Genomic DNA, 57,671 nt, shown 5'->3' with positions numbered 1-57,671 from the left:
TGTCCGTGATCCGGCCGGCCCGCAGACCGCTGACGATACCGAGAGCGAGACCCAGCACCGCCTCGAAGGCGAAGGCCAGGCCGGCCAGACGCAGCGTCACCGGGAACGCGTCACCGAGCACATCGGTGACCGGGCGGCCGCTGGCGATCTGGGTGCCGAAGTCCAGGTGCAGGATCATGTCCCGCATGTAGTTGTAGTACTGCTGCCAGATCGGCTGATCCAGGCCGTACTCATGCTTCAGCGCTGCGATCACCTGCGGGCTGCCGCCCTTGTCGCCGAACAGCCCGCTCACAGGGTCACCGGGCAGGGCGTAGACCATCAGGAAGATCAGCAGGGTTGTCCCGAAGAAGACCGGGATCATCTGGAGCAGTCGTCGTGCGACGTAGCGCCCCATCGTGCCTCCATGTCAATCACGACAGCACCGACGGGCCCTTTCCCCGCGCACCTGTGAAAGATGCGTGTGGAAAGGGCCCCCCAGCCACTGCCGTTCCCCGGGGCGCGGCCGACCGCGCCCCGGGACTACGGGCTTGTGGTTACTTCTTCTTGACCTGAACGCCGGTCAGGATCGGGTCGCCGTCCTGGGCGTACTCGACGCCGGTGACGTTCGCCGAGTAGCCCGCGTTGACCTTGTAGTACCAGAGCGGGATGCTGGGCATGTAGTTGACCAGCTGCTTCTCGACTTCCTGGTACTTCTTCATCGACTCGTCCAGCGACGGGGCGGAGTCGGCCTCGGTGATCAGCTTGTCGATCGCCGGGCTGGAGAAGCCGCCCTGGTTACCGTCCGACTTGGTGCCGAACAGGTCGCGCACGAAGTTGGCGATGAAGGGGTAGTCGAGCACCCAGCCCGAGCGGTACAGCGACTTGACCTGCTTGGCCTTGCGGGCCTGGAGGTCCGTCTGGAAGTCCGCCTTCGAGTCGAGGGAGCACTTCACACCGGTGGCCTTGGTGATGGAGTTGCAGACCGCCTCGACCCAGTCCTTGTGACCGCCGTCGGCGTTGAACTGGATGGTGATGGCGTTGCCCGGAACGCCGCCGCCCTCCGTGATGAGCGCCTTGGCCTTGGCCGGGTCGTACTTGGTGACGTCGCCCGCGGCGTCCGGCTGGTAGCCGAGGACGCCCTTGGCGACCCAGCCGGTGGCCGGCTCACGGGTGCCCTGGAGCACGGTCTTGGTGATCGTGTCGCGGTCGATGGCCATCGAAAGGCCCTGGATGACCTTCGGGTTGATCTTCTTCCACTGCGGCGCGTAGTACGCCACGGCGATCGACTGGATCGCGGAGTAGGCCTTGTCCACGGCGCGGTCACCGAGGTCGGCCTTGTAGACCGGGAGGTCCTTCGGGGCGATCTGGCGCAGGACGTCGACGTTGTTCGACTTCAGGTCCTGGTAGGCCGTCTCGAGGCTGGTGTAGTTCTTGAAGACCACACCGCCGTTCTTGGCCTTGTTCGGACCCTGGTAGTCGTCGTAGCGGGCGACCTCGATGGACTTCTTGTGGTCCCAGCTGACGAACTTGTAGGGGCCGTTGCCGACCGGGTGCTGACCGGCGGCGGCGGGGTCCTTGTAGAAGGACTCGGGCAGCGGCGAGAAGACCTCGTAGCCGAGCTTGTACACGAAGTACGGCAGGGCCTTGGTCAGCGTGATGGTGAAGGTGTTGTCGTCGACGACCTTCAGGCCGGACATCTCCGTGGCCTTCGGCTTGCCCTCGGCGGGAGCGACCTCGTCGTAGCCCTGGATGTCGGAGTACCAGAAGCTGTTGGTCTGCTTGTTCGCCGGGTTGGCGGCCCAGTTCCACGCCTTGACGTAGGACGTGGCGGTGACCGGGGTGCCGTCGTGGAACTTCCAGCCGGCCTTCAGCTTGACCGTGAAGGTCTTGTTGTCCTTGCTGTCGACCGACTCGGCGTTCACCATGACGATCTTGCCGCTGGCGTCGTAGTCGACGAGCGTGGAGAACAGCGCACGGGTGACGATGCTGCCGTTGGACTCCATGGTGTTGGCGGGCTGCAGCGGGTTCTCCGGCTCGCCGACCTCGATCGAGAACTTGCCGTTCGGGTCGATCGCGGCCTTGCTGTCGCTGCCCTTGTCGTCGTTGCCACCACCACAGGCGGTCGCGCCCAGCGCCACAACCGCGGCTATCGCGACCCACTTGGCGCTCTTCGCACCGCGCATGGGTTCCTCCTCTTGAGAGTCCATTGGTCCACCACATGAAGGGCACACGGCATACGGCCATCAGTGATGGCAGAGATGTTGGGTGCCCCCCGCTCGCGAGTCGGAGCCACATTGCGCGTGACCCGTTGTTCCGAGCTCTACGCGCCTAACTATCTGCCATGGGCGGTGGCCGAACCACACCCTCAAGGTCTCGGTTCGATCACACCTGACGTGTACTTCTTCCAAAATCCGGACAAACGGTTTGCAGAAAGATCCCTGCGAAACGGACTTGTTACACATCTATCGGAGGCGACTGTCCGCATTCCGGACGTCCGGGAGTGAAAAACCGATTGCGCTCTACGGTGACGGTGTGCATGGCCTCAACCCGCCTGATGCCGCGTCAGAACAAACGCGTCCGGCCGGGGATGCCGTACAAAGCACGGAACGTCCACCCACACAGCACATTAGTGGGGAACAGACGTGCTGTGCGGCTCCTGGGCCAAGGTGAAGGGTTTTCCCTACGTCCCGCTTACTCCAGGACGTACGCCGGGAAAACGGCCGAGCCGGGCGCCCCGCTTGCTGCGGAGTGCCCGGCTCGGCCGGTTCTGGGCGTCGGAGCGGCCGAACGCGGCCGGCTCAGCCGTGCTTGGCGCGCGAGGCGGCCCGGGCACGCTCGCGGGCGTCCAGGTTCACCTTGCGGATCCGCACGGCCTCGGGGGTCACCTCGACGCACTCGTCGTCGCGGCAGAACTCCAGGGACTGCTCCAGCGACAGCTTGCGCGGCGGCACGATCGACTCGGCCACATCGGCCGTGGACGACCGCATGTTGGTGAGCTTCTTCTCCTTGGTGATGTTGACGTCCATGTCGTCGGAGCGGGAGTTCTCACCGACGATCATGCCCTCGTACACCTCGGTGCCCGGCTCCACGAAGAGCACGCCGCGCTCCTGAAGGTTCGTCATCGCGAACGCGGTGACGGCACCGGCGCGGTCGGCGACCAGCGAGCCGTTGTTACGGGTCTGGAGCGTGCCGAACCAGGGCTCGAAGCCCTCGTGGATGGAGTGGCCGATACCGGTGCCGCGGGTCTGCGTCAGGAACTCGGTCCGGAAGCCGATGAGACCGCGCGAGGGCACGACGAACTCCATGCGCACCCAGCCGGAGCCGTGGTTGGACATGTTGTCCATCCGGCCCTTGCGGACACCCATGAGCTGCGTGACCGCGCCCATGTGCTCCTCGGGCACGTCGATCGTCATGCGCTCGACCGGCTCGTACACCTTGCCGTCGACGTCCTTCGTGACGACCTGCGGCTTGCCGACGGTGAGCTCGTAGCCCTCCCGGCGCATGGTCTCGACGAGGATGGCGAGCGCCAGCTCACCACGGCCCTGGACCTCCCAGGCGTCCGGGCGGTCCGTCTCCAGCACGCGCAGCGAGACGTTACCGATCAGCTCGCGGTCCAGACGGTCCTTCACCTGACGGGCGGTGACCTTGCGGTCCTTCACGGCCGACTTCGCGTCGGCGCCCTTGCCGGTGCCGCCACGGCCGACCAGCGGGGAGGTGTTGGTGCCGATGGTCATGGAGATCGCCGGCTCGTCGACCGTGATCAGCGGCAGCGCGACCGGGTTCTCGGGGTCGGCCAGCGTCTCGCCGATCATGATGTCCGGGATACCGGCGACGGCGCAGATGTCACCCGGGCCGGCCTTCTCGGCGGGCTTGCGGGTGAGGGCCTCGGTCATCATCAGCTCGGAGATACGGACATTGCTGACGGAGCCGTCCCGCTTGATCCACGCGACGGTCTGGCCCTTCCTGAGCTCGCCCTGCTCCACGCGGAGCAGCGCGATACGGCCGAGGAAGTTGTCGGCGTCCAGGTTGGTGACGTGGGCCTGGAGCGGGGCGGCCTCGTCGTAGGTCGGGGCCGGGATGTGCTCCAGGATCGTGGAGAAGAACGGCTCCAGGCTGGTGGAGTCCGCCGGGACCGTGCCGTTGTCCGGCTTGGTCAGCGAGGCGATGCCGTCGCGGCCGCAGGCGTAGACGATCGGGAACTCGATCTGCTCCTCGTCCGCGTCCAGGTCGAGGAAGAGGTCGTAGGTCTCGTTGACGACCTCGTCGATACGGGAGTCCGGGCGGTCCGTCTTGTTGATACAGAGGATGACGGGCAGCCGCTGCTGGAGCGCCTTGCGCAGCACGAAGCGGGTCTGCGGCAGGGGGCCCTCGGAGGCGTCCACGAGCAGCACCACACCGTCGACCATCGACAGACCGCGCTCGACCTCGCCACCGAAGTCGGCGTGGCCGGGGGTGTCGATGATGTTGATGGTGATCGGGTCCCCGCCGTCCTTCGGGTGGTACTTCACCGCGGTGTTCTTGGCGAGGATCGTGATGCCCTTCTCACGCTCCAGGTCGTTCGAGTCCATGACGCGGTCGTCGACGGAGTCGAGCTGGTGGGCGGCGAAGGCGCCGGCCTGCTTCAGCATGCCGTCGACGATGGTCGTCTTGCCGTGGTCGACGTGGGCGACGATTGCGACGTTACGGATGTCGTGGCGCGTGGCCATAGTGCGGCGTACTCCCAGAGTGGTGAGAAGGCCCTGCTGCGTACGTCCGTGTGACGCGGGCCTGCCGGGCTTGACACGCCACGGCCTCACCCCATGGTACGTGCCCTTGACGGCGTGGGCTCGCCGGACCGCCGGGTAAGGGGCGCGGAGAACGGCGCGACCAGCCACAACGCATCTGCGGCCGGCCACGAATCCGCACCCCCGCCCCCTTGTCCTACTCCTTGTCCGGACTGGCGGAAGCCTTCATCCCCTTCTTCAAGAACCCCATGTCCTCGTACACCGGCGTCTGGAACCCGAACGCCCCCGCGTTGACCAGCTCCTTTCGCGCGGCGGTCAGCTGAGGCCGCTGATACAGGGGAATCGACCCCGCCGCGGCCCAGATCCGGCTGTCCGCCTTGCGCAACAGCTTCCGTGACTCGTCCTCGTCCAGCGTGGCGATCGCCTCGTCGAAGAGCTGGTCGACCTGGTCCGTCCCCACCCGCGTGTAGTTCTGCTCGACGCTCAGCGAGCCGTCCGCGCCCGGCACCGGCTTGGCGTAGATCGGCCGGGCGTCGGTGGCGGGGAAGGCGGAGGTGGGCCAGGAGTAGAGGGCGAGGTCGTACTGGCCGGAGGCGATGTGGTCCTTGAAGTAGCTCTCGTCGGGGACCTTGGTGATCTCGGTGCGGATGCCGACCTTCTCCAGCATCTTCGCGATCCGGTCGGCCACGGTCCGCAGACTCTCCGAGCCCTGCCCCGACGGCACCACGAACCGCAGGGTGAGCGCCTTGCCGTCCTTGGCCAGCGCCCCCGCCGGGCCGGCGGCCGGAGCGGCGGTGCCCTTGGGGGCGTACGCGCCCGGCGCTCCGCCCTGGTGCAGCTCACGGCCGATGTACCGCTTGCCGTCCTGCGCGAGCTGGCGGCCGTGCCGCTCGCCGTCGTCCGCGTCGGCGCCGGCCTCCTCCGCCTTGTTGTCCTCACCGACGATGTACGTCCCGTCGGCACCACCCTCGGACGTACGGCCCGCCGCCTTGTCGCCGTCGGACGAGTCAGCCTCCGACTTCTCGGACTTCTCGGACTTCTCGCCGCCGCTCTTCTTCTTCGCGGCCGACTCGCCCCCGGCGGCCTTCTCGCCCTCGCCCTCCTCGCCGTCCTCTTCCTTCTGCCCCTTCTTCTTCTCTTCCTTCACCGGTCCCCCGGCGACCCACCCGGCGTCCGCCAGCAGCGCCTGCGCCTCCGCGGTGTCCTGGTCGCCGAGCGCCCCGCTGTTGTCGGCGTAGACCTCCTGCCCGGACAGGGCGAGGTGGCTGCCGACCGGCTCGACGGGCAGGCCGAGCGGCTTGAGGACCAGCGCGGCCAGCTCCTTGCGGTCCAGTGCCCGGGCCACGGCCCGCCGTACCCGCTCGTCGGCGAGCGGACCGTCGGCGCCGTTCAGGGCGAGCTGGGTGAACGCCGGCTCCAGCGAGCGGCGGACCTCGACGCCCCGCAGCGACTGCTGCTGGGCCTGCCAGGTCGCGATCGCCTTGATCAGCTTCTTGCGGCCCTGCGCCTCGTCCCCGTCGAAGCCGTGCGCGACCGCCCAGGAGCGCAGCGCCTTGAGCGCGGTCCGGCCTCCGCCGGGCCCGGCGAGCGGACCGGCCGTGATCTTGGCGGCGCCGTTGATGCGGCGGACGTCGGCCGGGTCGATCTCGGCGAGGTCGACCTTGCCGGCGGCCAGCGCGGTGGCGCGCTCGGTGCGCGGGACGGCCGTGAGGACGATCTCGGAGAGCTTGGCCGGCCGCCCCCACCAGCGCGGATTACGGGTGAGGGTGATCTGCTCGGCCTTGTGGTCGACCTTCTTCAGCGAGAAGGGGCCGGCGGTCACCTTCAGCTTGCGCCGGGCCCCGTCGTTGAAGGAGTCGGGCGTGCCCATGACGTCCTTCGGGTACAGCGGGGAGAACAGCGACTTCCAGTCGGCGTAGGGGCGGGCGAAGGTGACCCGGACCTCCAGGTCGTTCTTGCCGCGCTCGATCTTCTCGATGCGGTCGTAGCCGGCGTTGCGGGCGGTCCAGTAGGCGCTGTCCTTGCCGGACAGGGCGCGCCACTGGGCGGCGAAGTCGGCGGCGCCGATCTCCCGGCCGTCGCTCCAGACGGCCTGCTGGTCGAGCCGGTAGAGGACGACCTGCTTGGGCTCGGTCTCGACGACCTTGGCGGACTCCAGGAAGTCGGCGTCGCGCTGGGGCCGCGCGTTGCGGTCGAGCCGGAACATCGACGGCAGGACGGCCTGGGCCACCCGGGTGGTGGTGGCGTCGGCGTCGGACTGGAAGGTGTTGAAGGTCTCCGGCACGTCGTCCACGGCCCAGCGCAGGGTGCCGCCGTCGGCGATCCGGGCGCGGTCGGCCGGGGCGATGTCCTGGGCGGCCAGTGGCTTGCCGGCCTCGTCGGTGGAACCGCAGGCGGCCAGGGTGGGCACCGCGAGCGCTCCCGCGGTGAGGAAGGCGACCGAGCGAAGCGCTCCGCGGGGAGAGCCGCTACGGGCCGTCGTTCGAGTGCGGCTGTGCCGTGGCTGGTCGCGCTGTTCCCCGCGCCCCTTTGGGGCGCTGCCAGGGCCGCTGCCGTGGTGGGACATCTTCGGGTACCTCCGGGAAGCCGCGGGAGTTACGATCACATTTGGGCGATCACTCGGGTTGATCACTTTTGGGTGACATTTGAGTGATCAGATGTATTCGGATGTACGCAGCCACTGAAGAGGAAAGGGTTCGGCAACCCTGGACGACACGGCGACGGCGCACCGGAAGCCCACCCGTGCGGCGCAATGCGTCAAGGGCGCGATCACACACAGCGGCCAGGCGTCAAGGGCGCACTACCGCGCATCAGCCAATCGGTGCACATCCCTTCCCACCGGCCCGTGTGACGCGCAACACTCGCTGGCGCACGAACGCCCCCGTCCAAGGCTCCAAGCCCGCGGAAGTGAGGTGCACAACATGTCCGTGCAAGATGAACTGACATCGGTCCAGCACAGCCTCGACGACCTGTTCCGGTCGCTCGGCCGACTGGAACAGCAGCTCGGTGGCGGCGGGCTGGAGATCCGCCGCGTCCGCACCGACGCGGAGCATCTGCGCGAGAGCGTCTCGCTGCTGCGTCAGTCGGCCAGCCTCCCCGAGGCCGCGCGCACACCGGAGCTCGTCACGATCTCCGACACCCCCTACGACCCCAGCATGTGGACGGACTCGGACGACGAGGGCCTCGGCGCCCGCGACCGCCACGCTCCCTGACCCATCAGGAGGGCTCACGTTGGCCACCGGCACGGAACCTCCAGCCACCGGATCCCATCCGCGCGGCGGTGTGCGGGGCGCCGGGCGCGCCGCGATCGCCGCCCCTCATCTGCGTACCGACCGCTGGTGGCTGGCCCCGGCCGTCACCGCGGCCGGGCTGCTCGCCTTCATCGTGTACTCGACGTGGCGGGCCTTCGCGAACGCCGACTACTACTCGGCGCCCTATGTCTCGCCCTTCTACTCGCCATGTCTGGCGGAGAACTGCGCGGACATGCCGTCGGGCCCCAACGCCGACGTCTTCGGCAGCTGGTGGGGCATCTCCCCGGCGATCATCATCCTGATCTTCCCGCTGGGCTTCCGCCTGACCTGCTACTACTACCGCAAGGCCTACTACCGGGGCTTCTGGGCGTCCCCGCCGGCCTGCGCGGTCGCCGAGCCGCACCGGACGTACTCCGGTGAGACCCGCTTCCCGCTGATCCTGCAGAACGTCCACCGGTACTTCTTCTACGCCGCGATCCTCGTCGCCGGCGTCCTGACGTACGACACCGTGCTGTCCTTCCGCGACACGGACGAGAACTGGGGCCACATGGGCCTCGGCACCGTCGTGTTCCTCGTCAACATCACGCTGATCTGGGCGTACACGATCTCCTGCCACTCCTGTCGGCACATCGTGGGCGGCAAGCTCAAACACTTCTCCAAGCATCCCGTGCGCTACAAGGCATGGCAGTTCGTCGGCAGGCTCAACGCCCGCCACATGCTGCTCGCCTGGGCGTCGTTGGTGAGCGTGGCGCTCGCCGACTTCTACGTCTATCTGCTGGCGTCCGGCGCCTTCGACGATCCGCGATTCTTCTGATGAGGGGTGCCTGCTGATGTCCGTGGTCGACCGCCAGGAGTGGGACGTCGTCGTGGTGGGCGCCGGCGGCGCCGGGCTGCGCGCCGCCATCGAGGCACGCGAGCGGGGCGCGCGTACGGCCGTGATCTGCAAGTCGCTGTTCGGCAAGGCGCACACGGTGATGGCCGAGGGCGGCATCGCGGCGGCCATGGCCAATGTCAACGAGCACGACAACTGGCAGGTCCACTTCCGCGACACCATGCGCGGCGGCAAGTTCCTCAACCAGTGGCGCATGGCAGAACTGCACGCCCGTGAGGCCCCCGACCGGGTCTGGGAGCTGGAGACCTGGGGCGCCCTCTTCGACCGCACCAAGGACGGCCGGATCTCGCAGCGCAACTTCGGCGGCCACGAGTATCCACGCCTCGCCCACGTCGGCGACCGTACGGGCCTGGAGCTGATCCGCACCCTCCAGCAGAAGATCGTCTCCCTCCAGCAGCAGGACAAGAAGGAGACCGGCGACTACGAGTCCCGGCTGAAGATCTTCCAGGAGTGCACGGTCACCCGGATCCTCAAGGACACCGCATCCGACAGCGGCTCCGCCGCGGGCCGGATTTCGGGTGTCTTCGCCTACGAGCGCGAGTCCGGGCGCTTCTTCGTCCTGGAGGCCCCCTCCGTCGTCGTCGCGACCGGCGGCATCGGCAAGTCCTTCAAGGTCACGTCGAACTCGTGGGAGTACACCGGCGACGGCCACGCGCTGGCCCTGCTGGCGGGCGCGCCCCTGCTGAACATGGAGTTCGTGCAGTTCCATCCGACGGGCATGGTCTGGCCGCCGTCGGTGAAGGGCATCCTCGTCACCGAGTCGGTGCGCGGCGACGGCGGGGTCCTGAGGAACTCCGACGGCAAGCGGTTCATGTTCGACTACATCCCGGACGTCTTCAAGGAGAAGTACGCCCAGTCCGAGGAGGAGGGCGACCGCTGGTACGACGACCCGGACAACAACCGGCGTCCCCCTGAGCTGCTCCCCCGCGACGAGGTCGCCCGGGCCATCAACGCCGAGGTGAAGGCGGGCCGCGGCTCCCCGCACGGCGGCGTGTTCCTGGACGTGTCGACGCGTATGCCCGCCGAGGTGATCAAGCGCCGACTGCCGTCCATGTACCACCAGTTCAAGGAGCTGGCCGACGTCGACATCACCGCGGAGGCGATGGAGGTCGGGCCGACCTGTCACTACGTGATGGGCGGCATCGCCGTCGACTCCGAGACGGCGGCGGCGCGCGGGGTGCCGGGGCTGTTCGCGGCCGGTGAGGTCGCGGGCGGCATGCACGGCTCCAACCGGCTCGGCGGCAACTCGCTCTCCGACCTCCTGGTCTTCGGGCGCCGGGCGGGCTGGCACGCCGCCGAGTACGCGGCGGGCGTGACCGGGCGCCCCGAGGTCTCCGAGGCCCAGGTCAACCTGGCGTCCGCGGAGGCCCTGCGGCCGTTCTCCGCGGAGGCGGAGGGCGAGGCGGGCCCGCCGGAGAACCCGTACACCCTCCACCAGGAACTCCAGCAGACCATGAACGACCTGGTCGGCATCATCCGCCGCCAGGGCGAGATGGAGCAGGCCCTGGAGAAGCTCGCCGACCTGCGCGTACGGGCCCGCCGGGCCGGCGTCGAGGGGCACCGCCAGTTCAACCCCGGCTGGCATCTCGCCCTCGACCTGCGGAACATGCTGCTGGTCAGCGAGTGCGTGGCCCGCGCCGCGCTGGAGCGCACCGAGTCGCGCGGCGGTCACACCCGCGAGGACCACCCGGTGATGGACCGCGCGTGGCGCAACATCAACCTCCTGTGCCGGCTGGCCGATCCCGCCGGAGGACCGGCGGGGGCGGACGTCCCGCAGCGCGGCCAGATCGACCTCACCCGTGAGACCACCGACGCCATCCGCCCGGACCTGCTCTCCCTGTTCGACAAGGAGGAGCTGGTCAAGTACCTCGCCGAAGAGGAGCTCTACGAGTGAGCAGCTATGAGGCCCGCTTCAAGGTGTGGCGGGGCGATGTGAGCGGCGGGGACCTGAAGGACTTCGCGGTCGAGGTGAACGACGGCGAGGTGGTCCTGGACATCATCCACCGCCTCCAGGCCACCCAGGCCCCCGACCTGGCCGTCCGCTGGAACTGCAAGGCGGGCAAGTGCGGTTCGTGCTCGGCGGAGATCAACGGGCGGCCCCGGCTGATGTGCATGACCCGCATGTCGGTGTTCGACCGGGACGAGACGATCACGGTGACTCCGCTGCGCGCCTTCCCGGTGGTCCGGGACCTGGTCACGGACGTGGGCTTCAACTACCGGAAGGCGAGGGAGGTCCCGGCCTTCGTCCCGCCCGCCGGGCTCGGGCCCAGCGAGTACCGGATGATGCAGGAGGACGTGGACCGCTCGCAGGAGTTCCGCAAGTGCATCGAGTGCTTCCTGTGCCAGGACACCTGCCATGTGGTGCGCGACCACGAGGAGAACAAGACGGCGTTCGCGGGGCCCCGCTTCCTGATGCGGGTGGCGGAGCTGGACATGCATCCGCTGGACGCGGCCGCCGAGGGCGGACTCGACCGCAAGAAGACCGCGCAGGACGAACACGGCCTCGGCTACTGCAACATCACCAAGTGCTGCACGGAGGTCTGCCCCGAGGGCATCAAAATCACGGACAACGCGCTGATTCCCTTGAAGGAACGGGCGGTCGACCGGAAGTACGACCCGCTGGTGTGGCTGGGGTCGAAGATCAGGAGACGCTCCTCGTAGCCGGCACTACCCGACTCAGCGCACCCAGTCGTCCCGGTACGCCTTCCAGTCCGCCTCCGTTGCGGCGAAGTCGACGTAGAGCGCGACGCCGAAGCGGGTACGGTCCGGGTCCGTGCGGGAGAGGCCCAGGCGTACGCCTCGGACGGCGGCCGGGACGGTCTCCGCGTGGGCCCAGTGGCCGAAGCGGTTCTCACGGTAGAAGGGCAGGCCCATCAGCAGGTCGGTGCCCTGCGGGGTGACCTCCAGGGCGAGAGAGGTCTGCTGGGCGACATAGCCGCCGTACGTGCTCTCGAACGGCTGCATGGTGTCGTACGACATCACGGCGATCTGGTCGACGCGCCGCGCGACCTCGCCGAAGAACGACTGCGACCACCACTTGGGGTGGCCGGCGACCGTGCCCCAGAAGGAGTGGAAGCCCGGCAGCGGGTCGATCTGGTGGGCGGCGACGGAGAGTTGGGCGTGGTGGGCCCCGGTGATGCCGTGAAGGGTGTCGAGCAGGGCGAGGTAGTCGCGGTCGCCGGAGTGCAGGGGTTCCAGGTCGAAGTGGGCGCCCTCGAAGCCCGCGTCGAGAATCTGCCGGGTGGACCGTACGACGTTCACGCGCGTCCCGGCGTCCTCCAGCCGCAGCCCGGTCGGACCCTCGGTGGCAAGCACATCGCCGAGCCAGGCCTGGACGCGGACGCCGGGCATCTCGCGGTGCACACCGGCGATGAACCAGGCGGCCCTCGGATACAGGGACGCGGGCAGCGTGCCGTCGTGCTCCAGGGGCCCGGTGTGGACGTACAGATCCCGGATCCCGGTGTCCGACAGCCGCTCGGCGAGCGCCGCGAGATCGGCGTCGCTCTTCCGCCCGTCGACCCAGGCGTGTCCGAGCCAGAGGGCGTCGCGGTGACGGGTGAAGGTGCCGTCGGCGGGGTCACCGGCGTAGTTGATACGGAGGGCGAGCTGGGTGCCGAGGACGGAGAGGAGGAGGGCGAGGAGGAGAACGAGAAGGGCACGGAGGGCGTTGCGGAGGGTGCGGCGGAGTCGGCGGGGGTGGGGTGGGGGCGTGCGGAGTTCCGGCGGTGGGGTGGGGTCGTCGGGGGTTCCGGGCGTGGTGGCTTCCTTGTCGGCCGCGTCCGGGTCGGCGGGCTTGTCGGTCCGCGCCTGTGTCTCCCTCTCGGCCTCGTCCGGGTCGGTCGGCTCCCCGTTCTCCGGCTCGGTCCGTGTCGACGACCGGTCCACCCGGCAGTCACCCCCCCTTGCGTCGTCCAGCCCCGTCCCGGGTGAATCCCGGTCGCGTACCCGCAGGTGCGGCCATACGCTCCCAAATGTGACGTCGTCCCTGATCCGAGGCCGCCCGCGGCGCGCCAGGTCGCACATATCCGTGCGGGTGGCGCATGCCGTGGTGGGCGGTGCGGCCGGGGTCGTGTGGCTGGTGTTGCCAGGGATGACGACGAGTACGGACGTTCCGGTTGCGATCACCCGTTCGCCGGTGCCGACCTCGGCCTCTACCTCGACCTCGATATCCGAGGCGCCACCCTCGGCCGCCCCCAGCGACGACGAGACGTCCGCCGCCGATCTGGTCCTCCCCCTGGTGGCGCTGGGCGCGGTGGGCGCGCTCGCCGGATACGGCTATCTTCGCCGAGTCCGCCGCACCCGGACCCGGACGACACCGGGCGGCGGCCCGCCCCGACCACCGGTCGCCGAACCGAACCCGCTGGACGACCTGGCCGCCCGGTCCCACGAGACCCTGGTGCGAGCGGACAACCAGCGGTACGCCACCCACACCGAACTGTCCTGCGCCGCAGCCCTCTTGGGAGCGGAGGCGGTGGCGGGGGCCGCGTCGGAACTGCGGGCGGCGGAGACGGAACTGGCGGCGGCGTTCCGGATGCGGCAGCGGTACGACGAGGGCATACCCGAGGAGGAGGCCGCCCGTCGGCACACGCTGGCCGGAATCGTGGGCCGCTGCGAGGAGACCGGCCGGCACCTGGACGCCGCCGCGGCGACGCTGCGGGAGCTACGGGCGCTGGAGCGGGACCCGCGCGAGGCCCTGGCGCTCGCGGAGTCACGCTTCCGGGAACTGACCTCCCGCACCCCGGCCGCCGAGGCCACGCTCACCGAACTGCGCGCCCGGTACGCGCCGACGGCGAGTGCCGAGGTCATCGGTTACGTGGAACAGGCCAAGGATCGGCTGGTGTTCGCCACGACCCACCTCAACCTGTGCCGCCAGGCGGCCGATTCCGGCGACGCGGAGCAAGCGGCGGGGCAGCTTCGTACGGCGGAGGGCGCGATCGCCGAGGCGGAGGTGTTCCTGGCCGCGGTCGACCGGACGGCCGACGGGCTGGCCGAGGCCGCACGGATGGTCCCGGCCGTCCTCACCGCCGCCGAGGCCGAGTTGGCGCCGTCGAGAACACCCCTGGTCCGGGAGGGCGAGACCTACTCCCAGTTGCTGCACGCCGACGCCGTACTGACCTCCGTACGCGTCGAGTTGACGTCGGGCCGCCCGTACGACCCGGCCGCCGTCCTGCGCGGAGTCGTACGTGCGACGCTGCCGCTGGCCACCGGCAGGTCGGGGGCGCTCCCGGCGGCGGACCGCCTCCTCGCGGAGACAACGACGGCCGCCGCGGACGATTTCATCCGCACCCACTCGGGCACGGTGGGGGCGACGGCCCGCACCCGACTTGCGGAGGCGCGACGCCTGCTCACCGAAAGCACATACTCCGCCTCCGACGAACTGGCTCTCGGGGCACGCGCGTTGGCCGAACAGGACGTGCGGCTGCACGGCAATCCGTACGCCTGAGCAATGTTGTAGCGGTTCGGTGACGGTACTCGGATCCCCCCAATACCCCTTTGTATGATGATCTGCTATTGGTGAGACTTGGGCCGAATCATCGATGCGGGCATACGGGGGTGTGCTAAGCGTGATCAAGCCGGGGGAGATTCCTCAGTTCACGGGCAATCTGTTCCAACTGGAGTTGGATCACGCCGCGTTGAAGAAGGACGCGACGAACATCCGGAACACCGGCAGCGATGTGCACGCCCAGTTCCAGGGCCTGTCGGCCTTCTACCACGCTCCGGAAGCGGAGCAACTCTTCGCGACGACGAAGCCGGTGAAGGAGCGGGCGAACGACTTCGCGACGGAGCTGGAGACGGTGTCGTCGGCGTTGTCGTCGTACGCGACGGAGATCCGTCCCCTTGTCTCGAAGCTGCTGGAGTTGAAGACGAAGGCGCAGACGTTCGTCGATTCGGTCAAGGACGATGACGACTGGGAGTACGACGGCGACAAGGTCGACGAGCACAACCAGATCCGGGACGACATCACCAACACGGTCGCCGCGTTCTGGGCGGCGGAGCGGACCTGCCACAACAAGATCACTGCGATCTGGGGTGGGACGCAGATGGTCGCGGGGGACGGTTCGGAGCGCAAGGACCAGTACGGGTTCAACGCGGAGGACCTGAAGAACGCGAAGCTCCCCTGGGGTGACCCGGTGGAGGAGAAGCATCACTGGTACGAGGTCGGCCACTGGGTGAAGTCCTTTGTGTGGGACGGCCTGATCGTGGACGGCATCTGGGGCACGATCAAGGGTCTCGGCACGCTGGTGGGTTTCGGCGGCTGGGACGCGATGGGCGCGGCCTGGAAGGGTCTCGCCCAGCTGGCGACGGGTCTGGCGCTGGCGTCGATCCCGGGTGTGGGGACGGCGTTCTGGCTGCTGCCGGATGACAAACTCCCGTCCTGGATCCGTGATTCGCGCACCGCGATGAAGGAGACGGGCAAGGCGCTGGTGGCGTGGGACGAGTGGGGCAAGAACCCCGGTCGTGCGGCCGGTGCGGTCACCTTCAACGTCCTGACCACCGTCTTCACGGGCGGTGCGGGTGGTGCGGCGTCGGGTGCGGGCAAGGCGGGCGCGGTCGCGAAGGCGTTGTCGGTGGCGGGCAAGGCCGGCAAGATCATCGACCCGATGACGTATGTGGCCAAGGGTGCGGGTGCGGGTCTGTCGAAGATCGGTGACATCACCAAGGCGATCAAGGGCATCGGGAACATCGAGATCCCGAAGCTGCCGGAGAACGCGATCACTCTGCCGGAAGGTTCGCTGAAGCTGCCGGACGGGACGGTGCATCTGCCGGAGGGCTCGCCGATCCCGGAGGGGGCGACGAAGCTGCCGGACGGCAACATCAAGCTGCCCGACGATGTGCCGGTGGTGCACGAGGACGCGTTGCCGGTGAAGGCGGAGGGCGGGGAGCCGACGCTGTACGCGGATCGGGGCGGCAATCTGGTCGACGGCCACGGCAATGTGCTGCTGGATGTGGAGAAGCCGGGCCCGCAGGACGTTGTGGACCGGCCGGCGGGGGGCGAGCCGGACGCCACCGGTCCGGCGGGCGCGGACGTCCCGCACACCCCGGACCCGGCGAAGGTCCCGGCGATGTCGGGCGCGGCCACCCACACCGCCGACGCGGCCCAGCACATCAACCTGGGCAGCAGCCTGGACGATGTGGGCCGCGTCCCGGACAACGCGGCGGTCCACGCGGGCGGCGACATTCCGAACGTTCACGGGGGCGGCGACATTCCGAACGTCCACGCGGGCGGAGACCTCCCGAACGGCACGGGTCTGGGCGACCACCTGCCCGGCGGCACCGCGGACCACCTGCCCGGCGGTTCGGCAGACCACCTCCCGGGAGGCCACGCGGACGACCTCGGCCACGGCCCGACGGCCAACCACGAGCCCCCGAACAGCCACACAGGCGGTCACGGCGACGGCCCGGGCGACGGCTCCCATGGCCACTCGTCCGACGGCAGCCACGATGGATCCGGTACGGGCGGTCACAGCGACGGCACGAACGACCCGCACCATCACGCCGACGACGGCGCGCATCACCCGCCCCACGAATCCGTTGCTGACGGAGTCGGCGATGCGGGCCATGGCGCGGGGGAGCATGCCGACGCCTCAAACCACACCGACGTCAATGGCAACCCGTCGGATGCCCCAGGGTACCCAGAGGGCTACGACCCCACCGATGCGCTGGTGCATCAGGGCGCGTTGCCCGGGGCGGGCCCTGGTGATAAGTTCCTCGGCCAACTGGATCCGTCCCGAGTCGAGATCTCGGATGGCCTGATCACACACGTCGATGGTCGTCCGGTCGAAGAATTCATCCAGACTCTCTCCCGGGACCGTGTGGACATCTACATTCAGGCGAAGAACGACGGTACGTTCTCGAAGGGGCAGACCGGTGCCTGTGTCGGATCAGTAATCGACACGCGCACGGGCATGGTCTACGAGGGCATCAACGGGCCTGGCGATGCGGTGATCCCGTTGGACGATCTGCATCCGCTGCTCGCTGAGCGTTTTGAGGCCCTCCAGGCCAATCCGCCCCACCCTGCGCAGATCCTGGAGCACGCAGAGGTGAAGGCCGCGAACCAGCTACTGTGGGAACGAAAGAAGCTGGGACTGCCGGACGACGCGAGCGCTCTGAGTGAACTCCGCGCTTCCGTGTGGTTCCCCTTCAAGAAGGACTTTGATCTGGAGGTTCCCGTGCCGCCGAAGGCAGCGCCGTTCTGCGCTAACTGCGCGAATATGCTGCATGAGGTTCCGAGTACCTTCGGTCGGTTTACCGCCTGGCCGCCCAACGCTGAGAACAAACTCCCGTGGTAATGGATATGCGACGTATTGACATTGATGATGACGAAGTTGATATCGGCTTCGATCACAGACTGCTCTATGCCGGAGAGCCTTACACCGGAGAAGCCGTGGAGTACCTGGCCGGCCATCTGGTGAGCAAGGTGACGTACACGGATGGGTTCAAGGACGGCCCTTACTCCGAGTGGTACAAGGACGGAACCTTGCGGGCCGAGGGAGTCATGAAAATGGGGTTCGTCGCCGGAGAATTCAGGCGCTGGCACCCGAATGGAATTCTAGCCAAGCGCATGATCAACAGTGAGGATGGGAAGAAACCCCTCGCTGAGTACGAATGGGATGAGGAAGGGCGTCCGACGCGAGCCTGGGAGAACGCCAAGCCGTAGAGCGCGTCCTCTTCCGATTTCCGATTCGAAGCCTCCGGTCTGTGATGCCTCTGTGTGTACCGCGCTGTTCACGGGCGGCGCGGGAGCCGTGCGGGGCGGATCCGGAACGGCATAACGTCCCCCGGCGATTGCCGCCAGACTTCGAAGCCTGCCTGAAACCCTGGCTCACCCTTTGCAGACCGCCCTGCCAGGGCGCCTGTTGGATGGATTGGATGCAACGGATCAATATCAACGATCCTGAGGTCGATAGGGATATGGGGCAGCATTTGCTGTATCGCGGGGAACCCTTCACTGGTGAAGTCGAAGAGTTTCTTGGAGATGCCCGTGTCTGTTTGGAGAACTATGTTGACGGTTTGCCGGACGGGCCGAGCTGGGAATGGTACGCGGACGGTTCCCTGAGGGCTGAGGTGACTGTTCGCAAGGGGCGTGCAGTCGGTATCGCGCGACGGTGGCACCAGAACGGAGTGCTCGCCTCTGAGCGGGTGTTTTCTGAGGATGATGGGTCGTTCTTGTCCAGCCGGGAGTGGGATGAGGAGGGGCGGCCGACGGAGGTGTGGAGGGGAGCCCTGTGAAGGCCAGCATGCCGTGCCATAAGGTGTTCGCATGTCCCTCTTGATGCGGGCGCCCCAGGAATGTGCCTCGTGGGAATGGGAACGGAACGACTTCGCGTCGCCCGGTCTCGATTCGGCGTTGATGACCGCTGCGCGGATGTCTTCCGTGCTGCGGGACCACGGACTCTTGGAGCCGAGTCAACTGGCGTGGAAGTGGTTCGTCATGGGGCGCGGCAGCACGGGGATCACCACTAGCCTCACCCTCAGGGGAAGCATCGACGAAGCTCAGCTCGCCCAGCGGATTCAGGAATGTCGCCCCGCGGGATTCCCCGATGCGGAAGTTGGCGCGCTCACGATCTCCGGTGTCGGAACGTGGGTCGATGCCGAGGGCGGGGAGCACCGCGAGCCCCATCTCGCCGAGCTGACTGTCTACCCCGACGAGCGTCACCTCGCCGCAGAGGTGTCCGTGTTCCATGATGTCTGGGGCTACTGCGACTTCGCGGGCGTTCCGCACCCCGATGTTCAGAAGCGGAATGCTTCTCGCCTGGCTGCGGCCCTGCGAGCGCTCGACGCGCTTCTCGGAACCTCAGCTGAGCCGGGTGAGCCGACGTACTTCGGACGAGCCGAAGGCTACGGCATCGAGATGCCCGATCTGATCGACGGCCGAGGACCCGACCTCACCGACATGCTGTGAGACTTGGAGTCTGTGATGGCGGAGCTGATCCGTATCGACATCGACGACCCAGAGGTTGATATGGACCATGCGCAGCGCTTGCTGTATCGGGGAGAGCCGTTCACGGGTGAAGTCGTGGAATATCTGGGTGGTGCGCTCGTCAGCCTCGAAACCTATGAGCTCGGGGTGCGGCACGGTCCTAGTCGTGACTGGTACAAGGACGGCACGCTGCGCTTCGAAGGGACCGTGCGCAGCGGCCTCCCTGTCGGCGTCTCACGCGAGTGGCACACGAGCGGCACACTCGCGTCCGAACGCGTCTTCGCCGACGACGGGCTGACCATGCTGTCGGACCGTGAGTGGGACGAGGAAGGCCGGCCGACGAAGGCATGGAGCAAGGAGGACGCCTGGGCTGGGCCGACCGCGTAACTTGCTTGTATTCGAGGAGCATTCAATTTCTCCGAATCCTGGATCACCGATGCTGTGTTGGAACATGTCGTGCTGGCGGGCGCGGAGCTGTCCCGCTCCGATGCCGAGGGCGCGGATCTGACCGGGGTCGACCTGTCCGAAGCATCGCTCTCTACGGCGTCGACGCTTTCGGGGCGAGCTGCCGAGGAACCAAGTTCATGGGATCGTCTCTGCTCGGGGTCGACTTCCGCTCCGCCGATCTGCGGGATTCCGTCTTCGGGCCGGTGATCCTGGTGGAGGCGGGTGTCTCCCGCGAGCTGGCCGGCCGGGAGCTGCAGGAGTGGATCAGGGAACGCGGTGGCGAGTTGAAGGGCGTGGGCGTCGACTGATCAAGAAGGGTCCCCTGTCCGCGTCTGGGAGAACACCGCCTCGTAGCCCCAGAGCGTGGGGTAGGCCCGTACGAGCGCCAGGACCCCGTCGGCCTCGTCGCCCGTCGGCCCCATGAACTCGGCCGGGAAGGCCGGCGGTTCCGGGTCCGCGTCCCACGCTCCGATCCGCAACACCCATCAGGCCGGCGCACCCTCAGGGCAGGCGGGGCGGTCCAACTGGGTGTCTTCCGAACGCTCTTTCGTGGAGTGCAAGGGGTGACGCTCGCCCCGGGCCATCGCGTGACTTCAGCCACAAGCTGGCGAAGGAGTTGTGAGGCGACCCATGGTCTCACCCGCACCCACTGGCGGAAGTCGTCGTACTCCGGCGGCGGCGACGGCCACGCCTGCGTGGGGATCGCAACCCACCGCTCCCGCATAGCCGTTCGTGACTCCAAGGCCCCCGCCGGGGGCCACCCTCACCTTCCCGGCCGGCGCCTTCACCCTGTCGATGAGTTGGGCGAGGTGGGTGATTTGCCGGAAGTGGCCCGTATATCCCCACGGTTTGGTCACCGGTTTGTGATGCCTCTGTGTGCACGGCCGTCCCGCATTGCACAGACATTCGGCTAGTTGATAGGCATGACTCTGACTGTGCAATGCGCGTGATGCGCGACGAGAGACCCTCATGGGGGAGGCGGGTTCGGGTATGAAGTTCGACATGGGTGCGCAGACGCTGTCGACGCTGATGCGTGATTCGCGTGGTTCGAGTGATGAACTGGGTACGTTGATCCGGTTGTTGGTGCAGGCGGCGCAGCCGTTGGAGGGGAAGTTCAACGGTACGGGTCGGCAGCGGTTCGATGCGTTCAAGGCGCGTGCGGATGAGATCACGAGTGAGTTGAACGGGTCGTTGTCGGCGATCCTGGGTGGTCAGTCGGGGATGGAGTCGGCGTTCGCTTCTGGTGATCAGGAGCAGGGTGAGAACGCGCAGCAGCAGATGGCGGCTGCGAACTTCGACGCGGCCCGGTTCGGTGCCCGTTAGAGCTGCTGGTCGGCTGAGTCAGGTTTCTTTCTCTTTCTTCTTCACGGGGAGTGTGTGATGGCGGGTTCGGGTCAGGATCGTCGGTCGTACGACATTGGTGCGTCGACGGATGCGCAGGGGAACATCCAGGCGGTGGTGGCGCGTCTGGAGACGGTGATCGGTGAGCGTGACCGTCAGGTGAAGGCTGCGATGGCGGACTTCACGGCGGATGGTGTGGCGGATGAGTACCACGGCAAGGAGCAGCGGTGGACGAACGCCTCGAACGAGGTGAAGAACATCATCGCGCTGCTGAAGTCGACGCTGGAGAAGAACGACGGTACGGCGCAGTCGACGCTGGCGAAGGCCAAGTCGGCCGTCAACAACATCGGCTGACACACCGTCGGCTGACACAGGCGGTCAAGGCGAACTAGGCGTAGCAGGGCGTAAGAGCGTGAGAACGTCGCGGACACGGGGGTTGGGATGCCGGGCTGGGATCTGAAGCCGCAAGGTATTTCGCATGTGCTGAAGACGACCGGTGAGACGGCGGGGCATCTGGAGACGCACGCGAAGTCGTTCGGCGACAATCTGTCGTCGGCGGCGACGAGTGCGGGGACGATCTCCGCGGACGCGCCGGCGGCGGACGGCAAGCAGGCGGCGGGCGGTCTGGTCGCCCTCGCTCTGTCGCAGTGGGCGGAGCGGTCCTCGAAGGACCTGCAGTTCGTGGCCGCCCGGGCCGGTAAGTCCCTTCAGGGCGTGGTGGACGCGACGACGGCGTACTTGAACGGTGACGAGGAGATGGCGGCCGAGGCGCAGCGCAACACCCTCGCCGCCCCGAAGATCGATGCCCCGGGGGTGGGCAAGGCGTGATCAAGCCTGATCAGATTCCTCAGTTCACCGGCAATCTGGCCCAACTGGAGCTGGACCACGCCGCGTTGAAGAAGGACGCGACGAACATCCGGGACACGGGCAAGGACGTCCACAGTCAGTTCCAGGGCCTGTCGGCGTTCTACCACGCCCCCGAGGCGGAACAGCTCTTCGGCACCACCAAGCCCGTCCAGGAGAAGGCGGACCACTTCGCCACCGAACTGGAAACCGTCTCCTCCGCGCTCTCCTCCTACGCGACGGAGATCCGCCCTCTCGTCTCCAAGCTCGCCGAACTCAAGACCAAGGCGCAGACGTTCGTCGACTCCGTCAAGGACGACGACGACTGGGAGTACGACGGCGACAAGGTCGACGAGCACAACCAGATCCGGGACGACATCACCAACACGGTCGCCGCTTTCTGGGCGGCGGAGCGGACCTGCCACAACAAGATCACTGCGATCTGGGGTGGGACGCAGATGGTCGCGGGGGACGGTTCGGAGCGCAAGGACCAGTACGGGTTCAACGCGGAGGACCTGAAGAACGCCAAACTCCCCTGGGGTGACCCGGTGGAGGAGAAGCATCACTGGTACGAGGTCGGCCACTGGGTGAAGTCGTTCGTCTGGGACGGCCTGATCGTGGACGGCATCTGGGGCACGATCAAGGGTCTTGGCACGCTGGTGGGCTTCGGCGGCTGGGACGCGATGGGCGCGGCCTGGAAGGGCCTGGCGCAGCTCGCCACCGGTCTGGCTCTCGCCTCGATCCCGGGTGTGGGGACGGCGTTCTGGCTGCTCCCGGATGACAAACTCCCGTCCTGGATCCGTGATTCGCGCACCGCGATGAAGGAGACGGGCAAGGCGCTGGTCGCCTGGGACGAGTGGGGCAAGAACCCCGGTCGTGCGGCCGGTGCGGTCACCTTCAACGTCCTGACCACCGTCTTCACGGGCGGTGCGGGTGGTGCGGCGTCGGGCGCGGGCAAGGCCGGCGCGGTCGCCAAGGCCCTCTCCGTCGCGGGCAAGGCCGGCAAGATCATCGACCCCATGACCTACGTGGCCAAGGGTGCGGGTGCGGGTCTGTCGAAGATCGGTGACATCACCAAGGCGATCAAGGGCATCGGCAACGTCGAGATCCCGCACCTGCCCGACGGTGCCATCGAGCTGCCCACCGGGCACGGCCTGGACCCGAACGGCAACATCCTGCCGCCCCACACCAACTTCGACGTCCCGTCGACGCCGCACAGCGCCACGCCGGCCGGGCTGCCGTCCCACTGGACGATCCAGACCCCGGAGCCGACGGGCTTCACGGGCGGCGCGCACACCGTCGACAGCGGTGTCTCCGGTGCGACGCACGGTGTGTCCGACGGCGTGATCGGCGGGACCCCGCACCCCACCCCGAGCACCGGTTCCGCCGGCCTGCCGGGCCACGGGGACGGCATCTTCGGTGGTACCCCGAACCCGACGCACACGGGTTCCGGTGTGCCGACCGGCGTCACGCACGGCGCGTCCGACGGCATCTTCGGCGGCACCCCGAACCCCACGCACGCGGGTTCCGGTGTGCCGACCGGCGTCACGCACGGCGCGTCCGACGGCATCATCGGCGGCACCCCGCACCCCACCGGCTCCGGCGTCGCCCCCGGCACCTTCGGCGGTGCCGCGCACACGGTCGACAGCGGTGTCTCCGGCGCGGCCCACGGTGCCGGCGACGGGATCTCCGCGGGCGGGCACGCGGGTACGACGCCGTCGGCGTGGTACCACGACACCCCGACCACGGCCCCGCACCACACCCCGACCACGGCCCCGCACCACACCCCGACGACGACCCCGCACGACGTCCCGACCGGCACCCCGCACGCGGGCACCCCTCACACGGGCACCCCCCACACCGGCGGCCACGACGTACCGAATGGCGCCGGCCACGACGCGCCCCACGGCACCGGCCACGACACCCCCCACGGCACCGGCCACGACACCCCCGCCGGTCACGCCGACGACGCCACGCACACCGGCGACCACACGGACGTGGGTGGCGACCACACGGGCCTCGGCGACTCGGCCGTGGACGCCGGTGTCCACCACGGCACCGACGTCCCGCTCGCCCCGGGCCACGCGGGCACGGACGCCGCGGCGCATGCCGGGGTCGGGGAGCCGTTCGAGTACAAGCCGATGATGTCGGCGGACGACTTCGACAACCTGACCGGCGAGCAGAAGCACGCGGTCGCCGCCGCGGAACTGGAGCGGGGCACGAACCCCCACCCCAGCTCCAGCAACGCGGCCGGTCAGGCGTACGGCGACACGTACTGGAACGACTTCCTGGACGGCCTCGACCCCGAGGCGAGCGGCGCGCTCCACCAGTACAGCGACTACCACTACACGACGATCAACGGTCAGCTGCGCGACATCCACACGCCGCTGGAGCCCCACGTCCAGAACATCGTCGACAACATGGACCGGGTCATGGGCGCCCGCCCCGTGCCCGAGGACATCATGGTCGTCCGGGGCACCGGGTTCGACCACATCCTCGACGAGCCCGACATCGACTCGCTGCTCGACATGGAGGGCAGGACCTTCACGGACAAGGGGTTCACCTCCACGTCGCTCGGCAAGACCCCGGCTTTCGAGTTCAAGCCGATGATCATGCATCTCCGGGTGCCGAAGGGCACGCCCGCCCTCTGGATCGACCACATCTCCGCGAACCCGGGCGAGCGGGAGCTGCTGCTCGCCCGCGGTACGGAGTACAAGGTGACCCGCGTCTTCCAGGAAGGCGGCAAGTGGCAGGTGTACGGGGAGGTCGTGCCGAAGCCGTAGCAGATGGCTCTCGGCCGCCCCGGAACAGGCCCCGTCGTCGCGGATCAGCCCGACATACAGAAACATGGACTTCATGAGCAGTGAACAACGACCGCCCTCGCGCTTCGAGGACGACTTCCAGTTCAAGCCGGTGGCAGGTCCGGCGTCGTACAGCCGTCGCACCGACGGCCCCGTCACGTACCTGAGCGTCGCCGACCGCACCGGTGCCGTCATCGGATACGTGTGGGCGAACGACCAGGACGACGCGGCCGGCTGGGTCGTGCCGCCGGGGCTGTCGGACGACGCCGTCAACGCCGGGGCGAAGTGGGTACGTGCCCTGCGCGCCGGCAAGGCCCGGGAACTCGCCCCGACGGCCCTGCTCGCGGAACTGGCCGCGGGCTCGAACGACAACAACGCGACCCATGTCGTCCGGGGTTCGCGCGCCGAGGCCCCGAGCCTCGACGCGCTCAAGGAGCTGGCAACTGGGCACTGAGCCGCTGCCCGACCCCCGTCACCCCGTCTGGTACTTCCCCGTCAGCACCACTGGCGGGGAAGTCGCCGGCTACGTCTGGGCCGACCACACCCGGCGGGAGATCGGCTGGACGCTCCGCAGCGAGGGGAGCGTCCAGGCGTACGACGTGGGCAGAACCTGGGAGCGTTCGGTCTCGGAGCCTCGCGAGGAACGGTTCGACACGCTGTTCGTCATGGCCGAGTTGGCCCGTGTCCCCGGCGCCGGACCGGTGGCCGGCGTCGCCTCCGTGGATGTCGTGGACGACCTCGCCCGTACCGTCACCGACGCCGACGACCAGCGGCTGCTGGCCCAGCTGGCCTCGGACGACGACGCCTGGCGGGAGGTGGCCGAGGCCTACCACGCGCTCACCCCCGAGGACCGGAAGATCCAGTGGGGCGGTGGCGAGCGGAACGAACGCGGTGCGATGCAGATGCCGTATCCCCGGTACGGCGTCGCGCTGGACCGGCTGCGGACGGCTCTGTACGCCGTGCGGGCCAACACCGCCGAACACCGGTGGGGCGGCAAGCCGTTCCCCACCGTCCCCAAGGACGGTCCGCTCCCTCCCGCCGACGCCGTGCGCGCCATCACCGCGGTCTACCGCGCGGAGCGCGTCTGCGACGGCACCATCGCCGAGTCCCTGGACAACGGCCTGCTGGACGCGGCCGTCACGTCCCTCCTCGCCTGGTACGACAGCACGCCCCGCGCCCACAGCTGACGGACAACCGCCCACCCCCGCCTGCCTGTGCAGGTTCTGTGCAGGTTCCCGACCCCGGTCATGGTCCTGCCGGTGAAGTGAAGCCCCCCGGGTGTACTCCCCACCCACCCGTGCCTTATGTTGCACAGGCAAAGTAAGGGGGAGTTTGCGCCGTGAGCATGAGTCTCGCCGAGGTCGAGGCCGTCGCGTGTGCCGCGCACGCCGGGCAGACGGACAAGGCAGGGCGGCCGTACGCCGAGCATCTGCGGGCCGTCGCCGAGGGCGTCCGCGCCCGGGGCGGGGACGATGAACTCGTCGCCGCCGCATGGCTGCACGACGCGATCGAGGACGGCGCGCTCAGCGAGGAGTGGTTCGACGGGGCCGAACTCCCGCAGCGGACCAAGGACGTCGTACGGGCCGTGACCAAGCGGTCCGGCGAGCAGCCGGAGGCGTACGCGCGGCGGATTCTCGCCACGCCGGGCGCCCGGCTGGTCAAGGCGGCCGACCTCGCGCACAACGCCGACCCGGACCGGCTCGCCGCCCTGGACGAGCCCACCGCCCGGCGCCTGGAGCGGAAGTACAGCGCCATGAGGCAGTACCTCGGCCTCACCCCGCACGACTGAGCACCAGAAGACCGCACGACTCAGCACCACGAGAAGCAACGACACACACGACTGACGGCACCCACAGGACGACGACTTAATGGCACGGGACTACGACAGCCAGCTGCTGGAGTCGGTGACGGTGCGGCGGCGCCGGATGCGCGACGCGCTCCTGTTCGGCGCCCAGCGCGGCCGGCGCACGCTGGACGAACGGCTCGGCAAGGTGTTCGCGGGTATCGCGATCGCCGCCGTGCTGTGCGCCGGATGCGTGGGCTGGTCCTTCCTCCAGGCCACGCTGGCCAAGCAGAAGGCCCAGCAGGACAAGCAGCGACAGCAGCAGGAACAGCTGTACAACCCGGGGAGCAGCAGCCCGTCCCCGAGCGGGAGCGCGACCTCGGGTGGGGAGAAGCGGTGAAGACGGTGGATCTGGGTGACGTGGTCACCTCAAAAACCGCAGTTGGCCGAAACGACGCGATGATAGGTTCCGGTGAGTGGTGAGCACTGCAACGACGTCTCGGACCCAACTCAGCCGAGTCACCCTGATCGGTGAGCGGCGACGCGCCGACCTGGTGCTGCCGTCGGACACCCCGATCGGCCAACTGCTGCCCGACATACTCCGGTTGCTCGACGACCGGGTCGCCTCGCGGCCCACCACGCGGCAGTTGGTCACCTCCGACGGCTCGGTCCTGCCGAACGACGCCACGCTGTCCTCGGCCGAGGTCGCCGACGGCGCCGTCCTCCAGCTCGTCCGCGCGCACGCCGCGCCCCCCGCGCCCGTCGTGCACGACGTGACCGACCAGATCGCCGACGACCTCGATCTGCACGGCTGGCGCTGGCGCCCCGCCGCGCGCCGGGTCAGCGCCGGTGTCGCCACCGTCGGCTTCGCGGTCGCCGCGGCCCTGCTGGCCCGCCACGAGTTCTCCCTTGAGTCCGTCGCCACCGCGCTCGCCGTGACGACCGTGCTGTTCCTCGTCGTCGGCGCCGCCGTGGCGAAGATCGGCGAGGGCAACCGGGGCCTGGCCACCGCGCTGCTCCTCGCCTCCGGCGGGGTCGGCCTGCCGGCCGCCTGGACCGCCGCCGACGCCTACGACTGGTCGGGCGAGGCCCGCCTCGCCGGTGTCGTCGCCGCGCTGGTCCTCACCCTGGTGCTGCTGGCCTACTTCTCGCCGCTCGGCCGCGGCGGTCTCATCGGCGCGGGGGCGGCCGTCGCCGTCTGCGCCGTCTGGGAACTCGTGGCCGCGCTCCAGGACCGCTCGGACCGGCTCGGGGCCGTGATGACCGTGTTCTCGGTGGTCCTGCTCGGTCTGCTGCCGCGGTTCGCGCTGATGGCCTCCGGGCTCACCGGCCTCGACGACAAGCGGTCCTCCGGCGTGTCCGTGAGCCGGCACCAGGTCTCCAACGCGCTCGCCGCCACCCACCGCGGCCTCGCCCTGGCCACCATCGTGGCCGCCGGTTCGGCCGCCGCCGGCGGCTGGCTGCTGACCACCGCCGACAAGCCGAGCGTGTGGGCCGTGACCCTCGCCTCGCTCACCGCCGTGGTGCTGCTGTCGCGGGCCCGGGCCTTCCCGCTGGTCGCCGAGGTCGTGGCGCTGTTCGGGGCGGCGGCGACGCTCGTCGTACGCCTCGCGGTGGTGTGGCTGGACCATGCCGGTGGCGCCGGCGCGCTGGCCCTGCTGGGCGTCGCCGCGCTGCTGCCGCTGCTCGTCCTCGCGATCGAGCCGCCCGAGCATGTGCGGGTCCGGCTGCGGCGGCTGGCCGATCTCATCGAGTCCCTCGGCGTGATCGGACTGTTCCCGCTGGCCGTCGGAGTGTTCGGCATCTACGGGCAACTGCTCGACAAGTTCTGAGTCCGACAAGTTCTGAGTCCGAGGGACAACACGTCGGCGCTGCGGGCGGGACGACGAGGCAAAGGGAGAAGGGCGACATGCCGAGCGCGAGCGGCGACAACTGGCAGAACGACGTACTGCGCAATCTGAGGAACGACACCAACGCGCCTCAGCAGCCGGGCACCCCCGGGCAGCAGCAGCAACAACAGCAACAGGGCGTGCCCTCGCAGGCGCAGGGCCCCGGCTACGGCTACCCGCAGCAGCAACAGCCCGACCCCGCGTACGGGTATCCGCAGCAGCCCCAGGCTCCCGGCTACGGGTACCCCCAGCAGGCGTACCAGCAGCCCTACGCCGACCCGGCCGCGCAGCAGCAGTACCAGGAGCAGTACCCACAGCAGTACCAGCAGCCGTACCAGCCGCAGCAGCCGTACGTCGAGCAGGGCACCCAACAGCCCTACCAGCAGCCGGTCCAGCAGGCCCAGCCGCAGCCCCAGCAGGCCGCCGCCCCCCGCCGCACGGCGAACCGTTCCACCCCCGACACCCGCCCGGTCGTCGACAAGCGGCTCGCCGCCACCGGCCTCAAGCCCCGCCGCGGCGAATCGTTCAGCGTCCGCGCCCTGCGCGCCGTACGCCGTACCGTCTCCTCCTCGGCCGCCCGCGAGGTCGCCGAGACCACCGCCACCGCCGAGACGCTCCAGCGGCCGGTGACCACCGGCCGGCAGATCGCGGTGACCTCCATCCGCGGCGGCTCCGGCAAGACCACGGTCAGCGCCCTGCTCGGCGCCACCTACGCGCACTACCGCCAGGACCCGGTGCTGATCATCGAGGCCGACCCGGCGCTCGGCTCGCTGCCGCTGCGGCTCGGCGCGGAGAACACCCGCTGGACCACCGGCGACTTCGCCACCATCGTCGAGCCGCAGATGTCCCTGCTCGACGTCAGCGGCTACCTGGTCCAACTCCCGGAGAACGCCTGGCTGTTGCCCGGCAGTCAGGGCCAGGTCGGCGCGATGCTCGACACCAAGGGCTATGAGCGGATCATGGTCAATCTGCGCCGCTACTTCGGTGTGACCGTCGTCGACTGCGAGACCCTGCCCGCCGAGGTCGCCCGCACCGCGCTGTCCGCCGCCCAGGCCCGGGTGCTCACCGTGCCCGCCACCCTGGAGGGCGTCGCCAGCACCTACGCCGTCCTGGACTGGATGCGCGGCCTGCCCCGGGACATCCTGGCCACCACCGTCGTCGTCCTCACCGAGACGGCACCGCACGCCGGACTCGACCTGGACAAGGCGATCGAGCAGCTGAGGACGACCGGCGCGAGCGTCCGGGTGCTGCCCTACGACCGGCATCTGGCGGCCGGTGGCGCCATCCACACCGACCTGCTCGCCCGCACCACCCGGCAGGCCGCCACCCAGCTGGCCGCCGAGGTCTTCGAGCTCTCCCAGAAGCGCCGCTGACCACCCCCTGGCCATCCCGAAGGGACCCACAGAGGCTTAGGACGATGAGCACCCGACTGATCCATCGCCCGGCGCGGACCACCCGGCCGCCCGCTGCCACCGAGGCGCGCACCATCGAGGCCCCGCCCAACCTGCCCGAGGGCAAGGCGGGTTCGATCGCGACCTCGCTCCTGCCCGTCGCCGGCGTGATGTCGTCCGTCGTGATGATGACCGTCGTCCGCAACAGCCAGTTCGCCGGGCTGGGCGCGATCATCCTCGTGGTCACCCTCGCCGGCTCCCTCAGCCTGGTCTTTTCGCAGCGCGGCAAGGCCCAGCGCACCCGCCGCACCCAGCGCGAGGCGTATCTGTCGTACCTGGAGGACCTGCGCGAGGAGCTGTCCAAGGAGGAGAAGGAGCGCCGGGAGCAGGCCCAGGTGCTCAACCCGCAGCCGGACGCGCTCTACGACATCGTCCGCGACCCGGCCCGCCTGTGGGAGCGCCGCCGGCTCGACGGAGACTTCCTGCGGGTGCGCGTCGGCACCGGCGAGATGCCCGTACGCGACCTGAAGGTCGGCCAGCAGGGCTCCTCCGTGCTCACCCCGCCGGACCAGTTCATGCTGAACGAGGCGTCCGCGCTGTCGGCCCGCTTCCGCACCGGCACCGAACTCCCGCTCACCGTCCCGCTCGACCGGGTCGGCAACATCACGGTGATCGGACGGCGCGAGGACACCCTGCGCGTCGCCCGCGCCCTCCTCGTACAGACCGCCGCCATGCACGCCCCGGACGACGTGCCGATGGCACTCGCCGCCGCAGGCGACCGCATCCCCGACTGGGAATGGGCCAAGTGGCTGCCGCATCTGCTCGACACCGAGCAGTTCGACGGCCCCGTCTCCGCCCGCCGCATAGCGCCCTCCATGCCCCAACTGGCCCGCCAGATCGGCCCCGAGCTGCGCCGCCGCGCCTCCTACGCGGCCGAAGTGCGCCGCGGCCTGTCCGGCAAGGACGCCCTCGCCATGACCTCCCGCCTGCTCGTCGTCTCCGACGCGCACGGCGACGACGCCGTCGACCTGCCCCGCCCCGACGACGCGGTCGGCCTGCGCGAGATGGGCGTGACCGTGCTCCACCTGCTCGACGAGCGGGTGCAGGAGCCCGGCCACGTCGGCGTGCGCATCACCGTCGACGGCGAGAAGGTCCTCATCGAGGACCTGCGCCAGGACGAGCCGATCAGCGCCCACGGCACCGTCGACGAGGTCGGCGTGCCCTTCGCCGAGGGCTTCGCCCGCATGCTCGCCCCGCTGCGGCTGTCCGCGGAGTCGATGGTCGACGCCCCGCTGTCCGGCCCCGTCGACTTCGCCGAGCTGCTCGGCATCGACGACGTCGCCGACCTCGACCTCTCCCGGCTGTGGGCGCCGCGCGGCGAACGCGCCTTCCTGCGCGTGCCGATCGGCATCAGCGACTCCCACGAGCCCGTCCTGCTCGACCTGAAGGAGTCCTCCGAGCTGGGCATGGGCCCGCACGGCCTGTGCGTCGGCGCCACCGGCTCCGGCAAGTCCGAGCTGCTGCGCACCCTCGTCCTCGCGCTGGTCGCCACCCACCCGCCGGAGGACCTCGCCCTGGTCCTCGTCGACTACAAGGGCGGCGCCACCTTCGCCCCCTTCGCGGACCTCCCGCACGTCGCCGGCGTCATCACCAACCTGGAGAACCAGGCCGGCCTGGTCGAGCGCGTCCACGCCTCGCTCGCCGGCGAGGTCAAGCGCCGCCAGCAGGTCCTCAAGGACGCCGGCAATGTCGCCGACATCGGCCACTACGCCGCGCTGCGCGCCGAGAAGCGGCCCGACCTCGACCCGCTGCCGCACCTGTTCGTCGTCATCGACGAGTTCGGTGAACTCCTCACCGCCAAGCCGGACTTCATCGACCTGTTCCTGTCCATCGGCCGTATCGGCCGCTCGATCGGCGTGCACCTGCTGCTGTCGTCGCAGCGCATCGAGGGCGGCAAGCTCAAGGGCCTCGACACCTACCTGTCGTACCGCCTGGGTCTGCGCACCTTCTCCGCCGACGAGTCCCGCACGGTCCTCGACACCACCGACGCCTTCCACCTGCCGCCGCTGCCCGGCTTCGGCTACCTCAAGGTCGACACCAGCCACTACGAGCGCTTCAAGGCGTCCTACGTCTCCGGCGCCTACAGCGGCCCCGTCCAGCGCGAGGCCGAGGACACCGGCCCGCTCGCCCTGGAGTACGAGGCGTTCAACACCCTCGGCCAGGACGAGAACGCGGGGCCGGAGGAGCCCAAGATGCGGCGCCGGGAGACCGGGCCCACCCAGATGGGCGTCATGGTCGACCAGATCGAGGGCTCCGGCGCCCCGGCGGTCCGCCAGATCTGGCTGCCCCCGCTGCCCGAGGCGATCGCTCTCGACAAGGTCGCCGGTCCGCTGGAGGTCGGCCCGCGCGGCATGCAGCTCGCCAAGCGGCGCGGCCCGCTCCAGGTGCCGATGGGCCTGCTCGACGACCCGACCAAGCAGTGGCAGGGCCAGTGGTACCTGGACCTCACGGTCGCGGGCGGCCACGCGGCCGTCATCGGCGGCCCGCAGTCCGGCAAGACCACCCTGCTGCGCACCCTCGCCCTCTCCCTGGCGCTCACGCACACCCCGCAGGAGGTCGGCATCTACGGCCTCGACCTGGTCGGCGGCGGACTCCAGGCGCTGTCCGGCCTGCCGCACGTCGGCGGGGTCGCCGGCCGCGCCGACCGCGAGCGCGCCGCCCGCACCATCGACTCCGTGCGCGGCATGCTCGACCAGCGCGAGGAACTGTTCCGCATCCACAACATCGACTCCCTGGAGCAGCTGCGCACCCTGCGCGCCGCGGGCCATGTGCCCGAGCTGGCCTCCACGGAGATCGTGCTGCTCATCGACGGCTTCGGCGCCCTGCGCGACGACTTCGAGGCGCTGGACGACGCCGTCGTCGACATCCTCAAGCGGGGCAGCGGCTACGGCATCCACGTCGTCGCCGGCATGCTGCGCTGGAACGACGTGCGCATCGCCACCCAGTCCCAGTTCGGCACCCGCGTCGAGCTGCGCCTGAACGACCCGAGCGAGTCCAGCATCGAGCGCAAGCTCGCCCAGACCCTCTCGGCCGACGAGAAGGGCCGCGTCCTCACCGACGGCAAGCTCTTCGCCCAGGTCGCCCTGCCCCGCACCGACGGCCTGCCGGACACCGCGGACCTCGGCGCGGTCCTGGAGCGCACCGCCCGCTCGGTGCGCGCCACCTGGACCGGCGAGGTCGCGGCGCCGGTGCGGGTCCTGCCGCAGATCCTGGAGCCGCACCTGCTGCCCGGCCCCGCCGCCGAGCCGCGCCGCGTCCCGATCGGCCTGGACCAGACGAAGCTCGCGCCGGTCCTGCTCGACCTGTTCCACCACGACCAGCACCTGCTGATCATGGGCGACAGCGAGTGCGGCAAGACCAACCTGCTCAAGGTGGTCGCCCAGGGCCTCATGGAGCGCTACGGCGACCAGGAGCTGGTCTTCGGCGTCATGGACCCCCGGCGCGGCCTGCGCGGCGCCATCCCGGAGGAGTACCGGGGCGGCTACGCCTACAACGCCAAGATGAGCGCCGGACTCGCGGCCGGCATCGCCACCGAGCTGGAGAAGCGGCTGCCCGACGAGAGCGGCGACCCCTCCGACCTGGAGCCGGGCAGCTTCGCGGGCCCGCGGATCGTGATCCTCGTCGACGACTACGACGTCCTCACCACCGCCGGCCAGCAGCCCCTCGCGCCGTTCGTGCCGTACATTCCGTCGGCCCAGGACATCGGCCTGCACTTCGTCCTCACCCGCCGGGTCGCGGGCGCCTCGCGCGGACTGTACGAGCCGCTCATGATGGGCCTGCGCGAGTCCGGCGCCTCGGCGCTGGTGATGTCCGGCGACCGCAGCGAGGGCCAGCTCTTCTCCGGTGTCTACGCCACCCAGCAGCCGCCCGGCCGGGGCGTGCTGATCCGCAGGGGCGAGCCGAACCGGCTGATCCAGACCGTCCACGCCGAGCCGAGGTGACCCCATGACGAAGGACGTCGTAGCCCTCACGAAGACCATGCCCGACCCGCTGAGCGTGATCGCGGGCCTGCTCTCGGGCGGCCCGGACGTGCTGGTCGGCGCCGAGGGCGACGGGGCGCTGATCCGGTTGCACGACGAGGAGGGCCGCCCCCTGGTCTCCATCGAGGCGCCGCTGCTCGTCCAGGTCAGGGGAGAGGCCCAGCGGCTGCTCGGCGCGGACGAGCCGGAGGTCCCCTACTGGTGGACCGAGGCCCGCGCCACCACCGGCGTGAAGCAGGCGGAGGCGCTGGCCGGCACCTTCGCGGCGCGGATCGCCATGCTGGTGGGCGGCACGGCGTGGCCGCGCGAGATGGCGACCTCCGTCGGCGTCGTGAAGAGCGACGGTGTGACGGCGGTGCCGGTCCCGGCGGCGGCCCAGCCGGCCGTGGACGTCCTGACCGACAAGGTCGCGGTCGTCATCCAGGACCGCCCGGTGGTGGCCATGACCGCCTGGCTCGCCGACACCTTCCGGGCGGCCGCGAACCATGAGCTCGGCCTGCAGATCGTCACCCCCGCCGGCACCCGCCTCTCCCCGGCGGTCCGCCACAACCTGCCCGGCTGGCCCTCGCGCTGGGTCGTCCAGGACGAGCGGTGCGGCTACTACGACGGCCTGTCCGGCGCCGTGCTGGAGTGGAAGAACGGCCTGTTCGTGACCGTCGAGTCGGCTGAGGCGACCCCGCGGGACCCGCGTACGCCGATGGCCGAGACGTTCGCCGAGAACACGGCCGACACCGGTGAGCGCCAGCTGGCGATCTCCTTCCGCTGCGTCCACCCGGCCGACGACCGCCTGGTCCTCGGCGGTGCCCTGGAGGCGGTGTGGCGCGAGATCACCGGCGAGCCACCGGCCGGCTGGGGCACCGAGGAGCCCGCCAACCTGCCGTGGAACCTGCGCCAGTTGACGGACGTGGCGTTCGAACGCGCCCCGGAGCCCACCTGGTTCGTGGTCGTGGGCACCCCGGAACGCCCGGGCCTGGCCACCGTCCGGGTCACCCGCACCAAGGGCGGCGTGGAGGAGGACGTCACGCTGTCCTTCGGCTACGGCGCGGCGGAGGAGCCGCCCACGGACGCGGTGCGCAAGGCGGCCGAGGTTCTGGCCACCCGCCATGACCTGCAGTCGATGCTGGTCCAGATCCGGCGGGCCCGTCGTGATCTGTCGGTCCCGCCGCACTTCGAGGGGCCGGGCGTCCCGTACGCGTTCGTGCTGGGCGCGGAGGAGGTCCGCGAGATGCCGGGCGACCGGGCGAGGCGCACCCCGCTGGCGGAGGCCCCGCTGGAACTGGGCCCGAGGACCCGCCCCGCCCTGTACTACCCCCTGCCGGGCGACCCGTCGGATCTCTCGGGCTGGAGGGACTTCGAGCGCCTGATGAGGCACCTCAAGGGCGCGTAGGAGCCGGGACGTTCTCGCGGGTCCGCTCGCGGGCGGCGCTCACCGGGTCCCGCTTGAACGCCCACTCCATCCGGGGTTCCACCACGCACCGGAACACCTTCCGTACGGGTGGGGTGCACAGGAGGGTCACGGCCGCGGCGGCCGCGAGGCTCACCAGCACCTCACCCACGTGGCTGTGCAGCGGCGCCAGGTCGTACCACCCGCGGTACTCGGCCCCCTTGAGCAGGAACCCGTGCAGCAGATAGCCGTAGAGCGTGCCCGCGCCCAGCGAGGTGAACCACATCGCGCGCCCGGGCACCCAGGCGAGGAAGCACCCGGTGAGCAGCAGCGCGCAGCCGAACAGCGCCAGCTGCATCACCGGCCCGGCCCACCAGGGCGCGCCGAGCTCCTGCGCGGAGTCCCGGTGGTAGAACCAGCCCGCGTCCATCCGGGGCACCGCCCACCAGGAGAAGGCGAGCGCGAGGGCGAACACGGGCACGGCGGCAGCGCGCACGGCGGGCCGCCGTACGACCTGGAAGTGTTCGGCGCGCAGAGACAGGCCGAGCACGAAGTACGGCAGGAACTGCAGCACCCGCTGGAGATCGAGATCGTCACCGATGCCCGGGGTGAGGGAGGCCAGCGCGGCGACGCCCAGGGCGAGCGGCAGCGGCCACCGGACGAGCTTCCAGATGGGTGTGGTCAGCCGCCACAGGAACAGGGCGACGAGGAACCAGGTCAGATACCAGGGGTCGAGCAGCGAGATGTCCATGGGGACGCCGTCGACGGCCTCGCGGAAGAGCGGATAGGCCGTCTCGAAGACGATGTACGGCACGGCGACGCCGGTGATCAGCCGCTTCAGCCGTCTCGGACTGCCGTCGAAGTCGCGGGAGAAGTACCCGGAGACGACGATGAACGCCGGCATGTGGAAGGCGTACACGAGCAGGTACGCGGCCTGGAGCGCCCGGCTGTCGCTTTTGAGCGGCTCCCAGGAGTGGGCCACGGCCACCAGCACGATCGCCAGATACTTGGCGTTGTCGAAGAAGGCGTCGCGTTGCATTCGAGGCACCCTAGTTGCGCGCGCGGGACGGCGTAAAACCCCGCAGGTCATTCCGGTTAATGGGCGCCGAACTGCTGACGCGATGGGCCGGTATGTCGTGATTCTTCCCCGCTAAATACCGACCAAAAGGTGCAAACTCCCTGCCGTGGTGGAGGCGTTCACCGCCCGGCGGCGTCAATTCGGCATTACCTGCGAATACGTTGTGCGGATACGGAAACGAACTCCCGTAATGCGCGCCGCCGATGGAACGCCTACGGAAGATGTGTCACGCGCCGCATGCCCGGGCCGGGTTGGTGGCACGATGGACTACGGCGGGGGTGCGAGGGGTCGCAGCCCCGGGCCGGGAGTGCGGACGACCGAGGGCGTGATCAGTTGTGGCCATTTCACTGTCTGTTGTGCTGCTGTTGGCGATCATCCTGGTGGTGCTGATGCGAGGCGGCTCCATCAAGGCGGGCCCCGCCATCGTCGCGATCCTCTTCGGCTTCTTCCTCGCCTCGACGGGCATGGCCCCGTCGATCAACAGATTCCTGAACTCCCTGGCGGAAACGATCAACTCGATCAGCTTCTGACCCGACCGGGAACCGGCCGCCTTCCGCAACGCACGAGACCCCGGCGACGAACGCCGGGGTCTCGGACCGGAGCGGGCGACGGGAATCGAACCCGCGTAGCTAGTTTGGAAGACTAGGGCTCTACCATTGAGCTACGCCCGCACAGCACGCGCCGCGGGTCGTGAGGACCGCGGCACTGCACGCATCGTAGCGGGTCGACGCCCCTCGCCGCACACCCGTTTCCCGCCGGAGCGCGCCGCGCGCCCCAGCTCGGCGGTCCGCCCCCGTACGCTCCCGGAATGCGGCGGTCGACGCGTGCGCGGGGATGTACCCTACGTCTCGCACCAGACGGGGTGTGGCGCAGCTTGGTAGCGCGTCCGCTTTGGGAGCGGAAGGCCGTGGGTTCAAATCCCGCCACCCCGACCACCTGCCGGATCATCGTCCCGGCCGCCCGCGTGATCGTCCCGCGCACCGCCGCGGCGATCGTCTTTTGGGACGCTCGGCGCCTGCGGTTACTATGCAAGCTGCGCGCCCGTGTGCCCGGCCCGACCAGGCCGACGAAATCCTCCGGGAAATCCTCCGGGCGACCATCCGCCGGGACCATTCTGGCTCCGGCAGAACCCAAGAAGTCAGCCACAAGGAGACCGAACCGTGAAGAGCGCCGTGGAGACCCTGAACCCGACCCGGGTTCGGCTCACTGTCGAGGTGCCCTTCGAGGAGCTCAAGGACAGCCTCGACGCGGCGTACAAGAAGATCAACCAGCAGGTCACGGTGAAGGGCTTCCGCAAGGGCAAGATCCCCGCGCGGGTCATCGACCAGCGGTTCGGCCGTGGCGCCGTGCTGGAGGAGGCCGTCAACGACGCGCTGCCGAAGTTCTACACGGAGGCGGTCAACGAGGCCGAGCTCAGCGTCCTGGGCCAGCCCGAGGTCGACATCACCGAGCTGAAGGACGGCGAGACGCTGAACTTCACCGCCGAGGTCGACGTCCGCCCCGCCCTGGAGCTCCCCGAGGACTTCTCCTCCATCGAGGTCGAGGTCGACGCCGTGGAGGTCACCGACGAGGACGTCGAGAAGTCGGTCGAGCAGCTGCGCGAGCGCTTCGCCTCCACCAGCCCGGTCGAGCGCGCCGCCGAGGACGGCGACGTCGTGACCGTGGACCTGGAGGCCAAGGTCGACGGCGAGGTCCTGGAGGACGGCATCGCCAACGGTGTCTCCTACACGATCGGCTCCGGCGAGCTGCTCGACGGCATCGACGACGCCGTGAAGGGCCTGGAGGCCGGTGGCGAGGCCACCTTCACCTCCGAGCTCAAGGGCGGCTCCGCCGCCGGCCAGGAGGCCGAGGTCTCCGTCAAGGTCACCCAGGTCGCCGCGCGCGAACTGCCCGAGCTGGACGACGAGTTCGCGCAGCTCGCCTCCGAGTTCGACACCCTCGAGGAGCTGAAGGCCGACAGCCGCAAGCGCCTGGAGAACATGAAGCAGTACGACCAGGCCACGCAGGCCCAGGAGCGCGTCCTGGAGAAGCTGCTGGAGCTCGTCGAGGTGCCCGTTCCCGAGAAGCTCCTCGAGGACGAGATCAACACCCGCAAGCACAACCTGGAGCACCACCAGCTCGGCCAGATGGGCCTGACCCTCGACAAGTACCTGGAGCTCCAGGGCAAGACCGTCGAGGAGTTCGAGACCGAGACCAAGGACGCCGCGGTCAAGGGCATCAAGACCCAGTTCGTCCTGGACGAGCTCGTCAAGCGCGAGAAGCTCAACGTCAACCAGGAGGAGCTCACCGAGCACCTCATGCGCCGTGCCGCCTCCTCCGGCATGTCGCCCGACCAGTTCGCCCAGGCCGTCGTCGAGGGCGGCCAGGTTCCGCTCCTGGTCGGCGAGGTCGCCCGCGGCAAGGCGCTGGCCCTGGTCGTCGAGAGCGCCACGGTGAAGGACACCAACGGCGAGATCATCGACCTGGACGACGAGGACGAGGTCGAGGCCGCGACGGAGACCGTCGAGGCCGCCGAGGGCACCGAGGTCGAGGCCGAGGACAAGCCCGAGGCCTGAGCCGCACGGCAGCCCCCGCTCCGGCTCGTACGGCAGCGCTGAAGGACCCGCGACGGGCCCCTGGCACTTGGTGCCCGGGGCCCGTCCCCGTTCCGCAAAGGTCACTACGCCCCCGGCGAACACCGCTTTCTCCGGGACTCCCCGGAGGGACCCGCGCGTTAGGGTCCATGAAAGGCAGAACAATCTGAGACGGCCCGGCGCCGTCGTAAGACGAGCAGGTGGATACGTGACGAATCTGATGCCCTACGCCGCCGGCGAGCCTTCCATCGGTGGCGGCCTCGGTGACCAGGTCTACAACCGGCTGCTCGGCGAGCGGATCATCTTCCTCGGCCAGCCGGTCGACGACGACATCGCGAACAAGATCACCGCGCAGCTGCTGCTCCTTGCCGCCGACCCGGACAAGGACATTTACCTGTACATCAACAGCCCCGGCGGTTCGATCACGGCCGGTATGGCGATCTACGACACCATGCAGTTCATCAAGAACGACGTGGTGACCATCGCCATGGGCCTCGCGGCCTCGATGGGCCAGTTCCTGCTGAGCGCCGGCACCCCGGGCAAGCGCTTCGCCCTGCCGAACGCCGAGATCCTGATCCACCAGCCCTCCGCCGGCCTCGCCGGTTCGGCCTCGGACATCAAGATCCACGCCGAGCGGCTGCTGCACACCAAGAAGCGCATGGCCGAGCTGACCTCGCTGCACACCGGCCAGTCGGTCGAGCAGATCACCCGCGACTCGGACCGCGACCGCTGGTTCGACGCCTTCGAGGCCAAGGAGTACGGCCTCATCGACGACGTCATCACGACGGCTGTCGGCATGCCGGGCGGCGGCGGCACCGGGGCGGGCTCCTGAGGCCCCTAGCGGCCCCTCACGGCCCCCTGGCGGCCCCTCGGGGCCCCAGGGCCTCAGCAAGCGCCCCAGCCACCGCCCCAGCCCCCTTCAGGAGACAACCGTGAACAGCTTCCCCGGCAGCGGCCTCTACGACCGCGCGAGCGCCGAGTACACCGGCCCCACGGCCGAGTCCCGCTACGTCATCCCGCGCTTCGTGGAGCGCACCTCCCAGGGCATCCGCGAGTACGACCCGTACGCGAAGCTCTTCGAGGAGCGCGTGATCTTCCTCGGCGTCCAGATCGACGACGCCTCCGCCAACGACGTCATGGCGCAGCTGCTGTGCCTGGAGTCGATGGACCCCGACCGGGACATCTCGGTCTACATCAACAGCCCCGGCGGCTCCTTCACCGCGCTGACGGCCATCTACGACACGATGCAGTTCGTGAAGCCCGACATCCAGACGGTCTGCATGGGTCAGGCGGCCTCCGCCGCCGCGATCCTGCTCGCCGCCGGTACGCCGGGCAAGCGCATGGCCCTGCCCAACGCGCGCGTGCTGATCCACCAGCCCTACAGCGAGACCGGCCGCGGCCAGGTCTCCGACCTGGAGATCGCCGCCAACGAGATCCTGCGGATGCGCTCGCAGCTGGAGGAGATGCTGGCCAAGCACTCCACCACGCCGATCGAGAAGATCCGCGAGGACATCGAGCGCGACAAGATCCTCACGGCCGAGGACGCGCTCGCGTACGGGCTGATCGACCAGATCATCTCCACCCGGAAGATGAACAACGCGTCCCTGCGTTGACGCGCAGGCCGAAGCGTCTGCCGTCCCTTGGCACGGTTTGACACGACTCACGTCAAAGTGAACCGTGCCAAGGGGGGCCCGAACGGGGGGCCCGGCAAGGTACCGTCGACATAAGGCAGCACCAGGAGCCGCTGGACTCGAAAGACGTCCAGGCGTCTCCCAGGCGAAGGGGAAGCACACCGTGGCACGCATCGGTGACGGCGGCGATCTGCTCAAGTGCTCGTTCTGCGGCAAGAGCCAGAAGCAGGTCAAGAAGCTCATCGCAGGGCCCGGTGTGTACATCTGCGACGAGTGCATCGATCTCTGCAACGAGATCATCGAGGAGGAACTCGCCGAGACGAGCGAGGTGCGCTGGGAGGAACTGCCCAAGCCCCGCGAGATCTACGAGTTCCTGGAGGGGTACGTCGTCGGCCAGGAGGCCGCGAAGAAGGCCCTCTCCGTCGCGGTGTACAACCACTACAAGCGCGTCCAGGCCGGTGAGAACGGCGGCGCCCAAGGCCGCGACGACGCCATCGAGTTGGCGAAGTCCAACATCCTTCTGCTCGGCCCCACCGGCTCGGGCAAGACGCTCCTCGCGCAGACCCTCGCCCGCATGCTGAACGTGCCGTTCGCGATCGCCGACGCCACGGCGCTCACCGAGGCGGGCTATGTCGGCGAGGACGTCGAGAACATCCTGCTCAAGCTGATCCAGGCGGCCGACTACGACGTCAAGAAGGCCGAGACCGGGATCATCTACATCGACGAGATCGACAAGGTCGCGCGGAAGAGCGAAAACCCGTCGATCACCCGCGATGTGAGCGGCGAGGGCGTGCAGCAGGCCCTGCTGAAGATCCTGGAGGGCACCACCGCCTCGGTCCCGCCGCAGGGCGGCCGCAAGCACCCGCACCAGGAGTTCATCCAGATCGACACGACGAACGTGCTGTTCATCGTGGGCGGTGCCTTCGCGGGCCTGGAGAAGATCATCGAGACCCGGGCCGGCGCCAAGGGCATCGGCTTCGGCGCGACGATCCGCTCCAAGCGGGAGCTGGAGGCCAAGGACATGTTCGAGGAGGTCATGCCGGAGGACCTCGTCAAGTTCGGCATGATCCCCGAGTTCATCGGCCGCCTGCCCGTCATCACGAGCGTCCACAACCTCGACCGCGAGGCCCTCCTCCAGATCCTCGTCGAGCCGCGCAACGCGCTGGTGAAGCAGTACCAGCGCCTCTTCGAACTCGACGGCGTGGAGCTGGACTTCGAGCGGGAGGCGCTGGAGGCCATCGCCGACCAGGCGATCCTGCGCCAGACCGGCGCCCGCGGCCTGCGCGCCATCATGGAAGAGGTCCTGATGTCGGTGATGTACGAGGTCCCGTCCCGCAAGGACGTGGCCCGCGTGGTCATCACGGCCGACGTCGTCCACTCCAACGTCAACCCGACCCTCATCCCGAGGGACGCCCGCGGCCGCGGCCCGGGCGAGGCGAAGACGGCGTAACCGCCGCACGCAGTACACGAAGGGGCCCCTGGTCGGATCGACCAGGGGCCCCTTCGCGTCGGTTGAGCCGGCGTCAGGCCTTGACGCGGACCTCGTTGCGGAACTTCGCGGTCATCTCGGCCGCGGAGTCCAGGTCGGCGCCCTTGCCGCCCATGGCGCTCGCCATGTCGACGTGGATGATGACGCCCACGGTGCTGTGGTCACCCCAGATGCACACCGGCATGCTGACCTCGCTCGGCCCGCCGGAGCTGGAGCCGGACGAGTCCTTGACCTTCATCTCCTGGCACTTCAGGACGGCGTCCTTCAGCCCGGCCGGCTTGTACTCCTTGGGCGTGCCGACGACCTCGCCCTCCTTGTCCTCCTTGGCCTGCTTCTTCGTGTCGGCGAACATGGCGTCCACGACCGCCTCGGGGTCGTCGATGTCGCCGTACACACCCATGAAGTTGATCATCTTCATGGACAGGTAGTTGGTCTCGTCCCCGGACTGGTAACCGGCGTGCACGTCCTTGGCGTTGTCCACGCCGTGCTTCTCGGCTTCCTTGATGTCGTCCTCGTCGAAGCCGCCGCTGTCCGCGCCCTCGGACTTCTTGTAGTCGGTGAGGACCGTCGCCGGCGTCGTCAGCTTGTGCGCGCCGTCGTCGGCGATGTCCGAGCCGCCGCCGCTCTTGCCGAGCAGCAGGGTCGCGCCCACCGCGATCGCGGCGACGACCGCCACCGCGCTGATGATGATCGCGGCCTTCTTCTTGCCGCTGCCACCGGCCGGCGGCGGGGGCACGGTCGGGTACGGCTGCTGGCCGTAGGGGGGCTGACCGGGCTGACCGGGCTGGCCGTACGCGGGGGGCTGCTGCGGCACGCCCTGCGGGGCCTGCTGCGGGTAGCCGTAGCCCGGCTGGGGGGCCTGCGGCTGCTGAGGGTAGCCGTAACCGGGCTGGGGCGCCTGCGGCTGCTGGCCGTACGGGCCCGGCTGACCGTACGGTCCGGGCTGCTGGGGCTGCCCGCCGTACGGGCCCGGCTGGTTCTGACTCATTACTCGGTTCCCCTCCAGATGCTTATGTGGTTCTCACATCCTGGCCCAGGCACGGCGTGCTCATGGCAGCGGGGGTCCCTACCGTTACCAAACAATCGCGTTTCGGGACGGGGTCGTGACACCTCTAAACTGAGCCCCGTGACCGATAACGCTCAGCAGCAGCCACCAGCGCCCACGACCGAACTGCCGACCCAGTACGCGCCGGCCGACGTAGAGGGGCCGCTGTACGAGCGCTGGGTGGAGCGGGGTTACTTCGAGGCGGACGCCAAGAGCGAGAAGCCGCCGTACACCATCGTCATCCCGCCGCCGAACGTCACGGGCTCGCTCCACCTGGGCCACGCCTTCGAGCACACCATCATCGACGCCCTCACCCGCCGCAAGCGCATGCAGGGCTTCGAGACGCTGTGGCAGCCCGGCATGGACCACGCCGGCATCGCCACGCAGAACGTCGTCGAGCGCGAGCTGGGCAAGGAGGGCAAGTCCCGGCACGACCTCGGCCGCGAGGCCTTCGTCGAGCGGGTCTGGCAGTGGAAGGCCGAGTCCGGCGGCCAGATCGGCGGCCAGATGCGCCGCCTGGGCGACGGCGTCGCCTGGTCCCGTGAGCGCTTCACGATGGACGAGGGCCTCTCCCAGGCCGTCCAGACCATCTTCAAGCGGCTCTACGACGACGAGCTGATCTACCGCGCCGAGCGCATCATCAACTGGTGTCCGCGCTGTCTGACGGCGATCTCGGACATCGAGGTCGAGTACCAGGACGACGACGGCGAGCTGGTCTCCATGAAGTACGGGGAGGGGGACGACACCATCGTCGTCGCCACGACCCGTGCCGAGACCATGCTCGGTGACACCGCCGTCGCCGTGCACCCGGACGACGAGCGGTACAAGCACCTCGTCGGCAAGCTCATCAAGCTGCCGCTGACCGACCGTTCCATCCCGGTCGTCGCCGACACGCACGTCGACCCGGAGTTCGGCACGGGCGCCGTCAAGGTCACCCCGGCGCACGACCCGAACGACTTCGAGATCGGCCAGCGGCACGACCTGCCGGCCATCACGATCATGGACGAGCACGCCGTCATCACGGCCCACGGTCCGTTCCAGGGCCTGGACCGCCTGGAGGCCCGCTCCGCGATCGTCGCCGCGCTGCGCGCCGAGGGCCGGATCGTCGCCGAGAAGCGGCCGTACGTCCACTCGGTGGGCCACTGCTCGCGCTGCAAGACCACGATCGAGCCCCGTCTGTCGATGCAGTGGTGGGTCAAGGTCGGCCCGCTGGCGAAGGCGGCGGGCGACGCCGTCCGCGACGGCCGCGTCAAGATCCACCCGCAGGAGATGGAGAAGCGGTACTTCGACTGGGTCGACAACCTGCACGACTGGTGCATCTCGCGCCAGCTGTGGTGGGGCCACCGCATCCCCGTCTGGTACGGCCCGAACGGCGAGGTCGTCTGCGTCGGCCCCGACGACGAGATCCCCTCCGGCGAGGGCTGGCACCAGGACACCGACGTCCTGGACACCTGGTTCTCCTCGGGCCTGTGGCCCTTCTCCACGCTCGGCTGGCCCGAACAGACCGAGTCGCTCGCGAAGTTCTACCCGAACTCCGTCCTGGTCACCGGCTACGACATCCTCTTCTTCTGGGTCGCCCGGATGATGATGTTCGGCCTGTACGCGATGGACGGCACCCCGCCGTTCCACACCATCGCCCTGCACGGCATGGTCCGCGACCAGTTCGGCAAGAAGATGTCGAAGTCCTTCGGCAACGCGGTCAACCCGCTGGACTGGATGGACAAGTACGGCAGCGACGCCCTGCGCTTCACCCTCGCCCGGGGCGCCAACCCCGGCGTCGACGTCCCGATCGGCGAGGACTGGGTCCAGGGCTCCCGCAACTTCGCCAACAAGATCTGGAACGCGACCCGCTTCGCGCTGATGAACGGCGCGACGGCGGACGGCCCGCTGCCTTCTCAGGAGCAGATGTCGGCGACCGACCGCTGGATCCTCTCCCGCCTCAACTCGGTCGTCGCCGAAGTCGACGCCCTGTACGAGGACTACCAGTTCGCCAAGCTGTCCGACGCCCTCTTCCACTTCGCGTGGGACGAGGTCTTCGACTGGTACGTCGAGCTGTCCAAGACGACGTTCCTCGCGGGCGGCGAGCCGGCCAAGGTCTCCCAGCGGGTCCTCGGCGAGGTCCTCGACGTCACCCTCAAGCTGCTGCACCCGATCGTCCCGTTCGTCACCGAGACCCTCTGGACCACCCTCACCGGTGGCGAGTCGGTCGTCATCGCCGAGTGGCCGACGGACAGCGGCTTCCGTGACCCGGCCGCCGAGCGGGAGATCGAGTCGCTCCAGTCGGTCATCACCGAGGTCCGCCGCTTCCGCGCCGACCAGGGCCTCCAGCCCGGCCAGCGCGTCCCGGCCCGGCTGACCCTCGACGGCACGGCGCTCGCGCCCCACGAGGCGGCGATCCGCCAGCTGCTGCGCCTCCAGCCGGAGGGCGACGCCTTCACGGCGACGGCCACCCTGCCGGTCGCCGGCGCGGAGGTCGCCCTCGACCTCTCCGGCACGATCGACGTGGCGGCGGAGCGCAAGCGCCTCGCGAAGGACCTCTCGGCGGCCGAGAAGGAGAAGGCCCAGGCCCAGGCCAAGCTCGGCAACGAGGCGTTCCTGGCGAAGGCCCCGGACAACGTGGTCGACAAGATCCGCACCCGCCTGGCCAAGGCGGAGGAGGACATCACCCGCATCCAGGCCCAGCTGGACAAGCTGCCGCAGGCGTAAGAGCCGACGCGTGCGAGGAACCCCCGGAGCTCCGGCGAGCCCCGGGGGTTCCTTGTCGGCCGACGTCGGCCGAGGTCGGCCGACCGAGCCACCGCACCTTTTGTCAGTCGCCCTCCGTAGACTGGGCCCCGTGAGTGACAGCGACCCCTTCGACGAGATCATCGACGCCGAGACCGACCGCGACCCCGATCTCGCCGTGATCGAGGCCGGCAGCCGTACCCTGCGCACCCAGGGCGGCGCGCCGCAGGCGGACGTGCCCGGACGCCCGCAGGACCCCGAGCTGGACAAGGCCCTGCGCGAGGTCGAGGCGGAGCTCGCCACCCGCTGGGGCGAGACGAAGCTGGAGCCGTCCGTCGCCCGCATCGCCGCCCTGATGGACGTCCTGGGCGAGCCGCAGCGGTCGTACCCCTCGATCCACATCACGGGGACCAACGGCAAGACCTCCACCGCCCGTATGGTCGAGGCCCTGCTCGGCGCCTTCGAACTGCGGACCGGCCGCTACACGAGCCCGCACGTCCAGTCGATCACCGAGCGGATCTCCCTCGACGGCGCCCCGATCTCCGCCGAGCGCTTCATCGAGACGTACGAGGACATCAAGCCGTACGTCGAGATGGTCGACGGACAGCAGGAGTACCGCCTCTCCTTCTTCGAGGTCCTCACCGGCATGGCGTACGCCGCCTTCGCGGACGCCCCGGTCGACGTGGCCGTCGTCGAGGTCGGCATGGGCGGCTCCTGGGACGCCACCAACGTCATCGACGGCGATGTGGCCGTCGTGACCCCCATCGACCTCGACCACACCGACCGCCTCGGTGAGACGCCCGCCGAGATCGCCGGCGAGAAGGCCGGCGTCATCAAGCAGGACGCCACGGTCATCATGGCCCAGCAGCCGGTCGACGCGGCCCAGGTGCTGCTGAAGAAGGCCGTCGAGGTGGACGCCACCGTGGCCCGCGAGGGCCTGGAGTTCGGGGTCGTCGCCCGACAGATCGCCGTGGGCGGCCAGCTGCTCACCCTGCGCGGCCTGGGCGGCGAGTACACCGATGTGTATCTCCCGCTGCACGGCGCCCACCAGGCGCACAACGCGGCGGTCGCGCTGGCCGCCGTGGAGGCGTTCTTCGGCGTCGGCGCGGCGCGGGCCGAGCCCCTCGACATCGACACCGTGCGCAAGGCGTTCGCGGCCGTGTCCTCGCCCGGCCGCCTCGAAGTCCTGCGCCGCTCCCCGACCGTCGTCCTGGACGCCGCGCACAACCCGGCGGGCGCCCGGGTGACCGCCGAGGCGATCGGCGAGGCCTTCGACTTCAGCCGTCTGATCGGCGTGGTCGGCGCGAGCGCCGACAAGAACGTGCGCGGGCTGCTGGAGGCGTTCGAGCCGGTGTTCGCGGAGGTCGTGATCACCCAGAACTCCACCCATCGCGCGATGGACGCCGACGAGCTGGCCGCGATCGCCGTCGAGGTGTTCGGCGAGGAGCGCGTGCAGGTCGAGCCGCGGCTGCCGGACGCGCTGGAGGCGGCGATCACGCTGGCCGAGGAGGAGGGCGAGTTCGCCGGCGGCGGCGTCCTCGTCACCGGTTCCGTCATCACCGTGGGCGAGGCCCGACTGCTTCTCGGGAAGGGCTGAGGTCGTAGACGATGCGCACGCTGTGTTCCTCGACGCTGATCGGCGAGTTCTTCATCATCGGCTTCGCCGGTCTGGTCGCCATGAAGGACGCCGACCTGTCCACCGGCACGGTGTGGACGGTCTGCGGGATCGCCATGTTCCTGTGCCTGGCGCTGTGCGGGGTGATCACGCGCCCCGGGGGAGTGGCCCTGGGCTGGGCGCTCCAGCTCGCCCTGATCGCCTCCGGGGTCTTCGTGCCGCTGATGTTCTTCATGGGCGCGGTGTTCGCGGCCCTGTGGTGGGCGTCGGTGCACTACGGGCGGAAGGTGGACGAGGCGAAGGCGAGATTCGCCGCCCAGTCCGCCTCCTCTACACCTGACGCTGCGTAACAGGCACGCCGACACGCCCTGTAACCTCGTCCCACCGCACACCTGGCAGGAATAAGGAGTCCCCGTGACCCAGCGCACCCTCGTCCTCCTCAAGCCCGACGCCGTCCGTCGCGGCCTGACCGGCGAGATCATCAGCCGTATCGAGCGCAAGGCCGGCTGGCAGATCACCGCGCTGGAGCTGCGCTCCCTGGACCAGGACACGCTGGAGCAGCACTACGGCGAGCACAAGGGCAAGCCGTTCTACGAGCCGCTGGTGGAGTTCATGTCCTCCGGCCCGGTCGTGGCGCTGATCGTCGAGGGCGAGCGGGTCATCGAGGGTGTGCGCGCGCTCGCCGGTCCGACCGACCCGATCGCCGCCGCCCCCGGCTCCATCCGCGGCGACTACGGCGTGATCGTCCGCGAGAACCTGATCCACGCCTCCGACTCGGAGGAGTCGGCCGAGCGCGAGGTGAAGATCTTCTTCCCCGGCCGCGCCTGAGCCCACCGACCCGGCCCGACCAGGGCGGCCGTGGAAAACGGCCGCCCTGCGGCATATGCGTGGCGATCGAGGGAACGAGTGCCCCCGATGGCCCGTCTCCACAAGCGGGGCGGCGCGTCATCTGCTGACAATGGCGAAGACCCTCCCGCAGTGCTCGCGAAGGCGCCACTACGATGGAATCCTTCACGTCACAGCACCCACTTCGCCGACCTGAAAAGCCCTCAAAAGCTCCCAGGAAGGCCAGACGAATCCTGATGGGGAACTCAATGTCGTTCATCGGCCGTGACATGGCTGTCGACCTCGGGACCGCCAACACGCTGGTGTACGTCAGGGGTCGCGGGATCGTACTGAACGAGCCGTCCGTCGTCGCGATCAACACCAACACCGGTGGCATCCTCGCGGTCGGCGCCGAAGCGAAGAAGATGATCGGGCGGACGCCCGGCAACATCGTTGCCGTGCGGCCGCTGAAGGACGGCGTGATCGCCGACTTCGAGATCACCGAGCGGATGCTCCGCTACTTCATCCTGAAGATCCACAAGCGGCGGTATCTCGCCCGGCCGCGCGTCGTCGTGTGTGTGCCCTCCGGCATCACCGGCGTCGAGCGCCGTGCCGTCATCGAGGCGTCGACCCAGGCCGGCGCCCGTCAGGTGCACATCATCGAGGAGCCCATGGCCGCGGCCATCGGCTCCGGCCTGCCGGTCCACGAGGCCACGGGCAACATGGTGGTGGACATCGGCGGCGGCACGACGGAGGTCGCGGTCATCTCGCTCGGCGGCATCGTCACCGCCCAGTCCATCCGCGTCGCGGGCGACGAGCTGGACAACGCGATCATCCAGCACATCAAGAAGGAGTACTCGCTCCTTCTGGGTGAGCGGACGGCGGAACAGATCAAGATCACGATCGGTTCGGCGTACGACCTCGACTCCGACGAGCACACCGAAATCCGCGGCCGGGACCTCGTCTCCGGGCTGCCCAAGACCGTCGTCATCTCGGCCGCCGAAGTGCGCAAGGCGATCGAGGAACCCGTCAACGCCATCGTCGACGCCGTGAAGACCACCCTCGACAAGTGTCCGCCCGAGCTGTCGGGCGACATCATGGACCGCGGAATCGTTCTGACCGGCGGCGGAGCACTGCTGCGCGGTCTGGACGAGCGGCTGCGGCGCGAGACCGGCATGCCCATCCACATCGCCGAGGACCCGCTGGACAGCGTGGCGCTCGGCTCCGGCAAGTGCGTCGAGGAGTTCGAGGCGCTCCAGCAGGTGCTGGACGCCGCGCCCCGCAGATGACGTAACGCTTCGATTCCGCCGTACGAGACGATCTCCTCTCGTGCGGCGGATCGTTGATATTGAGGCATAAGCTCCACAAAGAGCCCCTCGGCCCGGCTGGGCGGGGGCTACCCGAATTCCTGAACCTCTGAATTCCTGAAACTCCTTGAACTTCTGGATTCCTAACGGGAAGGGCACGGCCGCCGCACGTGAGGGACACACGAGAGAGCCGGCTGCTGTTGGTGCTGCTGGTCGCCATCGCGTTCGCGTTGATCACGGTGGACATCCGCGGCGGGGAGGACTCACCGGTCGACGGTGCCCGGCAGGCCGCGGCCGCCGTGTTCGGGCCCATCGAGGACGGTGTGTCCTCCGCGGTCGACCCGGTCGGCAACGCCGTCTCCGCCGTCCGTGACTCCGGCGAGCGCCACGACCGCATCGCCGAGCTGGAGAAGGAGAACGCGGCTCTCAAGGCGAAGCTCGGCAGCGACGACCGCAACAAGAGCCGCCTCGCCCAGCTCGACAAGATGCTGAAGATCGCGGGCGAGGGGCAGTACGGCATCAAGGGCGCCGAGGTCATCGCCATAGGAGCGGCGCAGGGCTTCTCCTGGACGATCACCATCGACGTCGGAGCGAACGACGGGATCCGGCGCGACATGACCGTCCTCAACGGCGACGGGCTCGTCGGCCGGGTCACCACGGTCGGCCCGAACACCGCGACCGTGCTCCTCGCGAGCGACCCCGACTTCACCGTGGGCACGCGCATGGAGGCCACCGACGAGCTCGGCTTCGCCTCCGGTCAGGGCGACCGGCCGCTGCGCGTTGAACTCCTCAACGGCAAGGCCGAGGTGAAGAAGGGGGACCGGCTCGTCACCTTCGGCTCCCAGGCCGACAAGCCCTTCGTGCCCGGCGTCCCCGTCGGCGTCGTCTCCCGCGTCGACCCCTCCGGCGGCGACCTCACCCGCACCCTCTACGTCACGCCGTACGTCAGCTTCACCAAGCTCGACATCGTCGGCGTCGTCGTCCAGGCCCCGAAGAAGGACCCGCGCGACACCGTGCTCCCCGCCAAGCCCAAGCCGATCCCGACGCCCACGGTCACCGTGACGGTCACCCCGGGGGCCAACCCTTCCGACGGCTCGCAGCAAGACGGCCGGCAAGAGCAGCAGTAGGAGCTGAATCCCCATGCGTGTCAACCGGATCCTGCTCTCCACGGCCCTGGTCGTGGTCGCCCTGGTGATCCAGGTGAGCGTCCTGGCCAGACTCCATCTGCCCGGTGCCGTCCCCGACCTGCTGCTGCTCACCGTCCTCGGCCTCGCCATGGTCTACGGCCATGTCGGCGGCGCCCTCGTCGGCTTCGGCGCGGGCCTCCTCGCCGACCTCGCCCCGCCCGCCGACCACGCGGCCGGCCGCTACGCGCTGGTGCTGAGCGTCATCGGCTACCTGGCCGGTCTCATCAAGCCGGAGACCGGCCGGCTGAAGTCCGCGACCGGCCCGATGGTCGTGGTCGTCGGCGCCGCCATCGGCTCCACCCTGCTGTACGCCGGGGTGGGCGCCCTCGTCGGCGACACCGCCGCCCGCCATGTCGGCCTCGTCGGGCTGCTGTTCAGCGCCGCCCTGTATGACCTGCTGCTGGCGCCCTTCGTGGTCCCCGCGATCATGTTCCTGGCCCGGCGCGCCGAGAACGACCCGCTGGCGGAGACGAACTCCGCGGCGAAGGCGGCCGACATCTCCTCCGGTTGGATCTCCGCCGGGACCGGGCTCAAGATCGGCGGCCAGCGGGGCGGACTGCGGATGAAGGCCGTCCGGGCGCGGACCGCGCGGGCCGGGCGCATCAAGGGGGTCAAGCGGCTGTGAGCGGCGGCGAGTTCACCCGGACGGGCGACGCCGCGGTGGAACGCGGCCGCACCGGCGCTTCGTTCATTCTTCGTACACCGGCACGAGATGCCGCACATTCGTCCACACGCTGAGAGGGGGAGGCAGCCGCAGTGACCAACATTCCCGAGACCGGACGGACCCCACGCGTCCAGATCCGCCTCGTCGTCATCCAGATCCTCGTCCTCTCCCTGCTCGGCACCCTCGGCGGCCGCCTGTGGTACCTCCAGATCCGCGAGGGCGCGGCCTACGCCAAGGAGGCCTCGGGCAACCACGTCCAGCAGGTCGTCCAGCCCGCCGTCCGCGGCTCCATCCTGGACGCCCGCGGAGTCCCCCTCGCGGACAACGAGACACGGCTGGTCGTCTCCGCCTCCCGCACCGACCTGCTGAAGCAGAAGGACGACGGCAAGGCCGTCCTGACCAAGCTCGCGGGCGTCCTCGGCATCGCGCCGACGGAGGTCATGCAGAAGGTCCGCCTCTGCGACGCCCACACCCCCCAGCCCTGCTGGAACGGCTCGCCGTATCAGCCGATCCCCATCACCGACGAGGCGACGCCCAAGCAGGCCCTGCAGATCCGCGAGCGTGCCGAGGACTTCCCCGGCATCACCGCCGAACCCGAGGCCGTGCGCCGCTACGCCGCCCCGGGCAAGGCGAACAGCGCGCAGGTCCTCGGCTATCTCTCGCCCGTCACCGACGAGGAGATCCAGCAGGCCCAGGACACCGACTCCCCGTATCTGCGCAGCGACCAGGTCGGCCGCTCCGGCCTGGAGCGGGAGTACGACAAGGAGCTGCGCGGCAAGGCCGGCGTCACACGGTACGAGGTGGACAACCTCGGCCGGGTCATCGGCCAGGCGGAGGCCACCCCCGCCGAACCGGGCTCCCACCTCGTCACCAGCATCGACGCCCGGGTCCAGCGCGTCGCGGAGTACGAACTGAACGCGGCGATGAAGAAGGCCCGCGAGCAGTTCGACAAGATCACCGGGGAGAACTACAAGGCGGACTCCGGCGCGGTCGTCGTGATGGAGGCCAGGACGGGCCGCATCGTCGCGATGGCGTCCGCCCCGACCTACGACCCGAACGCCTGGGTGGGCGGCATCTCCGCCAAGGACTACAAGAAGCTCACCGGCAAGAACTCCAACTACCCGCTGCTCAACCGGGCCATACAGGGTCAGTCCGCGCCCGGTTCGACGTTCAAGGTGGTCTCCACGGCCGCCGCCGTCGAGGCCGGCTACGAGTGGGACGGCGGCTACCCGTGCACCAGCTCGTACTCGGTCGGCGGCCAGGTCTTCAAGAACTTCGAGGGCGAGAACTTCGGCCCGATCTCCCTCGGCCGCGCCCTGGAGGTCTCCTGCGACACCGTCTTCTACGGCCTCGCGCACAACGAGTGGAAGAAGGACGGCGGCATCAACCCGAAGAAGGGCGAGCCGAAGGACTTCTTCTTCAAGGCGGCCCACCAGTTCGGCCTCGGCCGGGAGACCGGCATCGACCTGCCCAACGAGGTCACCGGCCGCGTCCCCGACCGCCAGTGGAAGCAGAACTACTGGAAGGCCAACAAGGACGCCTGGTGCAAGTACGGCAAGAAGGACGGCAGCTACGTCGAGAAGATCGCCTACGAGAACTGCCTCGAAGGCAACAAGATGCGCGCCGGTGACGAGATCAACTACTCCATCGGCCAGGGCGACACCCTCGTCACCCCGATCCAGGAGGCCGTGATCTACGGCTCCCTCGCCAACGGCGGCACGATGTACGAGCCGACCATCGGCAAGGCGATCATCAGTGCCGACGGCAGGACGGTCACGGAGATCAAGCCCAAGGTCAAGAGCAAGGCACCGGTCTCCCAGGCCACCCTCAAGGGCATCGACGCCGCCCTCGCCGGCGTGATCACCCGGGGTACGGCCGCGTGGAAGTTCGGCGGCTGGCCCCAGGACAAGATCGAACTGCACGCCAAGACCGGTACCGCCGAGGTCTACGGCAAGCAGACCACGTCCTGGCTCGCGACCTACTCCAAGGACTACACGGTCATCATGACCATCTCCCAGGCCGGTACGGGCTCCGGCGCCTCCGGTGAGGCCGTGCGCAACATCTACAGCGCGATGTACGGCGTCCAGCCCGACGGCTCGATCGACAAGAAGAAGGCGCTGCTGCCCACCCCGCAGAAGGCCCTCCCGACGATCAGGCCGGACGGCTCGATCACCTCCCCGAAGATCTCCAAGGACCCGGCGAAGGACCTGGTGGCCGACCGCAAGGCCGCGCTGGCGGCCGAGCAGGGCGCCACCGCCCCCGACGACACCCAGCCCGCGGCGACCACCACGCCCACCGGGACGACCAACCGGGACACCCGCAGAAGGCGGCGCGGGCCCGCACGGCGAGGAAGCCGGAGGATGTGCTCATGACCGGCGCGAACAGCTTCTCCGTCTCGGGGTACGGCCCCGAGCGGGCCGGCTGGACCCGGATCTTCGCCCGCGACTCGCTGGCCCGGCGCCTGGACTGGCCGATACTGCTGTCCGCCGTCGCGCTGTCGCTGATCGGCTCCGTGCTGGTGTTCTCCGCGACCCGCAACCGCACCGAGATCAACCAGGGCGACCCCTACTACTTCCTGATCCGGCACATCATGAACACCGGCATCGGGTTGGCCCTGATGATCGGCACCGTCTGGCTCGGCCACCGCGCCCTGCGCAACGCCGTGCCGATCCTCTACGGCCTCTCCGTCTTCGGCATCCTGCTGGTGCTCACCCCGCTCGGCTCCACGGTCAACGGCGCGCACTCCTGGATCGTGCTCGGCGGCGGATTCTCGCTCCAGCCCTCGGAGTTCGTGAAGATCACGATCATCCTGGGCATGGCGATGCTGCTCGCCGCCCGGGTCGACGCCGGCGACAAGACCTACCCCGATCACCGGACCGTGCTGCAGGCGCTGGGACTGGCCGCCGTCCCGATGCTGATCGTGATGCTGATGCCCGACCTCGGGTCGGTCATGGTCATGGTCATCATCGTGCTGGGCGTGCTGCTCGCCTCCGGCGCGTCCAACCGGTGGGTGTTCGGGCTGCTCGGCGCGGGCGCCGTCGGGGCGATCGCCGTCTGGCAGCTGCACATCCTCGACGAGTACCAGATCGCCCGCTTCGCCGCCTTCGCCAACCCGGAGCTGGACCCCGCGGGCGTCGGCTACAACACCAACCAGGCCCGCATCGCCATCGGCTCGGGCGGGCTGACGGGCGCCGGTCTCTTCCACGGCTCGCAGACCACCGGCCAGTTCGTCCCGGAGCAGCAGACCGACTTCGTCTTCACCGTGGCGGGGGAGGAGCTGGGCTTCGTCGGCGCCGGCCTGATCATCGTGCTGCTCGGCGTCGTCCTGTGGCGGGCCTGCCGTATCGCCCGGGAGACGACCGAGCTGTACGGCACGATCGTCGCCGCCGGCATCGTCGCCTGGTTCGCCTTCCAGGCGTTCGAGAACATCGGCATGACCCTCGGCATCATGCCGGTCACCGGACTGCCGCTGCCGTTCGTGTCGTACGGCGGTACATCGATGTTCGCGGTGTGGGTGGCGGTGGGCCTGTTGCAGTCGATCAGAGTGCAGCGCCCGATGTCGGCGTGAACCCGTTGTCACCGGGCGCTCACCCGGCGTTCACCGGCCACTCGCCTCCCGTGGGCCCTGTCGTCATGACCCGACCACATCTAAAGTCGGGTCATGGCGGAGACGAAACGCGAGATCGAGCGCAAGTACGAAGCCGATGACAGCGGACTTCCCGACCTGACCGGCGTGGCCGGTGTCGCGGACATCCTCGACAAGGGCGTCGCCGAGCTCGACGCGACGTACTACGACACCCGGGACGGACGGCTCGCCGCCTCCGCCATCACCCTGCGCCGCCGCACCGGCGGCTCCGACGCGGGCTGGCATCTGAAGTTCCCGGTGGAGACGGACGTGCGCGACGAGATCCGCGCCCCGCTCTCCGACACCCTCCCGCGCAGCCTCGCCGGTCTGCTGCGCTCCCGGGTCCGCGACACCGAGCTGGTGCCCGTGGTCCGGCTCCTCTCCTCCCGCGACGTGCGCGAACTCGTCGACGCGGAGGGCCGGCTGCTCGCCGAGGTCAGCGTGGACGCCGTGCACGCGGAGCGGCTGGGCGGCGAGGGCGGGGCGCCCGGCGCGGTCGCCCAGTGGACCGAGATCGAGGTCGAGCTGGCCGACGGCGGGGATCCGGCCTTCCTCGACAAGGTCGAGAAGCGGCTGCGCAAGGCGGGCGTACGCCCGTCGACCTCGGCGTCCAAACTGGCGCGGGCGCTGGCGGAGACCAAGGAGCCCGACAAGGCCGGGGGGACGAGGAAGGGCAAGCGGCAGACGGCACCGACGGCGCCCGCCGACAGCGGAGCGTCCGGCGGTCCGACGACCGCCGGGGACCACGTGCTGGCGTACCTCCGTGTCCAGCGGGACGCCATCGTCGCGCTCGACCCGGCCGTCCGACGGGACGAGTTCGACTCGGTGCACCGGATGCGGGTCGCCACCCGCCGGATGCGCAGCGCCTTCCGGTCGTACGGCAAGGTCCTGGACCGGACCGTCACCGACCCGATCGGCGCGGAGCTGAAGTGGCTGGCCGGCGAGCTGGGCGTGGACCGGGACCAGGAGGTGCTCACCGAGCGCATCGCGGCCGCCGTCGAGGACCTCCCGCGCCCCCTGGTGATCGGCCCCCTGCGCGGCCGGCTGCGCAGCTGGACCGGCGCCCGCCGCGGCGGTTCCCGGCGCCGCCTGATCGGCGTCCTCGACGGCAAGCGGTACCTGGCGCTCCTGGACACCCTGGACGCGCTGATCGACCGCCCGCCGCTGCTGAAGGCCGCCGCCAAGAAGCCGGAGAAGGTGATCGCCAAGGCCGTCCGCAAGGACTTCGCCAAGGTGTCCGCGCTGATCGAGGAGGCCCTCGGCCTGCCCGCGGGCCACGACCGGGACGTCGCCCTGCACGAGGCCCGCAAGAAGGCCAAGCGGACCCGGTACGCGGCGGAGGCGGCCGAGCCCGCGCTCGGCGGCCCGGCCGCCGCCATGGTCAAGAACGCGAAGGCGCTCCAGAACCTCCTCGGTGACCACCAGGACAGCGTCATGGCCCGCGAGGCCCTGCGCGACATCGCGGGTCAGGCGCACGCGGCGGGCGAGAGCGCGTTCACCTACGGCGTGCTGTACGGCCGCGAGGAGCAGCGGGCGGCGGCGGACGAGGCGGAGCTGCCGGAGCTGTGGGAGCGGGTGAGGGGCGGGACTGGAATCTGAGCGTACGGACGACGCCCGTGAGCGGGTTACGCTTGATGGTCACCCCTGTCAGCTCACGAAAGTCTCCCGATGTCTGTCGAGTCGGTGTTCCCGCAGCTCGAAGCCCTGCTCCCGCATGTGCAGAAGCCGATCCAGTACGTGGGCGGCGAGCTGAACTCCACGGTCAAGCCCTGGGACAGCTGTGACGTCCGCTGGGCGCTCATGTACCCGGACGCTTACGAGGTCGGCCTGCCCAACCAGGGCGTCATGATCCTCTACGAGGTGCTGAACGAGCAGGAGGGCGTCCTCGCCGAGCGCACGTACAGCGTGTGGCCGGACCTGGAGGCGCTGATGCGTGAGCACGGCGTCCCCCAGTTCACCGTGGACAGCCACCGCCCGGTCAAGGAGTTCGACGTCTTCGGACTGTCCTTCTCCACGGAGCTCGGCTACACCAACATGCTCACGGCCCTGGACCTGGCGGGCATCCCGCTGGAGTCCAGGAACCGCACGATCGACGACCCGATCGTCCTCGCGGGCGGCCACGCGGCCTTCAACCCCGAGCCGATCGCCGACTTCATCGACGCGGCCGTCATCGGCGACGGCGAGCAGGCCGTGCTCGACATGACGCGGATCATCCGCGAGTGGAAGGCGGAGGGCCGTCCCGGCGGCCGCGAGGAGGTCCTCTTCCGCCTGGCGAAGACGGGCGGGGTGTACATCCCGGCGTTCTACGACGTGGAGTACCTGCCGGACGGCCGGATCGCCCGTGTCGTACCGAACCGCAGCGGTGTGCCGTGGCGGGTGTCCAAGCACACCGTGATGGACCTCGACGAGTGGCCGTACCCCAAGCAGCCGCTGGTCCCGCTCGCCGAGACCGTGCATGAGCGCATGTCGGTCGAGATCTTCCGCGGCTGCACCCGCGGCTGCCGCTTCTGCCAGGCCGGCATGATCACGCGTCCGGTGCGCGAGCGCAGCATCACCGGCATCGGCGAGATGGTCGAGAAGGGGCTGAAGGCGACCGGCTTCGAGGAGGTCGGTCTGCTGTCCCTGTCCTCCGCGGACCACAGCGAGATCGGCGACATCGCCAAGGGCCTCGCGGACCGCTACGAGGACGACAAGATCGGCCTCTCGCTGCCCTCGACCCGCGTCGACGCGTTCAACGTCGACCTGGCCAACGAGCTCACCCGCAACGGCCGCAGGTCCGGTCTGACCTTCGCGCCCGAGGGCGGCTCGGAGCGCATGCGCAAGGTCATCAACAAGATGGTCTCGGAAGAGGACCTGATCAGGACGGTCGCGACGGCGTACGGCAACGGCTGGCGCCAGGTGAAGCTGTACTTCATGTGCGGCCTGCCCACGGAGACCGACGAGGACGTCCTCCAGATCGCGGACATGGCCGCGAACGTCATCGCCAAGGGCCGCGAGGTCTCCCGCTCCAACGACATCCGCTGCACGGTCTCGATCGGCGGTTTCGTCCCCAAGCCGCACACCCCCTTCCAGTGGGCGCCCCAGCTCTCCGCCGAGGAGACCGACGCCCGCCTGGAGAAGCTCCGCGACAAGATCCGCGGCGACAAGAAGTACGGCCGCTCGATCGGCTTCCGCTACCACGACGGCAAGCCCGGCATCGTCGAGGGCCTGCTCTCGCGCGG

48 protein-coding genes, 2 tRNA genes and 1 pseudogene (1 of these 51 running past the window's edge) are annotated in these 57,671 nt (G+C 69.4%); 42 read left to right on the top strand and 9 right to left on the bottom strand.

Annotated features, from left to right (window positions below):
• The 4 genes from ACZ5NW_RS16620 to ACZ5NW_RS16605 all read right to left on the bottom strand — a co-directional run.
• Positions 1-394, bottom strand: the 5' end (the start) of a protein-coding gene (locus ACZ5NW_RS16620; RefSeq protein WP_468744553.1) for an ABC transporter permease. Its footprint begins 539 nt before the window's first position; the window shows 394 of its 933 coding nt (coding positions 1-394); it begins with the start codon at positions 392-394; its stop codon lies beyond the left edge, outside the window.
• Between the two features lie 139 nt (positions 395-533).
• A complete protein-coding gene (locus ACZ5NW_RS16615) occupies positions 534-2,162 on the bottom strand; it encodes a peptide ABC transporter substrate-binding protein (protein ID WP_468744552.1) in 1,629 nt (542 codons plus the stop codon).
• Between the two features lie 615 nt (positions 2,163-2,777).
• Positions 2,778-4,685: a translational GTPase TypA gene (typA, locus tag ACZ5NW_RS16610; RefSeq protein WP_468744551.1), complete on the bottom strand. Its 1,908-nt coding sequence runs from the start codon at positions 4,683-4,685 to the stop codon at positions 2,778-2,780.
• A gap of 214 nt (positions 4,686-4,899) precedes the next feature.
• Positions 4,900-7,113, bottom strand: coding sequence for an ABC transporter family substrate-binding protein (locus ACZ5NW_RS16605; protein ID WP_468744550.1), 2,214 nt, complete (start codon positions 7,111-7,113; stop codon positions 4,900-4,902).
• A 511-nt stretch (positions 7,114-7,624) separates the two neighbouring features.
• Between ACZ5NW_RS16605 and ACZ5NW_RS16600 the strand changes: the two genes are divergently transcribed.
• Genes ACZ5NW_RS16600 through ACZ5NW_RS16585 form a run of 4 tightly spaced genes read left to right on the top strand, consistent with a single transcriptional unit; the run spans position 7,625 to position 11,507 of the window.
• Positions 7,625-7,915, top strand: coding sequence for a hypothetical protein (locus ACZ5NW_RS16600; RefSeq protein WP_468744549.1), 291 nt, complete (start codon positions 7,625-7,627; stop codon positions 7,913-7,915).
• A 19-nt stretch (positions 7,916-7,934) separates the two neighbouring features.
• A complete protein-coding gene (locus ACZ5NW_RS16595) occupies positions 7,935-8,768 on the top strand; it encodes a hypothetical protein (protein ID WP_468744548.1) in 834 nt (277 codons plus the stop codon).
• A gap of 16 nt (positions 8,769-8,784) precedes the next feature.
• Entirely contained in the window at positions 8,785-10,740 is a 1,956-nt protein-coding gene (locus tag ACZ5NW_RS16590; protein WP_468744547.1) for a fumarate reductase/succinate dehydrogenase flavoprotein subunit, read from the top strand.
• Positions 10,737-11,507: a succinate dehydrogenase/fumarate reductase iron-sulfur subunit gene (locus ACZ5NW_RS16585; protein ID WP_468744546.1), complete on the top strand. Its 771-nt coding sequence runs from the start codon at positions 10,737-10,739 to the stop codon at positions 11,505-11,507. Before ACZ5NW_RS16590 ends, ACZ5NW_RS16585 begins: the two co-directional genes overlap by 4 nt.
• A gap of 15 nt (positions 11,508-11,522) precedes the next feature.
• Here the strand turns inward: ACZ5NW_RS16585 and ACZ5NW_RS16580 are convergent, their stop codons facing one another.
• Positions 11,523-12,731, bottom strand: coding sequence for a glycoside hydrolase family 18 protein (locus ACZ5NW_RS16580; RefSeq protein WP_468744545.1), 1,209 nt, complete (start codon positions 12,729-12,731; stop codon positions 11,523-11,525).
• 205 nt (positions 12,732-12,936) lie between these two features.
• Here ACZ5NW_RS16580 and ACZ5NW_RS16575 point away from each other — a divergent pair, with 205 nt between their 5' ends.
• From ACZ5NW_RS16575 to ACZ5NW_RS16540, 8 genes are all read left to right on the top strand, one after another.
• Entirely contained in the window at positions 12,937-14,289 is a 1,353-nt protein-coding gene (locus ACZ5NW_RS16575; RefSeq protein WP_468744544.1) for a hypothetical protein, read from the top strand.
• 121 nt (positions 14,290-14,410) lie between these two features.
• Complete coding sequence (locus tag ACZ5NW_RS16570; RefSeq protein WP_468744543.1) at positions 14,411-17,137, top strand: YwqJ-related putative deaminase; 2,727 nt, start codon at positions 14,411-14,413, stop codon at positions 17,135-17,137.
• A gap of 5 nt (positions 17,138-17,142) precedes the next feature.
• Positions 17,143-17,505, top strand: coding sequence for a toxin-antitoxin system YwqK family antitoxin (locus tag ACZ5NW_RS16565; RefSeq protein WP_468744542.1), 363 nt, complete (start codon positions 17,143-17,145; stop codon positions 17,503-17,505).
• 212 nt (positions 17,506-17,717) lie between these two features.
• Positions 17,718-18,077 (top strand): toxin-antitoxin system YwqK family antitoxin, encoded by a 360-nt coding sequence (locus ACZ5NW_RS16560; protein WP_468744541.1) that lies wholly within the window; start codon positions 17,718-17,720, stop codon positions 18,075-18,077.
• A 31-nt stretch (positions 18,078-18,108) separates the two neighbouring features.
• Positions 18,109-18,750 carry a hypothetical protein gene (locus ACZ5NW_RS16555; protein WP_468744540.1) on the top strand — a complete coding sequence of 214 codons (642 nt, stop codon included), beginning with the start codon at positions 18,109-18,111 and terminating at the stop codon, positions 18,748-18,750.
• Positions 18,751-18,765: 15 nt separating this feature from the next.
• Positions 18,766-19,155, top strand: coding sequence for a toxin-antitoxin system YwqK family antitoxin (locus tag ACZ5NW_RS16550; RefSeq protein WP_468744539.1), 390 nt, complete (start codon positions 18,766-18,768; stop codon positions 19,153-19,155).
• Between the two features lie 54 nt (positions 19,156-19,209).
• On the top strand, positions 19,210-19,422 hold the full coding sequence (locus ACZ5NW_RS16545) for a pentapeptide repeat-containing protein (RefSeq protein ID WP_468744538.1): 213 nt from the start codon (positions 19,210-19,212) through the stop codon (positions 19,420-19,422).
• The gene (locus tag ACZ5NW_RS16540) at positions 19,353-19,523 is read left to right on the top strand and encodes a hypothetical protein (protein ID WP_468745112.1); all 171 of its coding nucleotides are present in this window, start codon (positions 19,353-19,355) and stop codon (positions 19,521-19,523) included. The genes ACZ5NW_RS16545 and ACZ5NW_RS16540 overlap by 70 nt, the downstream gene beginning before the upstream one ends.
• Here ACZ5NW_RS16540 and ACZ5NW_RS16535 read toward each other — a convergent pair whose 3' ends face one another.
• Positions 19,524-19,697, bottom strand: a complete 174-nt coding sequence (locus tag ACZ5NW_RS16535) for a hypothetical protein (protein WP_468744537.1) — start codon at positions 19,695-19,697, stop codon at positions 19,524-19,526.
• Between the two features lie 105 nt (positions 19,698-19,802).
• Between ACZ5NW_RS16535 and ACZ5NW_RS16530 the strand changes: the two are divergent.
• The 13 genes and pseudogenes from ACZ5NW_RS16530 to ACZ5NW_RS16470 all read left to right on the top strand — a co-directional run bounded on the left by ACZ5NW_RS16530 (position 19,803) and on the right by ACZ5NW_RS16470 (position 34,690).
• A pseudogene (locus ACZ5NW_RS16530) lies at positions 19,803-20,082 on the top strand (DUF397 domain-containing protein).
• Positions 20,083-20,205: 123 nt separating this feature from the next.
• Positions 20,206-20,538, top strand: coding sequence for a hypothetical protein (locus ACZ5NW_RS16525; RefSeq protein WP_468744536.1), 333 nt, complete (start codon positions 20,206-20,208; stop codon positions 20,536-20,538).
• Between the two features lie 57 nt (positions 20,539-20,595).
• The gene (locus ACZ5NW_RS16520) at positions 20,596-20,910 is read left to right on the top strand and encodes a pore-forming ESAT-6 family protein (RefSeq protein ID WP_468744535.1); all 315 of its coding nucleotides are present in this window, start codon (positions 20,596-20,598) and stop codon (positions 20,908-20,910) included.
• A gap of 87 nt (positions 20,911-20,997) precedes the next feature.
• Positions 20,998-21,384 carry a DUF6507 family protein gene (locus ACZ5NW_RS16515; RefSeq protein WP_468744534.1) on the top strand — a complete coding sequence of 129 codons (387 nt, stop codon included), beginning with the start codon at positions 20,998-21,000 and terminating at the stop codon, positions 21,382-21,384.
• Positions 21,381-24,182 (top strand): ADP-ribosyltransferase, encoded by a 2,802-nt coding sequence (locus ACZ5NW_RS16510; protein ID WP_468744533.1) that lies wholly within the window; start codon positions 21,381-21,383, stop codon positions 24,180-24,182. Before ACZ5NW_RS16515 ends, ACZ5NW_RS16510 begins: the two co-directional genes overlap by 4 nt.
• A gap of 73 nt (positions 24,183-24,255) precedes the next feature.
• Positions 24,256-24,654 carry a hypothetical protein gene (locus ACZ5NW_RS16505; RefSeq protein WP_468744532.1) on the top strand — a complete coding sequence of 133 codons (399 nt, stop codon included), beginning with the start codon at positions 24,256-24,258 and terminating at the stop codon, positions 24,652-24,654.
• Positions 24,584-25,387, top strand: a complete 804-nt coding sequence (locus tag ACZ5NW_RS16500; RefSeq protein WP_468744531.1) for a DUF6508 domain-containing protein — start codon at positions 24,584-24,586, stop codon at positions 25,385-25,387. Before ACZ5NW_RS16505 ends, ACZ5NW_RS16500 begins: the two co-directional genes overlap by 71 nt.
• Before the next feature lie 158 nt (positions 25,388-25,545).
• Complete coding sequence (locus ACZ5NW_RS16495) at positions 25,546-25,989, top strand: HD domain-containing protein (protein ID WP_468745081.1); 444 nt, start codon at positions 25,546-25,548, stop codon at positions 25,987-25,989.
• A 79-nt stretch (positions 25,990-26,068) separates the two neighbouring features.
• The gene (locus ACZ5NW_RS16490; protein ID WP_468744530.1) at positions 26,069-26,383 is read left to right on the top strand and encodes a hypothetical protein; all 315 of its coding nucleotides are present in this window, start codon (positions 26,069-26,071) and stop codon (positions 26,381-26,383) included.
• A gap of 76 nt (positions 26,384-26,459) precedes the next feature.
• Complete coding sequence (gene eccD / locus ACZ5NW_RS16485) at positions 26,460-27,815, top strand: type VII secretion integral membrane protein EccD (protein WP_468744529.1); 1,356 nt, start codon at positions 26,460-26,462, stop codon at positions 27,813-27,815.
• A 77-nt stretch (positions 27,816-27,892) separates the two neighbouring features.
• Positions 27,893-29,245, top strand: a complete 1,353-nt coding sequence (locus ACZ5NW_RS16480) for a MinD/ParA family ATP-binding protein (protein WP_468744528.1) — start codon at positions 27,893-27,895, stop codon at positions 29,243-29,245.
• 44 nt (positions 29,246-29,289) lie between these two features.
• Positions 29,290-33,264, top strand: a complete 3,975-nt coding sequence (gene eccCa / locus ACZ5NW_RS16475; protein WP_468744527.1) for a type VII secretion protein EccCa — start codon at positions 29,290-29,292, stop codon at positions 33,262-33,264.
• Positions 33,265-33,268: 4 nt separating this feature from the next.
• Entirely contained in the window at positions 33,269-34,690 is a 1,422-nt protein-coding gene (locus tag ACZ5NW_RS16470) for a DUF6177 family protein (RefSeq protein WP_468744526.1), read from the top strand.
• On the opposite strand, the gene ACZ5NW_RS16465 is transcribed toward ACZ5NW_RS16470, so the two are convergent.
• On the bottom strand, positions 34,677-35,777 hold the full coding sequence (locus ACZ5NW_RS16465) for an acyltransferase family protein (protein WP_468744525.1): 1,101 nt from the start codon (positions 35,775-35,777) through the stop codon (positions 34,677-34,679). The two genes, ACZ5NW_RS16470 and ACZ5NW_RS16465, sit on opposite strands and share 14 nt — an antisense overlap.
• 323 nt (positions 35,778-36,100) lie before the next feature.
• Between ACZ5NW_RS16465 and ACZ5NW_RS16460 the strand changes: the two genes are divergently transcribed.
• Positions 36,101-36,295, top strand: coding sequence for a hypothetical protein (locus tag ACZ5NW_RS16460; RefSeq protein ID WP_067241091.1), 195 nt, complete (start codon positions 36,101-36,103; stop codon positions 36,293-36,295).
• Positions 36,296-36,365: 70 nt separating this feature from the next.
• Here ACZ5NW_RS16460 and ACZ5NW_RS16455 read toward each other — a convergent pair.
• Positions 36,366-36,436, bottom strand: a tRNA-Gly gene (locus tag ACZ5NW_RS16455).
• A 187-nt stretch (positions 36,437-36,623) separates the two neighbouring features.
• Here ACZ5NW_RS16455 and ACZ5NW_RS16450 point away from each other — a divergent pair.
• The 5 genes from ACZ5NW_RS16450 (at position 36,624) to clpX (ending at position 41,419) form a co-directional block, all read left to right on the top strand.
• A tRNA-Pro gene (locus ACZ5NW_RS16450) sits at positions 36,624-36,700 on the top strand.
• Positions 36,701-36,925: 225 nt separating this feature from the next.
• Entirely contained in the window at positions 36,926-38,320 is a 1,395-nt protein-coding gene (gene tig / locus ACZ5NW_RS16445; protein ID WP_468744524.1) for a trigger factor, read from the top strand.
• A gap of 238 nt (positions 38,321-38,558) precedes the next feature.
• Positions 38,559-39,170, top strand: a complete 612-nt coding sequence (locus tag ACZ5NW_RS16440) for an ATP-dependent Clp protease proteolytic subunit (protein WP_468745080.1) — start codon at positions 38,559-38,561, stop codon at positions 39,168-39,170.
• 100 nt (positions 39,171-39,270) lie between these two features.
• Positions 39,271-39,951: an ATP-dependent Clp protease proteolytic subunit gene (locus ACZ5NW_RS16435; protein ID WP_468744523.1), complete on the top strand. Its 681-nt coding sequence runs from the start codon at positions 39,271-39,273 to the stop codon at positions 39,949-39,951.
• Between the two features lie 181 nt (positions 39,952-40,132).
• The gene (gene clpX, locus ACZ5NW_RS16430) at positions 40,133-41,419 is read left to right on the top strand and encodes an ATP-dependent Clp protease ATP-binding subunit ClpX (protein ID WP_468744522.1); all 1,287 of its coding nucleotides are present in this window, start codon (positions 40,133-40,135) and stop codon (positions 41,417-41,419) included.
• A 73-nt stretch (positions 41,420-41,492) separates the two neighbouring features.
• Here the strand turns inward: clpX and ACZ5NW_RS16425 are convergent, their stop codons facing one another.
• Positions 41,493-42,446 (bottom strand): hypothetical protein, encoded by a 954-nt coding sequence (locus ACZ5NW_RS16425; RefSeq protein ID WP_468744521.1) that lies wholly within the window; start codon positions 42,444-42,446, stop codon positions 41,493-41,495.
• Between the two features lie 138 nt (positions 42,447-42,584).
• Here ACZ5NW_RS16425 and ACZ5NW_RS16420 point away from each other — a divergent pair, with 138 nt between their 5' ends.
• The 11 genes from ACZ5NW_RS16420 to ACZ5NW_RS16370 form a co-directional block, all read left to right on the top strand.
• The gene (locus ACZ5NW_RS16420; RefSeq protein ID WP_468744520.1) at positions 42,585-45,209 is read left to right on the top strand and encodes a valine--tRNA ligase; all 2,625 of its coding nucleotides are present in this window, start codon (positions 42,585-42,587) and stop codon (positions 45,207-45,209) included.
• A gap of 130 nt (positions 45,210-45,339) precedes the next feature.
• On the top strand, positions 45,340-46,824 hold the full coding sequence (gene folC / locus ACZ5NW_RS16415) for a bifunctional tetrahydrofolate synthase/dihydrofolate synthase (RefSeq protein WP_468744519.1): 1,485 nt from the start codon (positions 45,340-45,342) through the stop codon (positions 46,822-46,824).
• An 11-nt stretch (positions 46,825-46,835) separates the two neighbouring features.
• Complete coding sequence (locus tag ACZ5NW_RS16410; RefSeq protein ID WP_468744518.1) at positions 46,836-47,192, top strand: DUF4233 domain-containing protein; 357 nt, start codon at positions 46,836-46,838, stop codon at positions 47,190-47,192.
• A 64-nt stretch (positions 47,193-47,256) separates the two neighbouring features.
• Positions 47,257-47,670: a nucleoside-diphosphate kinase gene (gene ndk / locus ACZ5NW_RS16405; protein ID WP_468744517.1), complete on the top strand. Its 414-nt coding sequence runs from the start codon at positions 47,257-47,259 to the stop codon at positions 47,668-47,670.
• Between the two features lie 266 nt (positions 47,671-47,936).
• Positions 47,937-48,956 (top strand): rod shape-determining protein, encoded by a 1,020-nt coding sequence (locus tag ACZ5NW_RS16400; RefSeq protein WP_030779466.1) that lies wholly within the window; start codon positions 47,937-47,939, stop codon positions 48,954-48,956.
• 188 nt (positions 48,957-49,144) lie between these two features.
• Positions 49,145-50,101: a rod shape-determining protein MreC gene (mreC, locus tag ACZ5NW_RS16395; protein ID WP_468744516.1), complete on the top strand. Its 957-nt coding sequence runs from the start codon at positions 49,145-49,147 to the stop codon at positions 50,099-50,101.
• Between the two features lie 13 nt (positions 50,102-50,114).
• The gene (mreD, locus tag ACZ5NW_RS16390) at positions 50,115-50,786 is read left to right on the top strand and encodes a rod shape-determining protein MreD (RefSeq protein WP_468744515.1); all 672 of its coding nucleotides are present in this window, start codon (positions 50,115-50,117) and stop codon (positions 50,784-50,786) included.
• Between the two features lie 131 nt (positions 50,787-50,917).
• Positions 50,918-53,197, top strand: a complete 2,280-nt coding sequence (gene mrdA / locus ACZ5NW_RS16385) for a penicillin-binding protein 2 (protein WP_468744514.1) — start codon at positions 50,918-50,920, stop codon at positions 53,195-53,197.
• The gene (rodA, locus tag ACZ5NW_RS16380) at positions 53,194-54,393 is read left to right on the top strand and encodes a rod shape-determining protein RodA (RefSeq protein WP_468744513.1); all 1,200 of its coding nucleotides are present in this window, start codon (positions 53,194-53,196) and stop codon (positions 54,391-54,393) included. Before mrdA ends, rodA begins: the two co-directional genes overlap by 4 nt.
• Before the next feature lie 93 nt (positions 54,394-54,486).
• Positions 54,487-56,049: a CYTH and CHAD domain-containing protein gene (locus ACZ5NW_RS16375; RefSeq protein WP_468744512.1), complete on the top strand. Its 1,563-nt coding sequence runs from the start codon at positions 54,487-54,489 to the stop codon at positions 56,047-56,049.
• Positions 56,050-56,118: 69 nt separating this feature from the next.
• On the top strand, positions 56,119-57,671 hold a 1,553-nt coding region (locus ACZ5NW_RS16370), incomplete at its 3' end, for a TIGR03960 family B12-binding radical SAM protein (protein ID WP_468744511.1).

The sequence above is a fragment of the Streptomyces sp. NPDC032126 genome, assembly GCF_055580085.1.
This window is presented reverse-complemented; position numbering and strand designations above follow the sequence as displayed.

Excerpts from the sequence above, each read along its gene's own strand:
- ACZ5NW_RS16615 (WP_468744552.1), bottom strand. The coding sequence starts at position 2,162 with ATGCGCGGTGCGAAGAGCGCCAAGTGGGTCGCGATAGCCGCGGTTGTG.
- typA (WP_468744551.1), bottom strand. The coding sequence starts at position 4,685 with ATGGCCACGCGCCACGACATCCGTAACGTCGCAATCGTCGCCCACGTC.
- ACZ5NW_RS16600 (WP_468744549.1), top strand. The coding sequence starts at position 7,625 with ATGTCCGTGCAAGATGAACTGACATCGGTCCAGCACAGCCTCGACGAC.
- ACZ5NW_RS16590 (WP_468744547.1), top strand. The coding sequence starts at position 8,785 with ATGTCCGTGGTCGACCGCCAGGAGTGGGACGTCGTCGTGGTGGGCGCC.
- ACZ5NW_RS16575 (WP_468744544.1), top strand. The coding sequence starts at position 12,937 with ATGACGACGAGTACGGACGTTCCGGTTGCGATCACCCGTTCGCCGGTG.
- ACZ5NW_RS16565 (WP_468744542.1), top strand. The coding sequence starts at position 17,143 with ATGCGACGTATTGACATTGATGATGACGAAGTTGATATCGGCTTCGAT.
- ACZ5NW_RS16560 (WP_468744541.1), top strand. The coding sequence starts at position 17,718 with ATGCAACGGATCAATATCAACGATCCTGAGGTCGATAGGGATATGGGG.
- ACZ5NW_RS16555 (WP_468744540.1), top strand. The coding sequence starts at position 18,109 with ATGTCCCTCTTGATGCGGGCGCCCCAGGAATGTGCCTCGTGGGAATGG.
- ACZ5NW_RS16550 (WP_468744539.1), top strand. The coding sequence starts at position 18,766 with ATGGCGGAGCTGATCCGTATCGACATCGACGACCCAGAGGTTGATATG.
- ACZ5NW_RS16540 (WP_468745112.1), top strand. The coding sequence starts at position 19,353 with ATGGGATCGTCTCTGCTCGGGGTCGACTTCCGCTCCGCCGATCTGCGG.
- ACZ5NW_RS16525 (WP_468744536.1), top strand. The coding sequence starts at position 20,206 with ATGAAGTTCGACATGGGTGCGCAGACGCTGTCGACGCTGATGCGTGAT.
- ACZ5NW_RS16520 (WP_468744535.1), top strand. The coding sequence starts at position 20,596 with ATGGCGGGTTCGGGTCAGGATCGTCGGTCGTACGACATTGGTGCGTCG.
- ACZ5NW_RS16515 (WP_468744534.1), top strand. The coding sequence starts at position 20,998 with ATGCCGGGCTGGGATCTGAAGCCGCAAGGTATTTCGCATGTGCTGAAG.
- ACZ5NW_RS16505 (WP_468744532.1), top strand. The coding sequence starts at position 24,256 with ATGAGCAGTGAACAACGACCGCCCTCGCGCTTCGAGGACGACTTCCAG.
- ACZ5NW_RS16500 (WP_468744531.1), top strand. The coding sequence starts at position 24,584 with ATGTCGTCCGGGGTTCGCGCGCCGAGGCCCCGAGCCTCGACGCGCTCA.
- ACZ5NW_RS16495 (WP_468745081.1), top strand. The coding sequence starts at position 25,546 with ATGAGTCTCGCCGAGGTCGAGGCCGTCGCGTGTGCCGCGCACGCCGGG.
- ACZ5NW_RS16490 (WP_468744530.1), top strand. The coding sequence starts at position 26,069 with ATGGCACGGGACTACGACAGCCAGCTGCTGGAGTCGGTGACGGTGCGG.
- ACZ5NW_RS16480 (WP_468744528.1), top strand. The coding sequence starts at position 27,893 with ATGCCGAGCGCGAGCGGCGACAACTGGCAGAACGACGTACTGCGCAAT.
- eccCa (WP_468744527.1), top strand. The coding sequence starts at position 29,290 with ATGAGCACCCGACTGATCCATCGCCCGGCGCGGACCACCCGGCCGCCC.
- ACZ5NW_RS16470 (WP_468744526.1), top strand. The coding sequence starts at position 33,269 with ATGACGAAGGACGTCGTAGCCCTCACGAAGACCATGCCCGACCCGCTG.
- ACZ5NW_RS16465 (WP_468744525.1), bottom strand. The coding sequence starts at position 35,777 with ATGACCTGCGGGGTTTTACGCCGTCCCGCGCGCGCAACTAGGGTGCCT.
- ACZ5NW_RS16440 (WP_468745080.1), top strand. The coding sequence starts at position 38,559 with ATGCCCTACGCCGCCGGCGAGCCTTCCATCGGTGGCGGCCTCGGTGAC.
- ACZ5NW_RS16425 (WP_468744521.1), bottom strand. The coding sequence starts at position 42,446 with ATGAGTCAGAACCAGCCGGGCCCGTACGGCGGGCAGCCCCAGCAGCCC.
- ACZ5NW_RS16410 (WP_468744518.1), top strand. The coding sequence starts at position 46,836 with ATGCGCACGCTGTGTTCCTCGACGCTGATCGGCGAGTTCTTCATCATC.
- ACZ5NW_RS16400 (WP_030779466.1), top strand. The coding sequence starts at position 47,937 with ATGTCGTTCATCGGCCGTGACATGGCTGTCGACCTCGGGACCGCCAAC.
- mreD (WP_468744515.1), top strand. The coding sequence starts at position 50,115 with ATGCGTGTCAACCGGATCCTGCTCTCCACGGCCCTGGTCGTGGTCGCC.
- rodA (WP_468744513.1), top strand. The coding sequence starts at position 53,194 with ATGACCGGCGCGAACAGCTTCTCCGTCTCGGGGTACGGCCCCGAGCGG.
- ACZ5NW_RS16375 (WP_468744512.1), top strand. The coding sequence starts at position 54,487 with ATGGCGGAGACGAAACGCGAGATCGAGCGCAAGTACGAAGCCGATGAC.